This window comes from Halomonas sp. 3F2F (assembly GCF_014897805.1).
Taxonomy (GTDB): domain Bacteria; phylum Pseudomonadota; class Gammaproteobacteria; order Pseudomonadales; family Halomonadaceae; genus Vreelandella.
This window is the reverse complement of sequence record NZ_JABUZE010000033.1, coordinates 57,109-102,690: the sequence shown is the minus strand read 5'-3', so window position 1 is coordinate 102,690 and position 45,582 is coordinate 57,109. Positions and strand designations below refer to the sequence as shown.

38 protein-coding genes and 1 riboswitch (1 of these 39 only partly in view) are annotated in these 45,582 nt (G+C 53.5%); of the genes, 15 read left to right on the top strand and 23 right to left on the bottom strand.

The features are described 5' to 3' along the window. Window positions 1–26: 26 nt before the first annotated feature. The 4 genes from INT21_RS04450 to INT21_RS04435 form a co-directional block, all read right to left on the bottom strand. Window positions 27–527, bottom strand: a complete 501-nt coding sequence (locus INT21_RS04450) for a 6,7-dimethyl-8-ribityllumazine synthase (protein ID WP_193084877.1) — start codon at window positions 525–527, stop codon at window positions 27–29. A 105-nt stretch (window positions 528–632) separates the two neighbouring features. Then, window positions 633–800: riboswitch (FMN riboswitch) on the bottom strand. A gap of 32 nt (window positions 801–832) precedes the next feature. Continuing rightward, complete coding sequence (codA, locus tag INT21_RS04445) at window positions 833–2,089, bottom strand: cytosine deaminase (protein ID WP_089040639.1); 1,257 nt, start codon at window positions 2,087–2,089, stop codon at window positions 833–835. 16 nt (window positions 2,090–2,105) lie between these two features. Beyond that, complete coding sequence (gene codB / locus INT21_RS04440; RefSeq protein ID WP_193060048.1) at window positions 2,106–3,371, bottom strand: cytosine permease; 1,266 nt, start codon at window positions 3,369–3,371, stop codon at window positions 2,106–2,108. 218 nt (window positions 3,372–3,589) lie between these two features. After that, a complete protein-coding gene (locus INT21_RS04435; RefSeq protein WP_193060049.1) occupies window positions 3,590–4,210 on the bottom strand; it encodes a TetR family transcriptional regulator in 621 nt (206 codons plus the stop codon). 149 nt (window positions 4,211–4,359) lie between these two features. On the opposite strand from INT21_RS04435, the gene INT21_RS04430 reads away from it, so the two are divergent. Both INT21_RS04430 and INT21_RS04425 read left to right on the top strand, forming a co-directional pair. Next, the gene (locus INT21_RS04430) at window positions 4,360–5,457 is read left to right on the top strand and encodes an efflux RND transporter periplasmic adaptor subunit (protein ID WP_193067500.1); all 1,098 of its coding nucleotides are present in this window, start codon (window positions 4,360–4,362) and stop codon (window positions 5,455–5,457) included. A 1-nt stretch (window position 5,458) separates the two neighbouring features. Then, window positions 5,459–8,515 (top strand): efflux RND transporter permease subunit, encoded by a 3,057-nt coding sequence (locus INT21_RS04425; protein WP_193084876.1) that lies wholly within the window; start codon window positions 5,459–5,461, stop codon window positions 8,513–8,515. Here the strand turns inward: INT21_RS04425 and INT21_RS04420 are convergent. From INT21_RS04420 to INT21_RS04400, 5 genes are all read right to left on the bottom strand, one after another. Further along, complete coding sequence (locus tag INT21_RS04420; protein WP_193060052.1) at window positions 8,512–9,372, bottom strand: ABC transporter substrate-binding protein; 861 nt, start codon at window positions 9,370–9,372, stop codon at window positions 8,512–8,514. The two genes, INT21_RS04425 and INT21_RS04420, sit on opposite strands and share 4 nt — an antisense overlap. Window positions 9,373–9,549: 177 nt before the next feature. Further along, window positions 9,550–10,884, bottom strand: coding sequence for an NAD-dependent dihydropyrimidine dehydrogenase subunit PreA (preA, locus tag INT21_RS04415; RefSeq protein ID WP_226912308.1), 1,335 nt, complete (start codon window positions 10,882–10,884; stop codon window positions 9,550–9,552). After that, the gene (locus INT21_RS04410) at window positions 10,881–12,266 is read right to left on the bottom strand and encodes an NAD(P)-dependent oxidoreductase (protein WP_226916694.1); all 1,386 of its coding nucleotides are present in this window, start codon (window positions 12,264–12,266) and stop codon (window positions 10,881–10,883) included. Before INT21_RS04410 ends, preA begins: the two co-directional genes overlap by 4 nt. A gap of 37 nt (window positions 12,267–12,303) precedes the next feature. Then, window positions 12,304–13,743, bottom strand: a complete 1,440-nt coding sequence (gene hydA, locus INT21_RS04405; RefSeq protein ID WP_089041008.1) for a dihydropyrimidinase — start codon at window positions 13,741–13,743, stop codon at window positions 12,304–12,306. 31 nt (window positions 13,744–13,774) lie between these two features. Continuing rightward, on the bottom strand, window positions 13,775–14,641 hold the full coding sequence (locus INT21_RS04400) for a nitrilase-related carbon-nitrogen hydrolase (protein WP_089040646.1): 867 nt from the start codon (window positions 14,639–14,641) through the stop codon (window positions 13,775–13,777). A 658-nt stretch (window positions 14,642–15,299) separates the two neighbouring features. Here INT21_RS04400 and INT21_RS04395 point away from each other — a divergent pair. Continuing rightward, window positions 15,300–16,817, top strand: a complete 1,518-nt coding sequence (locus INT21_RS04395; protein WP_193060054.1) for an NCS1 family nucleobase:cation symporter-1 — start codon at window positions 15,300–15,302, stop codon at window positions 16,815–16,817. Window positions 16,818–16,903: 86 nt separating this feature from the next. Here the strand turns inward: INT21_RS04395 and INT21_RS04390 are convergent, their stop codons facing one another. Continuing rightward, entirely contained in the window at window positions 16,904–17,809 is a 906-nt protein-coding gene (locus INT21_RS04390) for a LysR family transcriptional regulator (protein ID WP_193060055.1), read from the bottom strand. Window positions 17,810–17,994: 185 nt separating this feature from the next. On the opposite strand from INT21_RS04390, the gene INT21_RS04385 reads away from it, so the two are divergent. Next, the gene (locus tag INT21_RS04385; RefSeq protein ID WP_193060056.1) at window positions 17,995–21,108 is read left to right on the top strand and encodes a bifunctional diguanylate cyclase/phosphodiesterase; all 3,114 of its coding nucleotides are present in this window, start codon (window positions 17,995–17,997) and stop codon (window positions 21,106–21,108) included. Here INT21_RS04385 and INT21_RS04380 read toward each other — a convergent pair. Genes INT21_RS04380 through INT21_RS04360 form a run of 5 tightly spaced genes read right to left on the bottom strand, consistent with a single transcriptional unit; the run spans window position 21,088 to window position 25,854 of the window. Beyond that, on the bottom strand, window positions 21,088–22,107 hold the full coding sequence (locus tag INT21_RS04380; protein WP_193060057.1) for a CobW family GTP-binding protein: 1,020 nt from the start codon (window positions 22,105–22,107) through the stop codon (window positions 21,088–21,090). The genes INT21_RS04385 and INT21_RS04380 overlap by 21 nt on opposite strands. A gap of 3 nt (window positions 22,108–22,110) precedes the next feature. After that, window positions 22,111–23,118: a GTP 3',8-cyclase MoaA gene (gene moaA / locus INT21_RS04375; RefSeq protein ID WP_226912309.1), complete on the bottom strand. Its 1,008-nt coding sequence runs from the start codon at window positions 23,116–23,118 to the stop codon at window positions 22,111–22,113. Then, window positions 23,115–24,368 carry a molybdopterin molybdotransferase MoeA gene (moeA, locus tag INT21_RS04370; protein WP_193060058.1) on the bottom strand — a complete coding sequence of 418 codons (1,254 nt, stop codon included), beginning with the start codon at window positions 24,366–24,368 and terminating at the stop codon, window positions 23,115–23,117. Before moeA ends, moaA begins: the two co-directional genes overlap by 4 nt. Further along, window positions 24,365–25,000: a molybdenum cofactor guanylyltransferase MobA gene (mobA, locus tag INT21_RS04365; RefSeq protein ID WP_193060059.1), complete on the bottom strand. Its 636-nt coding sequence runs from the start codon at window positions 24,998–25,000 to the stop codon at window positions 24,365–24,367. The genes moeA and mobA overlap by 4 nt, the downstream gene beginning before the upstream one ends. Further along, window positions 24,997–25,854, bottom strand: coding sequence for a formate dehydrogenase accessory sulfurtransferase FdhD (locus tag INT21_RS04360; protein WP_193060060.1), 858 nt, complete (start codon window positions 25,852–25,854; stop codon window positions 24,997–24,999). The genes mobA and INT21_RS04360 overlap by 4 nt, the downstream gene beginning before the upstream one ends. A 146-nt stretch (window positions 25,855–26,000) precedes the next feature. On the opposite strand from INT21_RS04360, the gene INT21_RS04355 reads away from it, so the two are divergent. The 11 genes from INT21_RS04355 (at window position 26,001) to INT21_RS04305 (ending at window position 36,740) form a co-directional block, all read left to right on the top strand. After that, window positions 26,001–26,441, top strand: coding sequence for a DUF3305 domain-containing protein (locus tag INT21_RS04355; RefSeq protein WP_095603694.1), 441 nt, complete (start codon window positions 26,001–26,003; stop codon window positions 26,439–26,441). Continuing rightward, window positions 26,438–27,061 (top strand): DUF3306 domain-containing protein, encoded by a 624-nt coding sequence (locus INT21_RS04350; protein WP_193060061.1) that lies wholly within the window; start codon window positions 26,438–26,440, stop codon window positions 27,059–27,061. Before INT21_RS04355 ends, INT21_RS04350 begins: the two co-directional genes overlap by 4 nt. Window positions 27,062–27,247: 186 nt before the next feature. Further along, window positions 27,248–28,966: a 4Fe-4S binding protein gene (locus INT21_RS04345; RefSeq protein WP_193060062.1), complete on the top strand. Its 1,719-nt coding sequence runs from the start codon at window positions 27,248–27,250 to the stop codon at window positions 28,964–28,966. A 4-nt stretch (window positions 28,967–28,970) separates the two neighbouring features. Next, entirely contained in the window at window positions 28,971–29,624 is a 654-nt protein-coding gene (locus INT21_RS04340) for a TorD/DmsD family molecular chaperone (protein ID WP_193060063.1), read from the top strand. A 79-nt stretch (window positions 29,625–29,703) separates the two neighbouring features. Further along, window positions 29,704–29,907: a twin-arginine translocation signal domain-containing protein gene (locus INT21_RS04335; RefSeq protein WP_089040658.1), complete on the top strand. Its 204-nt coding sequence runs from the start codon at window positions 29,704–29,706 to the stop codon at window positions 29,905–29,907. Between the two features lie 24 nt (window positions 29,908–29,931). Continuing rightward, the gene (locus INT21_RS04330) at window positions 29,932–32,784 is read left to right on the top strand and encodes a molybdopterin-dependent oxidoreductase (RefSeq protein WP_193067504.1); all 2,853 of its coding nucleotides are present in this window, start codon (window positions 29,932–29,934) and stop codon (window positions 32,782–32,784) included. A 72-nt stretch (window positions 32,785–32,856) separates the two neighbouring features. Then, window positions 32,857–33,471: a formate dehydrogenase FDH3 subunit beta gene (fdh3B, locus tag INT21_RS04325; protein ID WP_009722867.1), complete on the top strand. Its 615-nt coding sequence runs from the start codon at window positions 32,857–32,859 to the stop codon at window positions 33,469–33,471. Between the two features lie 11 nt (window positions 33,472–33,482). Beyond that, window positions 33,483–34,595 carry a formate dehydrogenase subunit gamma gene (locus INT21_RS04320; RefSeq protein WP_193067505.1) on the top strand — a complete coding sequence of 371 codons (1,113 nt, stop codon included), beginning with the start codon at window positions 33,483–33,485 and terminating at the stop codon, window positions 34,593–34,595. An 87-nt stretch (window positions 34,596–34,682) separates the two neighbouring features. After that, a complete protein-coding gene (locus INT21_RS04315; protein ID WP_193060065.1) occupies window positions 34,683–35,009 on the top strand; it encodes a DUF1244 domain-containing protein in 327 nt (108 codons plus the stop codon). 11 nt (window positions 35,010–35,020) lie between these two features. Beyond that, window positions 35,021–35,542 carry a molybdenum cofactor biosynthesis protein B gene (gene moaB / locus INT21_RS04310; protein ID WP_089040662.1) on the top strand — a complete coding sequence of 174 codons (522 nt, stop codon included), beginning with the start codon at window positions 35,021–35,023 and terminating at the stop codon, window positions 35,540–35,542. Further along, window positions 35,535–36,740, top strand: coding sequence for a molybdopterin molybdotransferase MoeA (locus INT21_RS04305; RefSeq protein ID WP_193060066.1), 1,206 nt, complete (start codon window positions 35,535–35,537; stop codon window positions 36,738–36,740). Before moaB ends, INT21_RS04305 begins: the two co-directional genes overlap by 8 nt. Here INT21_RS04305 and INT21_RS04300 read toward each other — a convergent pair. The 8 genes in view from INT21_RS04300 to INT21_RS04265 are tightly spaced (at most 54 nt apart) and all read right to left on the bottom strand, a layout consistent with a single transcriptional unit that may run on beyond the window. Further along, complete coding sequence (locus tag INT21_RS04300) at window positions 36,723–37,127, bottom strand: hypothetical protein (protein WP_193060067.1); 405 nt, start codon at window positions 37,125–37,127, stop codon at window positions 36,723–36,725. The two genes, INT21_RS04305 and INT21_RS04300, sit on opposite strands and share 18 nt — an antisense overlap. A 4-nt stretch (window positions 37,128–37,131) precedes the next feature. After that, window positions 37,132–37,719, bottom strand: coding sequence for a chemotaxis protein CheW (locus tag INT21_RS04295; protein ID WP_193060068.1), 588 nt, complete (start codon window positions 37,717–37,719; stop codon window positions 37,132–37,134). Then, a complete protein-coding gene (locus tag INT21_RS04290) occupies window positions 37,716–39,461 on the bottom strand; it encodes a diguanylate cyclase (RefSeq protein ID WP_193060069.1) in 1,746 nt (581 codons plus the stop codon). Before INT21_RS04290 ends, INT21_RS04295 begins: the two co-directional genes overlap by 4 nt. A gap of 54 nt (window positions 39,462–39,515) precedes the next feature. Next, on the bottom strand, window positions 39,516–39,872 hold the full coding sequence (locus tag INT21_RS04285; RefSeq protein WP_089040667.1) for a response regulator: 357 nt from the start codon (window positions 39,870–39,872) through the stop codon (window positions 39,516–39,518). Window positions 39,873–39,897: 25 nt separating this feature from the next. After that, on the bottom strand, window positions 39,898–42,033 hold the full coding sequence (locus tag INT21_RS04280; RefSeq protein ID WP_193060070.1) for a hybrid sensor histidine kinase/response regulator: 2,136 nt from the start codon (window positions 42,031–42,033) through the stop codon (window positions 39,898–39,900). After that, a complete protein-coding gene (locus tag INT21_RS04275) occupies window positions 42,033–43,412 on the bottom strand; it encodes a CheR family methyltransferase (RefSeq protein WP_193060071.1) in 1,380 nt (459 codons plus the stop codon). Before INT21_RS04275 ends, INT21_RS04280 begins: the two co-directional genes overlap by 1 nt. Beyond that, window positions 43,409–44,476, bottom strand: coding sequence for a chemotaxis-specific protein-glutamate methyltransferase CheB (gene cheB, locus INT21_RS04270; RefSeq protein WP_193060072.1), 1,068 nt, complete (start codon window positions 44,474–44,476; stop codon window positions 43,409–43,411). The genes INT21_RS04275 and cheB overlap by 4 nt, the downstream gene beginning before the upstream one ends. 10 nt (window positions 44,477–44,486) lie before the next feature. Beyond that, window positions 44,487–45,582, bottom strand: partial view of a methyl-accepting chemotaxis protein gene (locus INT21_RS04265; protein ID WP_193060073.1) — the 3' portion only. Its footprint extends 932 nt past the window's final position; the window shows 1,096 of its 2,028 coding nt (coding positions 933–2,028); the start codon falls outside the window, past its right edge; it ends in the stop codon at window positions 44,487–44,489.

The window sequence follows — 45,582 nt, the reverse complement described above, 5'->3', positions numbered from 1 at the left end:
ATAAGCCTCGCTTTATACACCATAACTTATGCGGATTCACTTAGCTTGCGCGCTCGATGCAGGTTTTCCATCGTATTCAGACACGCCTGGGCGGCTTCTTTCCCTTTAGTAACAAAGTGCTGGGTGTAGAAGTCGTGGTGCGTACTGTGCTCATGGAAGTGGTGTGGTGTTAAGACGACCGAGATAATCGGTACTTGCGTATCTAACTGCACGCGCATTAAGCCATCAATGACCGCATGGGCGACAAAGTCGTGGCGATAAATGCCGCCGTCTACCACAAAGCCGGCCCCGACAATGGCGCCGTAGCGGCCACTTTCGGCGAGTACCTTTGCCTGAAGGGGGATTTCGTAAGCACCTGATACGGTGAAGATGTCCACTTGTTCGGCGTTAAGACCGCAGCGTTCTACTTCAGTGATAAATGCTTCATAGGCCTTCTCGACAATGTCGTGATGCCAGTGGCCTTGAATAAACGCAATGCGCTGGGCCGTGGTGTGTGTTGAAAGCGTTAGCGGAAATGTCTGATTCATGGTCATTCTCTTGGATAAGTTGTACCAGAATCAGGGCACGCGGGACCGGTCGTCAGGCAACCGAAAAAGGTGGCTGAAGCCACTTTTAAAGTTGCGTGTCTAAGGTACCGTTCTCTTTCATCCGGACTATCACCGTCGGCTTCGGCTTTTCACCGAATCTGCTGACCTCAAGAAATAAAAAACCGCCTTGAGCGCTCGCGGGCTTAGATGACAAAAATTTATTCAGCCATCATCACCGCCGGTGGGGACTTTCACCCCGCCCTGAGAACTTTGCTGATTATCAGCCCGGCTATATTACGCTTTTTCTAAATACCAAGCCACGGGGGTGTCGTAATCTTTGCGGGGTCGCGCTGCATAATGATCTCACCGTGTCGAACGGAAAGTAGCACCTCGCCCTGAGTACGCAGCACGCTGTAGTCATCCTCACCCTCCAGCAGGTTGAAGCTGGCGGGTTTGCCGACCTCGATACCGTAACGCGCTTCAATATTGAGTGTGCGTGCGCTGTTGTCAGTGATCAGCGACAGCGCCTGGCTGAAATCCTGATAGCCCATCATTTGGCAGATATGCAAGCCAAAATCGAGCGTCCGCAACAGCTTACCGTTACCCAGCGAGTACCAGGGGTCGAAGATGGAATCCTCGGCAAAGCAGACATTAATGCCCGCGGCGTTTAGTTCTTTTACGCGGGTAACACCACGACGTTTTGGGTAACTATCAAAGCGTCCCTGCAGGTGAATGCTTTCGGTGGGGCAGGAGACAAAGTTGATGCCCGAACGTTTGAGCAGCAGAAACAGCTTAGAGCAGTAGGCGTTATCGTAGGAGTGCATCGCCGTCGTGTGGCTAGCGGTCACGCGGCTGCCTAAGTCGTTAAACAGCGCTTCGCAGGCCAGCACCTCAAGGAAACGCGAGTTAGGGTCGTCTATCTCATCGCAGTGCACATCCACCAAACGGTCATATTTGATCGCTAGCTCTATCACCCGCTTCATGGAAGCGACGCCTAGTTCTCGGGTGTACTCAAAGTGGGGAATGCCGCCGACAACGTCCGCGCCGATCTCCAGCGCCTCTTCCATCAGGCGGTCGCCGCCGGGGTAGGAAAGCAGGCCATCTTGCGGAAAAGCGACTACTTGGATATCGATTTTATCTTTCAATTCATCGCGCAAGGCGCATAGGGTTTTAATGCCGATTAGGCTGGGGTCGCTGGTGTCAGCGTGTGTACGCACAAACTGGACGCCGTTGCCTATCAACAGGTTCAGGGTGTTAAGCGCGCGTTCGCGAATATCCGCTTCGGTGAGCATGGGCTTACGCTCACCCCAACGTTCGATGCCTTCAAACAGCGTGCCGCTTTGATTCCAGCTTGGCTCGCCCGCCGTTAACGCGGCGTCCAAGTGAATATGCGGTTCAATGAACGGCGCGCAAAGCAGCTTGCCGCCCGCATCAATTTGCCCATCCCCCGCCGTTTGTGGCGCGTCTTGAGCGGTAATCGCTGTGAACGTACCGTTCTCAATCTCAAGCCGGTAAAGCTCGGGGCGCTGGCGTAGGCGGGCGTTAATGATCTGCATGCTCATATAATTAGTGACTCACTTATTGTTTGGCAGTCGAAGGGGAAGTATCACTTAGCGTAGCGTGGTTTAAACGAAGCAGTACAGCGTAGCTAACTGCCGCTACCACGACACCTACCAATGGGGGGAGCAACGGGGAGAGGTAAGCGGCTCCAGCGCCTAATGCATAGGCGGCTAACCCTCGGCGATTAAAATTGGGTAACTGAGTGGATTCCAGAGTAGGGTAGCGGCCTTTATGTTTGAGCCAGAAGTCCGCCATGATCACCCCGCCCATGGGAGGAATAAAGGTGCCTAGCAGTACTAGAAAGGGAATCAGTAGGTTATACATACCGCCTACTGCCAGTACGGTACCAATCGCTGCGCCACACACCGTGACTAAGCGGCGTTTCTCGGTACGCAGCAAATTGCAGCCCGCTACGGCAAAGTTGTAGATGGTGTTGTCCTGGGTGGTCCAGATATTTAGAAACAGCATCAGCACCGCGATGGTGACAAAGCCCTGCGCGATCAATACATCGACGATGTCCGCCTGCTGGTAAATCATGGTACCCAGTGCGCCGGTCAGCACCATTAAGCCGTTGCCCACAAAAAAAGCCGCCAGAGTCGCGATCACGGCAATTTTCGGCGTCTTGGCGAAGCGGCTCCAGTTAGTCGCTTGGGTGCCTCCGCTAATAAAGGTGCCAATGATGACGGTAATCGCTGCCGCCACGCTCATGCTTTCCGTGGGCGTTTGCTGGCTTAGTCCGGCAAATCCGCGTGCATCCACCAGCCCGGTGAACAGGCTAATCAAGATAAACAGCATCATGGCGGGCACGGCAAAGCGCGAAAGCCAGTCCATACCTTTATAGCCAATCATGGCCGTCACGCAGAAACCAAACCCAAATAGCACCATTAAGGGGATTTCCAGCCATTCAGGCATCCCTGTGGTGCGTACTAACACTAGGGCAATCGTCGCGGTGCCCCAGGCGTACCAACCAATCTGCGTAAAGCCGAGAATAAAATCGGAAAGTTTGCTGCCTTTTTCACCGAAGCAGAAGCGTCCCATCAGCACGGAGTTAAGGCCGCTTTTACAGGCAATGTAAGCAAGAGCTGCCGCGTATGCGCCCAGCAACAAGTTACCCACCAGTATGATCCAGAGCAGTTGGCCAATCGGGAACGATTGGCCAAGCGAACCACCGGCCCACATGGTGGCAGTGAAAAAGGTAAAGCCGAGTAGCACAACGGAAGTGGAGAGCAAGCCCTTACGGGCGCTAGTGGGGACTTCACTTAGCGGATAGTCAGAGTGGTGCATGGGGAGACTCCAGGTGAGTATTATTATCCTAGGAACCTCTGATTAACTATTGCGCTTGGCCATACTGCGTTAAAAATCGCCTCAAAATGCTCATTTACAACCCGTAAACTCCGCTTTTTCGTTGATTTTTTCCTTGTCTGGCCTGCGCTCATCACATTAATCAGAGGCTCCCTTGTTATATAAGCAACCTGCGTGCCAAGCTTAGCTCCCCAAGGCGTTTAAAGCGTACTCTCCAACAACCCCCGCATTAACGTTTCGATCATACTCTCGTACTCGTCTGCTAATGAGAATTGCTGCGGGTCTTGTAACCAATCAAAGCAAATGCCGATTAAAAAGCTATGGTACTGGCGCCGGGCGCTGGCGGGGGTGAGGTCAGCGCGTAGATGGCCGGTTTGCCGGGCTTTCTCAAACAGCTGCTCAACCTGCATTTCGGCATGCTCAGAAAGCCGAGTGATCATGCTGATACGTGGATGATCATCTTCCAGCTTTTCGCAGCGATGCAGCACGATGGTGGCGGCGCGCTGTAACGGAAGATTATGGCAGATAGCGCCAAGCGCACTCAGGGCAATCTCTTGCAGGCATTTGGTGGGGGTGTGGCCCAGTCGCAGAACAGCATCATCGACAATTTCATCGAGCGGCACGCGAACACGCTCTAGCAGGGCATCGAATACCGCCGCTTTATCCTCAAAATGCCAGTAAATCGCACCACGGGTAACGCCTGCTGCTGCGGCAATATGGGCCAATGTAGTACGCGAAACCCCTTGAGCGAGAAACTGAGCTTCTGCAGCATCAAGAATGGTCTCGCGGGTGCGTTCAGCCTCAGCTTTGCGGCGTGACATAGCGGCTCCTAACAAAAAAGTGCACTTATATTGGCATTACTGAATGGCAAAGTCGCCAGTAGGCGATTAGTATACACATTCACTGACATTCATGAATGTCAGTGAATTTTTTATGACTGCGTATTGATAACACCACCGAGGAGTCCGCTGTGCGTAACACTGTGATTCGATTGCTTCCAGCGCTGCTGGCCCTGCTGCTGGCAACAGGTGACGCTTATGCCGAGAGCCAGAATGAACCTCTTCCTCGGCCGGTGAAGCTGATGACATTAGAAGCGTCTGGTGCCGCGCTGCAGCGCCAGTTTCCTGCGCGCGTTGAAGCCACTACACGCAGCAATCTATCGTTTCGCATGGCGGGTGAGCTGTTAGAGATTAACGTGACTCCCGGTCAGCGGGTAACGGAAGGCACCCTGATCGCGCGTATTGATGATCGTAATATGCGCAGTGAATTAGATAGCGCTCGTTCGCGCTTAGAGCTAGCGCGGGCCACTCACGAACGCATGCGCTATACCCTAGAGCGTGGAGCGATTAGCCAAGCACGGTTTGATGAATCAGAGGCGGAGTTGCGTGCCGCTCGGGCGACCTTTGAACAGGCCGAAGAGCAACTGGAAAATACCCAACTGCGCGCACCTTATGATGGTGTGATTGCCCAGGTGCCGGTAGATAACCGGCAGATTGTCCAGGTGCAGGAAACCGTGGCGGTGATTCAGCAGCCAGGGCAGCTTGATGTGATCTTTCATTTACCGCAGCAAATCGTTCAGCAGATACCGCGCAACGACGAGGTGACCCCGTTTGAAATGGCGATGGCCTTTGAAGTGCGGTTTGGCAATAGCGAAAAACCTTACCTTGCGCAGCTGGCGTCTTATACCACCCAGGCCAGCGCCCAAAGTTTGGCCTATGAGGTAACGCTTCGGCTACCGCAGCCCGACGATATCACGCTGCTTGATGGCATGAGCGCCACCGTGCGGCTTGATTTAGGCCAACTATTACCCGCGTCTGAAAGTCTTGTTTGGCATTTGCCGCCTGACGCCATTAGCTATCCAGGTGAGAACTCGGAGCAGGCGGTGGTGTGGCGTTTTCAGGCGCCGGACCGTTTAGAGGCGGTGCCAGTCGAGGTGGGACGTTTAACTTCTAAGGGGTTAGAGGTGAGTGGCGAACTAGCCGCGAATGATCGTGTGGTGGCAGCGGGAGCCCATCGTGTCAGCGCTGATATGCGTGTAACACCATGGGAAAAGGAACAGGGGCTCTAAGATGGTTGATTACTTCTTACGCCACCGGGCCGCTAGTTATTTAATGACCGTGGTACTGCTCTTCGGCGGGGCGCTCGCTTTCACTGGCATGGGGCAGCTTGAGTTTCCTGAATTTACCATTCGCAATGCGCTAGTCACCACCCAGTATCCTGGTGCTACGCCAGAAGAGGTGGAGCAGGAAGTCACCTCGACACTGGAAGAAGCCATTCAGGAAATGCCCGCGATTAAACGTATCAGCTCGGTGAGTTCTAACGGGTTTTCTCAAATTACCATCGAGCTGCAAAGCACGGTGCAAAACGATGAACTTCAGCAGCTTTGGGATTCGTTGCGCCGTAAAGTTGGCGATGCGCAGGCCGCCTTGCCGCCAGGCGCCAGCCAGTCACGAGTTAACGATGACTTTGGCGATGTGTTCGGCTTGATGATTAACCTGACCGGTGATGGCTATGCCATGCCCGATTTGAAAAGCCAAGCCGAGTTCCTTAAGCGTGAACTCGCCTTGGTCGACGGCGTTGAAAAGGTGTCGCTGGCGGGGGTGAGAGAGGAGCGCATTTTCATTGAAGTCGACCGAGAGCGGCTACGTGCGCTGAACATTCCGCTAAGTTCACTCCAGCAATTGCTGAATACGCAAAATGCCGTAGTGGACTCGGGTCACTTGAAGCAGGGGGGGCAGCGTTTCCGAGTAACGCCTTCGGGTAGTTCCGCCGATATTGAGGATTTACGCGCGTTAATCGTTAGTGAAGGTAACGGCGAGCTGGTAAGGCTGAGCGATATCGCAGAGGTTTCCCGTGGCTTGACCGAGCAACCACAGCAGCTTTATCGCGATATGGGGCGACCGGCTATTTCCTTGGGCATCTCGTTTGAAAGCGGCGTCAACGTGGTCGAAGTAGGTGCCCGACTTGAACAGCGGCTTGACGAACTGGAGGCACGCACCCCGTTGGGTATGGAGCTCAATGTGGTCTATGACCAGCCGAGCGTGGTAGATGAGGCGGTATCCGGTTTCTTAGTCAGCCTGATCCAAGCGGTTGCCATCGTCATTGTGGTTCTCATGCTGTTTATGGGCTGGCGCAGCGGCCTACTAATGGGCTTTATTCTGCTGATTACCATTATTGGCACCTTTATGCTGATGCGCATTCACGGTTTGCAATTGGAAAAAATCTCGCTGGGGGCACTGATTATAGCGCTGGGGATGCTGGTTGATAACGCTATTGTGGTCACTGAAGGCATGCTGGTAGGCCTAAAGCGTGGCCAAAGTATTCGTGAGTCGGCGCATCAGGTGGTTCGACAAAACGCATGGCCTCTGCTGGCAGCTACGCTGATTGCAGTTGCCGCCTTTGCACCGATTGGGTTGTCGCCAGATACCACCGGTGAATTTATCGGCTCGCTGTTCTATGTGTTGCTCTATTCACTGCTGCTAAGTTGGCTGACAGCGCTGACGCTCACGCCTTTCTATTTCAAACTGTTGTTTCGCAATGTGGCGCCTAGCAGCACAGATGAAGATCCTTATAAAGGAGTGGTGTACCGCTTATTTAGCCGCGTGATTGTGGCAGGTATCCGGCTGCGTTGGCTAACACTTGGTCTGGTGATGGTCATACTGGCAGGCGCGGTTGTCGGTTTTGGTTCCGTCAAAAATGCCTTTTTCCCTGCCTCAAATACGCCCATCTTCTTTGTTGATTACCGCACGCCGGAAGGCACCGATATTCTGGAAACCCAACGGCGGGTTGCAGAGTTGGAAGAGGTGGTGATGGAGATGGAGGGTGTCCGCCATCTCACCACTGTGGTAGGCGGCGGTGCCCAGCGCTTTACCCTGACCTATGCGCCGGAAGACCGCTATGCCAGTTATTCACAGCTAATTGTTGAAACCGATAACAAAGCGATACAGCAAGCGCGCATGGCGGATATCGAAGCGGTACTTGAGCGCGATCACAGCGATATCGACTATAAAATTGCCCCGCTGGAAGTTGGCCCTGCCCCGAAAGCCAAGATCGAAGCTAGGCTTTACGGCAGCGACCCCGCCGTATTACGCCAGCTAGGTGATCAAGTCGCGGCACTGTTTAGTGATACGTCCAATATGGTCAGTGTCCGCACCAACTGGCGTAACCGTGTTCAGGCCGTGGTGCCAATTTTTGCCGAAGACACAGCGCGACGGCTGGGCGTTACGCGCGAGAATTTGGCGGCCACACTGGCGCTGAGTACGAGTGGTAGTCAGGTGGGCATCTACCGTGACGGCAGCGACTTGATTCCGATTGTCGCTAGAGCGATACCAGAGCAGCGCAACGATATCGATAACGTTGGGTCGCTTAACGTATGGAGCGCCGAACAGGGGCGTTACATCACGGCTGATCAAGTGATGCGTGATGTGACGACCCAGGTAGCAGATCCACTAATCATGCGCCGTGACCGAGAGCGTATGCTGGCGGTGTATGGCGAACCCGACCCACTCAGTGGTGTGACGGCGGCTAGCGTATTGGCTCAGGTCCGGCCTCAAGTAGAAGCGCTTGAATTGCCACCCGGTTATCGGCTTGAGTGGGGCGGTGAATTTGAGACCGCCGGTGAAGCCCAGAGCGGCCTGTTTGCATCGTTGCCACTTGGCTTGGTGATGATGTTTATTATCACGGTGGTGTTGTTTAACAATTTCCGTCAGCCGCTGGCGATCTGGTTTTTGGTGCCGTTGACCATTGTCGGCGTAGTGGCCGCGTTACTGCTAACCGGGCTGCCTTTCTCGTTTATGGCGCTGCTGGGCACGCTGAGTTTGATTGGGATGGTGATCAAGAATGCCATTGTTCTGGTAGAAGAGATCAATGTGCAACTGCCGTTGCACAAAGATCGCTATCACGCCGTGGTGCGCGCCGCCATTAGCCGCGTGCGACCCGTTTCAATGGCTGCGCTAACCACCATGCTGGGGCTGATACCGCTGATTAGTGATGCATTCTTCGCCAGCATGGCGGTCGCGCTGATTGGTGGGCTTGGTGTTGCCACGCTGCTCACCCTTATCGTGCTACCGGTGATCTATTGCGTGCTTTACCAGATCAAGATTCATGAGGATTCATCGAGCACTTAATTCAGCGCAGCAGCGACCTCTTCAACTTGTAGCGCTAAGCTTTGTAGGCCGCCACCGGAGAGGTACCACAGAGCCGGGGTTAGCATCACTAGCTGGGGGGTAGTACCTGCCTCGGCTAGTGTTTGGCGCAGTTGGTCGGCATCCGCAGGTTCATCGCCAATGGCGGCGCTGCGATCAATGACCAGCACAACGTCTGGTTTGATGTCGGCAATGGCATCAGCAGAAAGCGGTGTAAAGGTGCGTTCACCACGGGTTTCTGAGGTCACACTCTCCGGCATGTTGAGCGCTTCCACGCCTAGCACATCGTGAACGACGGGATGTTGGTTAAGCATCAGGTTGCCGCCGTTGTGAGTGACGACCAGTGTCCTGGGGGCATTGCTGAGTGCTTCGCGTAGCGCATCAATCTCTGTATGGAGCGTTGCAAGTGCCCCGTCAGCTTCACTTTCCGCCCCTAATTGGCTGGCTAGCTCACGCACGTTGTCGTCAAAAGCGGCGAGATAGTTATCGCCTTGCAAACTGGTGTTAAGTAGCGGTGCAATATCGCCAAGCTCTTCTTCCCAATCGCCCTGGCGGCCAGTGTAAAGAATCAGGCTAGGTTCGCTAGCGCTGATGGCCTTCATGTCCGGTGAGCGTAGGCCACCAATATCGCTATAACGGTCGCTAGCGTATTGCTCTAGGTAGGCGGGCAGGCTCTGCTTGGGGACGCCAACCACCTGCTCGCTTAAGCCCAGCGCATCTAACGTATCTAGACTGCCTAAGTCGAAGGTGGCGAGGCGCTGCTCGGCATGGGCGCTTGCGCTAACGGCTGAAAACAGCACGGCTGTGGCGAATGTAGTAGCGAACAAGGTAGGCTTCATCGTAGTTCCTTTTATGAGAAAATATTTTATATGCGATAGTTTCTCATAGTCTCAAGGGAAGAGACGCTATGTCGCCTTCTTATAGCGGAACAAGCTGTTGCGCAAAGCGTGACCGCCCTCACAGAGGAGGGCGGTGCTATGAAGACTAGGTTGTGATGAGGCGTTTATAGGACAAGTTTATGAAGCGACACGGAAGGGGTTGCGAGGGTCGTTGTCCCAGGCTAGGAATGGTTTGCCGGTTTCTTGAGGCACCATGGTGATGCAATTCTCCACTGGGCAGGTGATTTGGCATAAGTTACAGCCAACGCACTCGTCTTCGATTACCTCGTAACGGCGTGCGCCATCTTGCTCGGTGAGCTTGGCAATCGATTGGTGGGAGGTATCCTCGCAAGCGATATAGCAGCGACCGCACTCAATGCACAGGTCCTGATCAATCTTGGCAATGGTTTTAAAGTTGATGTCCAGATGTTTCCAGTCGGTGGTTTGTGGCACGGCTTTGCGCGAGAACGATTCAATAGAGTCGTAGCCTTTTTCTGCCATCCAGCGTGAAAGGCCATCCTTCATCTCTTCTACAATGCGAAAACCGTTGAGCATTGCAGCGGTACATACCTGCACGCTGCCTGCTCCCAGGGTGATAAATTCTGCCGCATCCCGCCAGGTGGAAATACCGCCGATACCGGAAATCGGCAGCGTTGGCGTTGCCGGGTCGCGGGCAATCTCTGCCACCATATTCATCGCGATAGGCTTCACGGCGCTGCCGCAGTAGCCACCGTGGGTACTCTGGTGGCCTACCGTGGGTTTGGCGACCATATTGTCCAGGTCGATACTGGTGATCGAGTTGATGGTGTTGATCAGCGATACCGCATCGGCGCCACCCCGTAGCGCGGCCTGGGCACCCACTCGAATATCGGTAATGTTGGGGGTGAGTTTTACAATCACCGGTTTGGAGTAGTGCTTCTTACACCAGTAGGCAACTTTTTCGATCAGATCGGGATTTTGGCCGACCGCCGCCCCCATACCGCGTTCCGGCATGCCATGAGGGCAGCCTAGGTTGAGCTCGATGCCATCTGCGCCCGTTGCTTCCACGAGTGGCAAAATATAGGCCCAGGCTTCTTCATTACAGGGCACCATGATAGAGACAATCAGCGCTCGGTCGGGCCAGTCTTTTTTCACCTGGGTAATTTCTTGAAGATTGATCTCCAACGAGCGATCGGTAATGAGCTCGATATTGTTGAAGCCGATCACCTCGCGGTTTTTGCCATAGTGAGCAGAGTAACGTGAAGAGACGTTCACCGCAGGTGGCTCTTCGCCAAGGGTTTTCCAGACGACGCCGCCCCAACCCGCGTCATAGGCGCGTACTACGTTATAGGCTTTATCGGTGGGGGGGGCAGAGGCTAGCCAGAACGGGTTCGGGGCTTTGATGCCCGCAAAGTTCACCGACAGGTCAATGCCGTTCACCACGCTATCGCCGCTGTTTTTGTTACCCGGTGGTGTGAAAGGAAGTGTGTTCATGCGGCCTCCTGCTTGGCGGCAAGCGCTTGGTGAATGGCATGGGCAGCCAGTTTGCCGTGTTGAACGGCTTGAACGGTGAGATCTTGGCCGGAGTTGACGCAGTCGCCACCCGCGTAAACATTGGGCATTGAGGTGCGGAAGAATGCATCAACTTGGATACGTTCGCCGTCGCGGGCAAGCTCTCTGGCGGCTTCATCCGTCAGGCTAGCGCTATCAAAGCCTTGGCCAATCGCCTTGAAGATGGCATCGGCGGCAAGGTCGAATGTTTCACCAGTGGGTGTTAACTGACCAGCCTGATCGTGGGTCTTGGCAAAACGCATACCCGCCACGCACCCTTGGTCATCCAATAAAATTTCGTCTGGCTGGGCCCACGTCACCATGCGTACGCCGTTAGCTTTGGCAATTTCTTGCTCATGATCGGTAGCAGACATCGCCTCTGTGCCGCGGCGGTAGACCAGTGTTACCTCTGTTGCGCCAAGCCGGGCCATTTGAGTCGCCATATCAATGGCGGTATTGCCTGCGCCGATCACAATGCAGCGCTTGGCGACAGGTAAGCTCTCTAGGTCTTTGGTTTGGCGCAGGGTTTTAATGTAGTCAACGGCGGGCATCAAGCCGGGAGCATCATCTCCAGTGAGCCCTAGGGCACGGCTGGCACCAAGACCTAAACCGAGGAAAACGCTATCAAACTGCTGGTGCAGCGCCGCAAGCGACAAATTATCACCGAGGCGCTGGCCGTACTGAAGCGCAATGCCGCCTATTTCTAGTAGAAACTCCACTTCTTTACGGGCGAAATCATCGGTCATCTTATAGCGGGCGATACCGTACTCATTCAGCCCGCCTGGTTTTTGTTCGGCCTCAAAAATGGTCACTTGATGGCCTAGCATCGCCAAGCGATGGGCACAGGAAAGGCCGGCGGGCCCCGCGCCTACCACGGCGATATGGCGGCCGCTGTTAGCCGCCCGCTTGAACGGGTGGCTTTCGAACTGCATATGGTCAGTGGCGTGGCGTTGCAGCAGGCCAATTAACACTGGCTGGCACTCTGCGTCATGGTTGCGCACACAGCTACGCTCGCAGAGGATTTCAGTGGGGCACACCCGGGCGCAACTGCCACCTAAAATGTTGGCTTCCAGAATGGTTTCTGCGGCGCCATTAATGTTGTTTTCGCTGATTTGGCGAATAAAGCTGGGGATATCAATATCCGATGGGCATGCCTCAACGCAGGGGGCGTCGAAACAGTACAAGCAGCGCTGGCTTTCGATCATTGCTTGGCGGTGGGTTAACGGCGGATGGAGGTCGCTAAAGTTGCTTGCCAGTGTCGGTGGGTCGTAGGTGCCGACCTCTTGTGCGCTAGGCAGGTGGTCAAGTGAGTGGTTCACGGTCATCTCTCCTGTTGGCTTTTTTCTTTTCTTGAGGAGCTGTTCAGCGCGTTACGGCTACCGGTGCATTTAATTCGGCACGTTTAGCCAGTAGCTCAAACACACCTGGGTAGGCGGGGCGTTTTAAGTAGCGCCCAGCACCACGCTCGGCGTGCAGTTCACCGTCTCGCCATACCCACTTTCCTTGGCTAATCGTGTGGCGAGCAATACCGCGCACCGTTTTGCCCTCGAAAATGTTGAAGTCGACATTTTGATGATGAGTTTTGGCGGAGATCGTACGTGTGCCATTAGGATCCCACACCACAATATCGGCATCGGCGCCCACTTGGATGGCCCCTTTACGAGGGTACAGGTTGAAAATTTTGGCGGTATTGGTAGACGTCACTGCGACAAACTCCTGGGGCGAGAGCTTGCCGCTGTTAACGCCTGCGTCCCATATCACTGCAAGGCGATCTTCTACCCCTGCTGTGCCGTTAGGGATCTTGGTAAAGTCATCTTTGCCTGCGGCTTTTTGCTCTTCGCAGAAGCAGCAGTGGTCAGTGGCAGTGGTTTGCAAATTGCCAGACTGCAGGCCATGCCAAAGCGCTTCCTGATGCCCTTTGGGGCGGAACGGTGGGCTCATTACGTGGGCCGCGGCGGTTGCCCAGTCGGGATGCTGGTAAACGCTGTCATCAATGAGTAAGTGTCCTGCCAGACACTCGCCGAATACTGGGTGGCCTTGCTGGCGGGCATAGGCAATTTCATCGACGGCGTCTTTGGTGGATACATGTACCAGATAAACCGGCGCGCCTAGCGTGCTGGCAATTCGAATCGCTCGGCTGGCGGCTTCACCTTCTACTTGTGGTGGGCGCGAAAGTGGGTGAGCTTCCGGCCCGGTAATGCCCTGGGCCAGTAGTTTCTGCTGCATGTGGTAAACCAGTTCGCCGTTTTCGGCGTGTACCGTAGGTACCGCGCCCAATTCCAGGCAGCGTGAAAAGCTTTCCACCAATATGTCATCAGTGGCCATAATCGCGCCCTTGTAGGCCATAAAGTGCTTGAAACTATTCACTCCATGTTCGCGCACCAGGGTACCCATTTCCTCTTTGACGCTCTCATCCCACCAGGTGATTGCCACGTGGAAAGCGAAATCGGTAGCCGCTTTTTCCGCCCACCCTTGCCACGTCTCAAAGGCTTCTAAGAGTGATTGGCCTGGGCTTGGAATGACAAAGTCGATAATCGTCGTGGTGCCACCCGCCATAGCAGCGGCGGTGCCGGTGTAGAAATCTTCGCTAGCCACTGCGCCCATAAATGGCATTTGCATATGGGTATGAGGGTCAATGCCACCGGGCATTACTAACTGATTGCTGGCATCAATGATGTCGCAGTTGTCGGGGAGGTCCAGGTCGGTGCCGATGGCGTGGATTTTTCCGTCGACGCACAGAACGTCGGCGCGGTAAGTATCGGCATGGGTGACGACGGTGCCGCCTTTGATCAATAAACTCATCATGCAGTCCTCGTATGATTCATCAACAGGGCTACTCACCATCAGTGAGGCGGGTGTATGCATCGGGGCGACGATCACGGAAGAACTGCCAGTTATTGCGCACCTCGCGCACCATGTCTAAATCAATTTCATGCACTAGTAGCTCGTCTTCCGTTTCGCTGGCCTGGGCTTCGATTTTGCCGCGGGGGTTGACGATGTAGCTGGAGCCGTAGAAGTTGCCAATATTCCAGGGTGCTTCTGTGCCCACGCGGTTGATAGCGGCAATGAAGCAACCGTTAGCCGCAGCGGAAGCCGGCTGCTCAAGCTCCCATAGGTACTGGGAAAGCCCTGCCACGGTAGCGGAGGGGTTGAAGATCACCTCAGCACCGTTGAGTGCCAACGCACGCCAGCCCTCGGGGAAATGGCGGTCATAGCAGATATAAACACCAATTTTGCCGTAGGCAGTGTCGAAGACCGGCCAGTTTGATTTGCCTGGCTTGAAGAAGAATTTCTCCCAAAAACCGGCCACTTGAGGAATATGAGTTTTATGATATTTGCCGAGGTAGCTGCCGTCGGCATCAAACACGGCGGCGGTGTTGTAGTAAACGCCGGTCTCTGTCTCTTCATACACGGGCACGATAATTACCATGCGGTGTTCGGCAGCCAGTTTTTGCATCATCTGACACGTGGGACCTTCTGGAACCCGCTCTGCGGCGGCATACCATTTGCCATCTTGGCTTGGGCAGAAGTACGGCTGGTTAAAGACTTCTTGAAAACACAGTACTTGCACACCCTGTTCGGCGGCCTGCTGAATCATCGGTAGGTGCGCTTCGTTCATCGCATCGCGGATCGCCGCAGGGTCTAAATCAGTGCTGGTTTTGAGACCCATTTGAATTAAGCCAATTTTCATTTTCTGCATAGAACAGCCCTCTCAAGTCATACGCGCCAACCGCATGCGTACGCATGTCGGTACGTTACTGGTCAAGTAACAAGTTTGTGGTTACGTGGCGTGCAGCGGCGTCTTACTGTGCCTTTTTCGCTTAGCCTTGCTTGTGAAACGTGCTTTGAAAATAGCGTAATACAAGCGAGGGTAAGCGAGCGTCTTATTGTTGTTTATAAAGTTGTCATGTTTGACAGCTTTTTGAACATAGTCCTTTATGAGGTGTTGTTTCAAGTGTTTTTTAATAATTTTACTTGATTGATTTAACTCTTTGATTTTTTAATGTTTTTATTATTTTTAGTGATGTTTTTGCTAAGTTTGTGAAGTGTTGTTCGATATTGGTGATGTTTTGTTTTTTATTTAAAAACATATGCTTGTGTTATTTTATTTTGGGTGTTGATGTTTTTTTCGCATCTTTTTGGTGCGGATTTTTTTTAAATAGCTACGCTTATTAATGGCTTTTAATAGCTGGAAGGCGAATAACAACAATCACGCTAAAGGTATGTGTATGCCTGCCTGATAAGTCAGCTTTTTGATCAATAGGTTAGTGTTTGTGCTTTTGTTTTAGGCACGCTTATTGCTCTTAAAAGACAGACACCGTGAATATAATGGGCAACAGCACTGCTGAGGAGACTATATGACTGGCTCAACATCCCGAATGGTGGACAGAGAGGGGTTAATTGAACTCGACGTAGGCAAAGACGTAGGTGATAGCCCTCGTTTCAATAAAGATATTGCACCCACTCAGGCGAGTGAGCGCACTTGGAGCAAATGGAACATTGCGGCACTTTGGGTGGGGATGTCGATTTGTGTGCCGACCTACACGTTGGGTGGTGTGTTAACCGCCTACTTTGGCCTGAGTGTGGGGGAGGCGCTTTTTGCCATTTTTCTAGCCAACGTGATTGTCCTGATTCCGCTCACTCTAAATGCCTTTCCTGGCACTAAATTTGGTATTCCCTTTCCAGTTGTGCTGCGATCATCGTTCGGTATTTTAGGTTCTAATGTGCCTTGTTTGGTGCGGGCTCTCGTAGGCTGCGGCTGGTTTGGCATTCAAACGATGTTTGGTGGTTTGGCTATTCACCTTCTGTTATCCGAACTGGTCCCCGCTTGGGCTGCGCTGGGTGGGGTAGGTGAAGTGATTGGCTTTTTTGTCTTCGGCGCAATGAATCTTCTTGTGGTCATTCGTGGGGCTGAGTCGATCAAGTGGCTGGAAACCCTAGCGGCGCCATTGCTGCTTGCTGTGGGGGTTGGATTAATGATGTGGGCATGGCCGCACATGTCGATGACTGAGTTATTAGCGCAACCGCCTTCGCGCCCAGAAGGAGCGTCGGTATATGGCTACTTCTTTGCAGGGTTAACCGCGATGGTGGGGTTTTGGGCGACGTTGTCGCTGAACATTCCTGATTTCAGCCGGTTTGCCAAAAGCCAAAAAGATCAAATTGTTGGCCAAGTGATTGGGCTACCGCTGACAATGTTCTTCTTTGCAGCGTTGGGCGTTGTATTAACGGCGGCGTCTGAGTCGCTAGTGGGCCAGACGGTTGCTGACCCAGTACGTTTGATTGGCTATATCGAAAGCCCTTTCTGGGTAGTGCTTGCCATGTTGCTAATCATTATTGCCACGATTTCCACCAATACCGCTTCGAATATTGTTTCTCCCACGAATGACTTCCAGAATATTGCCCCAAAACTGATTAACCAAACCCGCGGTGTGCTTATGACCGGAGCGGTGGGTGTTTTATTGATGGGCTACGATCTTTTGCAGAAAGCGGGTCTCATTGCTCAAGGGGTGTCTCTTGAACAGATGTATTCAAACTGGCTGCTGGGATACTCCAGCTTGCTTGGCCCCATCGCAGGCATCATGGCAGTGGACTATTTCCTAATTAAAAAGCAGCGTTTAGATGTGCCTAGCTTATATATGGATAACCGTGCTTATCCTGCGGTTAATGTGGCGGGTTTTATCGCGTTCGGCGTGCCGGTGGCTCTGACACTAATCTCGCTGTTAACCGGCACCATGAACTGGTTCTATGACTATGGCTGGTTTACCGGCTCTGCGCTTGGCGCGATTGTTTATTACGCCGCAAGCCACGTTTTAACATCATCTTCTCAGGTAGGGCCCGCACCACACATGGCCAGCGAGACGGCAAAGCTGCCATAAACTCGTTATAAGTAAACGTCGTTAATAATCAAAGCTCGGCTAAGTGCCGAGCTTTGATTATTTTGTGCTTGGCATAACCAGGTGAGCTATTTTGCGCCTTTCACAAATCCTAAAAATGCATCGACCACCCGGTTGGGTCGGCGATCATGGCGAGTGATTAGAACAAACGGAATCTGATAATGCTGAGTACCCGGCTGAAGGGCGCGCATCTTATTGGCATTAACCCATTGGGCGGCAACATGTTCTGGAAGAAAACCGATAAACCGTCCAGTGAGAATCAAAAACGCAGCGCCCTCCCGATCAGAGGCAGACGCTTGTAAATTTAACGCATCATGTGCTTTACGCGCATCGCTAGGGAGTGGGTAGCGAGGCGTTATCGCTGGATAAGCGGCAATTTGTTCAGCTGTGAATGCTTCATCAGTTTCATCAAACAAGGGGTGGCCAGCTGCGCAGTAAAGAAACGAAGGCTCTTCGTACAACAGTTGTGTTTCCAAGCTGGAGGGTAAGTTAACCGCAGGCACTACGCCGACATGCAAGTGGCCATCCATTACGCTTCGAATAACGGCATCTGAAGGCTCCATGTGGATATTAACCGTGACTTCATGGTTTGGCGCTGTCAGCTCGGCGAGCGCATGGGTAACATGCATGGCAGGCAAGGTGACCAAGTTGTCGGTGATACCGATATTCAGTTCGCCCTTGATGGTATGATGTAATGCGTTTACATCGCTTTTAAAGGCTTCGAGCGCGGTCAGTAGCGTCAAACCTGCTTGGTAAATTTCTGTGCCTTCTTCGGTTAAACTAAAGCCACCTCGGCCACGCTGGCATAGCGAAAAGCCTAGCCTGCCTTCTAAATCATTCATGTGCTGGCTAATGGCTGAGCGACTGATGCCTAAAGCGATTTCCGCAGCGGTGAAACCACCGCATTCCACGACCGTTTTAAAAATACGCACCAAGCGTACTTCGTAGTCACTCATTTGGCCTAACGATGCCATGGCAGCCTCTTATTAAGTAAAATAACGACTTTTATGAGCTTTTTTGCTGAAAATAGATATACATCAAAAACAAGCCGCGCCACTATTTAGAACCGCTTACGAGGAGCCGCTGTGGTCTATCTTTCACCGTTCTTTTTATACTGTATCAGGTGTGCTCTGGGATATTTGAATAAGGCCTACATATAATGCTGCTACCTCGCAGTGATCGGGTAACTAACAAAAGCCAGGTAATGCCTGGCTTTCGGCGCCAAAAGCAGCGCGTTATTACGCTCTATGTTCTGTCGTTATGTATGATGATTGCGCTGTTTGGCTGGTTGCTCAAAGGCCAATATCACCAAGAAGTCAATGCGGCTGAATCCCGTGTGATTGCCCGTGCGAATGTGGTGTCAGAATGGGTAACAGGCATGTTTGGGCAGAGCAGCCAAGGTTTGTTTAGTCTGGCCGAGCTGCTAAAAGTTCACCAAGAAAATTCTTTGGGGTTGGATGGTTTAGAGGCGGAAAGTGCAACTGCCGTCCAGCGAGCGCTAGACAATCTTACCGAGTACGTGCCACTGATCGATAGTGTTAGTGTCTTGGACCCTCAGGGGCGCCTACGTTTAAGCAGTAACGCTAATCGAGATGTTGGGGAGGGGATTGGCGACAGCGCCTTTTTCCGCACCTTTCAACAAGGTGGCCAAGACGAAATGATGACGCCGCTTATTTGGTCGACAAGCAAGCAGCGTTTCTTTCTCTATCATGGCAGGCGTCTAGTGAATGACCAGGGCGACTTCGCTGGTGTGATTATGTCTCGTATCATGCCGCATATCCTCAATAGTGCGCTGCAGCAAATGCGACTGTACGACGGTGAGAGTATGGCGCTGATAGATGAGAGTCTAAAAGTGGTTGCTCGGCACCCGGCTCCCCATAAAGGAATGCTCATTGGTAGCCAACTTGATGCACCTGAGACACAGCAGTGGTTAAACAGCGGTAGTGTTACTCGGACATTAGCCGCAATCTCGCCCCTTGACGGAAGTAAACGCTTATTTCACATGCAACGCATTAGGGGCTATCCGGTATTTGTTACAGTGGGCGTTGACCTTCATACGCTGATGTCAGGATGGCGCCAGCGTTTGCTGGTGTTATTGCTGGTCGTTGGTTTAATTACGCTGTTGGGGGCTTGGGGTGTTCGCCACTACTTAAACCGCCTTGCGTTAGCTTACCAACTACATGAACGAATAAAAGAGCGAGAGCTAGCAAGAGCCGAAGCGCAAGCGCGTGGCGCGCGTATGGATGCCTTAGTCCACTCGATTCAGGATTTGATTTTTGTATTTGATGTGGAAGGGCGCTTTAACTATATCCATGCGGCTTCCCCTGAGCAGTTGCTTGTTAAAAGCCAAGATGCGCTGGGAAAACACTTTTCACATGTCTTGCCTGTTTCCTTAGCTCGTGCATTTGCCGCCGTTTTTGAGCGAGTCCAGCAGTTGCATAAAGTAGAAAGATTTGAGTATCCGCTGACCATTGATGCACAGCCACACCATTTTCATGCCACCGTGAGCCCGCTAATCAGTAGTGCTGGACAGTTTGAGGGAGTGTTATCGGTGAACCGTGATATTACCGAAGCGAAGCGCGCAGAAGTTGAGCTGCAGATTGCAGCGGCTGCTTTTCAAGCACATCTGGGCATCATAGTGGCGGATGCACGGGGAGATATTTTAAAAGTTAATGAGACGTTTAAGCGTATAACCGGCTATAGCGATGCTGAGGTGATCGGTAAGAACCCGCGTATGTTTAGCTCTGGCCACCATAACGCAGCGTTTTATCGTCGTTTGTGGAAGCGGGTGATGACCACAGGAAGTTGGGAGGGAGAAATCTGGAATCAGCGCAAAAATGGTGAGCTATTCCCTGAGTGGCTGACGATCAGTGCTGTTTACGATTCAGACGGTGTACTGACTAACTACGTTGCCACCATGAGTGATATTAGTGAGCGCAAAGCCGCTGAGCAAGAGATCCACCAGCTTGCGTTTTATGATCCATTAACGGGCTTCGCAAATCGACGCTTGTTTATGGACAGAATGGAGACAGCTCTTAAAGAGCTAAACCGCCATCAGCGCTGTGGAGCGTTGTTGGTAATCGATATTGACCGTTTCAACCATATTAACGATACCCTGGGGCACCTCGCTGGCGATCAGTTGCTTCAGCGGGTTGCCCAGCGGTTTGGCCAAATGTTGCGCGATACCGATACGTTGGCTCGCCTGGGTAGTGATGAATTTGCGGTGCTTATTGAAGACATCGATGGAAGCCCACGCCAGACACGCCGTTTAGCAGAACATATTGCCCAGAAACTTCTGGTGGCGCTTGATGAGCCGATTAGCTTTTCTGAAGAACAAGTCATGGTCACCGCATGCGTTGGGATTACGGTTGTCTCCGATAGCCAGCGAAGTGCCGAAGACTATCTTCAGCAGGTCGATATGGCCTTGTTACAGGCGAAAGCGAGTGGGCGTCGTGCCATACGCTTTTTTGATCCTTCGATGCAGGCTACGCTACTGGCGCGGGTTAAGCTTGAAGCCGACTTGCGGCAGGCATTGGAGAGTCACCAATGGCGCCTCTATTACCAGCCTCAGGTTAATTGCTTTGGCCACTGTACGGGAGTTGAGGCACTGCTGCGCTGGCAGCATCCAGAGCGTGGCATGGTTCCACCTGGCGAGTTTATTCCACTCTTAGAGAGTACTGGGCTGATTAATGAGGTTGGTGAGTGGGTCATTGAAGATGCATGCCGTCAGCTAGCTTGCTGGGCAGCAACGCCACACCTGCGTGAACTGACGATTTCGGTGAATATCAGCCCACTGCAGTTTCGCGATAGTGAGTTCTTATCTCGCTTACAGCAGGTTTTTGTGCGTACAAAGGCACCGCTTGAGCGCCTCAAGCTTGAAGTTACCGAGTCGTTGTTTGTGGAAGCGCGCGACGATGCTCGTGACAAAATGCTGAGCCTGAAAGCTCAAGGTGTGCGTTTTTCTCTGGATGATTTTGGAACCGGTTATTCATCGCTGGCGTATCTTGCGCAGTTGCCACTTGATCAGCTTAAGATCGATCAGTCGTTTGTCCATCAAGTGTTAGAAAGCAGTGCTAATGCGGCCATTGTGGAGAGTACGATTGCCCTGGCAAAAAGCTTAAATCTTGATGTCATTGCCGAAGGCGTCGAATCAGAGAGCCAGAAAGCGTGGCTGCTGGCTCATGGCTGCCAAGCTTTTCAAGGTTATTTATTTGGACGCCCTATGCCGGTAGACGCTATTGAGAAAACGTTTTTAGCTCAACAGCGCTCCTGATGATTGCAGTGCTGTCAGTAAATTGGTGTGGGTATCAGCGTCATTGTCGGGGGTAATCACCTCAAGCCGCGAATCCTGCCGCCAGGCGCTATTGCCGAGACTAAGTGTTCCATCGGCTCGATTGAGCTGCTTCCAGCCCTGCTCGGTATGAAAGACGCCTTTTACTCGCGCAGATGAGGGGAACTCACCTAAGTGGGCGGCCAAACGATCAAGGTCAAAGCGTTCACTGGGGTGCCAACGAAGGCCTGTGCTGGTGTATCCAAGGGAGCTAGCCGTCTTGTGCTGAGGTTGGCCCAGCGGAGGAGCAGTATCAAAAAAAGCGCCTTCTAGCGTGGGGGTTGTTATCATTTGACGGTGCGTATCAGGGACAGCAGTATCTTGTTGGGCACGGGTCTGGGCGCTGTTCAACAGCAGCGATAGCGGCATCGTGCCATGCTCACTGCGATGAACCCACTTGCGTGGTGGCCAGAGTTCCGTCACAAACTGCTGCGCATGTTCGTGTTGTTCGGTACTGGCCTGCTCACCCATTGTGATAGCGATGGCATCGGCCATGGCCAACTGATCTTGAAAGGTCTCGTGTTCACGGACCCGGGATTCATCTAACCGGCGCGGATCGAGGGTGGCAATAATATCGTGAACGGCCACAACATCTTGAAAGGCTTCGCCGCGCAGCAGATCGAGTAAGCCGGCTGGATGGCCAAGCCCCGAAGGCTCAATTATGACGCGGTCTGGTTTGTTGCGGGCGAGCAAATTGACCAGTACAGCCTGCAGCACAAAAGCTAATTGGCAACACAGGCAGCCGCCGGGGAGCCCCTTGACGACGACATCGTCACGCTGCTCAAACATCGCTTGATCAATGCCAATCTGGCCAAACTCATTGACTAAAATGGCCCACTTCTCATCCACAGGCTTTTGCTCGATTAGGCTGTGGATAAGCGTGGTTTTGCCGCTGCCGAGAAAGCCTGTAATGATATGCACGGGCACGCGAGTGGCTGACAACGTTTAACCCCCTGTCATATTCATAAAGCGCACCACCTGGACATCGCCATCGGTAGTAAAGTGATGGCGCTCGGGCTTGAGCGGCAAGGCATTAATAATGGCGGTTTTCAACGCCTGCATATTGCCAGGATGTCGGCGCAGTACGGCACGCAAATCGACAGAGTGTTCATTGCCGAGGCAGAGCAGTAGACGGCCTTCAACGGTTACCCGAACGCGGTTGCAGCTATCGCAAAAGTTGTGACTATGGGGTGAAATAAAGCCAACCCTGCTGCTGCTATCGGCCATTTTAAAATAGCGCGAAGGCCCAGGTGTGGTTTCCGTTGACGGCATGAGTGGGTAGCGTGTCTCGATCAGCGCTTGAACGTCGTCACTAGAGTAAAAGGTCTCGGCCCGCGAGTGGTCAGACACATCGCCCAGCGGCATCTCTTCGATAAAGCTGATATCCAGCCCTTCTTGGCGAGCGAACGTGACGAGGTCCAGCACTTCATCATCATTGCGCCCCTTGAGAATCACAGCGTTAAGCTTGATGCGTGAAAAGCCTGCTTCTTTAGCGGCGTGAATGCCGTCAATCACTTTCGCTAACTCACCTGTACGGGTGAGCTGTTTGAAGCGCTCGGGGTCAAGAGAGTCGAGGCTGATATTGAGCCTGCGCAGCCCCCCTTGATAGAGCCGTTTGGCGTGTTTACGCAGACTGGCCCCGTTCGTGGTCATGGTAAAGTCGTTGAGCCCTGGCAGCGCGCCAATGTCGTCCACGAGCTGCTCAATGCCTTTACGCACTAGCGGTTCGCCTCCGGTTAGGCGGATTTTCTCAACGCCTAATTCGGTAAACGCCTGGGACACCATGGCAAGTTCTTCCAGCGTAAGCACCTGGGCTCTTGGCAGGAAGGTCATCTCTTCGCTCATGCAGTAAACGCAGCGAAAGTCGCAGCGATCCGTCACGGAAATGCGTACATAGCTAACACGGCGGCCGAAATCATCAATGAGTTTTTCGGCAATTGGTTGTTTGGTCATTGCCACCTCGTCAGTGGTTGGATGCAGACTGCATCGCCTGGCTGGGCGCCTGCTTGATCATCACCCAGTTCAATCAGGCAGTTAGCAGCTACCATCGAGGTTAAAATCCCAGACCCCTGCGCTCCGGTACTACGTACCTGCAGCACACCGTGAGCATCGCTTGAATAAATGCCACGTATAAAATCGGTGCGCTTTAGGCGACTTTTTAGCGGAGTTTGGGTAATGGCTGTTAAACGCCTCGGTGGAACGAAGGGTTGTTTTTGTAAACGTTCCAATAATGGCACCACGAATTGACTAAAGGTTACCATGACCGCAACGGGGTTGCCGGGTAAGCCGACAAATGGTTTGCGCGATTCACCCAGCCAGCCGCAGGCCATGGGGCGTCCGGGTCGCAGCGCCACGCGCCAAAAAGCTAATTGGCCTAATGTTTCCAACGCTTCCCTGGTGTAATCGGCGTGGCCGACAGAAACGCCCCCACTGGTAATGACTAAATCACACTGCTTGGCTGCGCTAGCCAGGGCGTTTTGAATGGTGGTGGGGTCATCAGGCAAAATGCCTAGATCCATCACTTCAGCACCCTGTTCGTTGAGCAAGCCCATCAATGTAAAACGATTGGTGTCGTAAACGCCTGCGCTGGGCAGCGCTTCGCCAGGGGGAGTGACCTCATTTCCAGTAGAGAAAATAGCCACCTTTGGGCGCCTGAAAATGCAAACCTCACCATAGCCCAGTGAGGCTATTAACCCCAAACAGGCGGCATCTAGCCGTGTGCCAGCTACCAGTGCTACCTCGCCTAGGGCAATATCTTCCCCCGCTTGACGCACATGCTGACCATGGCTAACCCGGTCGGGGGCATCGATGGTGACACTGCCATCATGCTCGCTAAGCTGCTCGCGCATGATAATGGTGTCGGTGCCTGACGGTAAGGGAGCGCCGGTGGTAATGCGTACGCACTGGCCGAGAGGTACGCTGCCTTCAAACGTCTGTCCGGCAAAGGCATCGCCTGCAATCGGCCATTGGGTTTGCTGAGGTTGCTCATCTGGCCACGCCAGGGCGATACCATCCATGGCTGCATTGGTATTCTGTGGCACGTTAATTGGCGCGGTGATGTCGGTGGCTAAGCGCCTGCCATAAGCTTGGCTAAGCGCTACCGACTCTACCGCAACGGGCTGTTCAGCCAAGGACAGCAGTGCCTCTCGCGCTGCGTCAACGCTGAGCATTTGCTCACCGAGTTCGAAGCACGACAGGCTCATGGTATTTCCTTCGAGGCCGGATCTTTAAAGACAGTGCTTAGTGTTAGCTCCAGCCGAGCTTTTTCTTCTTCAGTATTGAGGTTGGCAAACGTTTCCGGGCAATCCGACATATCGACCTTGCACCATGAGTGGCGAGCGTACCAGCGGTCGATTTTACGTTCGCCCTCAGCCAGCGCATTCGCTAAGTCATCGGCAAGCGAGGTGCGCAGCAGTGCGACGACTGGGTGCAGGCGCTCGCCGTCAAACGCAACGGCGATATCGTGTTCACCACTCGCTGAGGTGATGCCCGCCACCATACGCGCCACTAAGTCATTGGGTAGGGCAGGTGAGTCGCAAGGGGCAACCAGTAGCCAGGGTGTTTTAGCAGCGCGTAGGCCACTATAAATGCCCATCAAGGGGCCTTTAAAGCCGCCTTCCTCGTCCTCAATAACCCGGGTTGCAAACAGTGCATAGGCATCAGTGTTGCGATTGGCGTTGATCAATAGTTCAGAGACATGGCCATCAAAGCGTTGAGCCACATGGGCCACGAGCGGTAGCCCCGCGAAGGGTTCAAGGCCTTTGTCACGCCCACCCATACGGCGGCCTTCGCCGCCCGCGAGAATCATGCCAGTGAGGGTTTGTGGGGTGATCATATACCGGCCTCCTTAGAGGTGCGTGCGCTGGGTGGTTTGGCTGGAATGGCATCTAACGTTAGGCGGTTAGCGGTATTAATCGCCTGGAAGTGTTTGCCTTTAGCCCGAGCAATCAGCATCACGCCGAAGCGTTCCGCCAGCTCCACACCTTTTTGGGTCACCCCTGAACGTGAAACCAGCACGCTGATCCCCATTTGCGCCACTTTCAACACCATTTCGGAAGTTAAGCGGCCAGTGGTATAGAAAATATCAGCACTGCTGCTTTCGGCCTGGTTGAGCCACTGGTGGCCTGCCAGGGTATCCACCGCATTGTGACGTCCGACATCTTCAACGAAGTCGAGCACGCGGCTTTGCTGGCACAGCGCGCAACCGTGTACTGCTCCCGCGCTGCGATAAGTCTCGTTGTAGGTATTCAAATTGGTTAGCAACTGATAAAGCGTTGATTGCGCCAGCGTTGTCTCAGGTAACACAGAGAGCGATGTTTGTTCCAGTAATTTGCCGAACACGGTCCCCTGACCGCAACCCGTGGTGACGGTACGGGTACTCAGCCGGTTGTCTAAATCGTCAGGTAAATAATCGGTGACGACGGCGGCGGACTCTACCTCCCAATCCACCTGTACCGCCGATAAATCTTCCGCGCGGCGCAGTAATCCCTGGTTGCGTAGGTAGCCCACCACCAAGGCTTCTGGGTCATCGCCCAGCGTCATTAGCGTGACAATTTCACGCTTATTGAGATAAACCGTTAGCGCGCGCTCTGCGGCGATGGCTTGTTGGCGAGAGTCGCCGTAAGCATCTAGCACATCGATTGTCGTCGTGGCCGGTAAGCGGGCTCGGCTTAACTGAAGGGCGGGCATCCGCAATCCTCGTTGGAACCTAGTGAAGAATCATGTAACGCATACATGTAAATTATAATAGTTGAGTAAAACACTCTGAGTTGACGATGATGGCGCTCAAAAGGCTTACTTGTCTACCCATTCAAGGTCTAAGGTGGTCTATCCGTATGAGTGATAATCTGCGCTCTTTGAGCATTACCTTGGTGGCAGAGCCCAAGCAGGTGAGGGGCTTTACCTTAACGCAATGGCGTATCGCTGAGCTCACGCCAGGTGAGCAAGGTGACTATGTGCTTCGCCTTCAACTGTCGATGACCGAGCGTGCGGCCTACCGCTTTAACCTTACGTCAGCAACCCCGCGTCTTTTTGTTCGCGCTGGTTTTACCGGGCAAGCGCCCAAGCCTGATGCTATTACCGCAAGCCAAGATGTCGCGGCGGGCTGGCTTGATGGTGAACAACAGGTACTCGAAGCATCGATGCCGATGGCGATTCAGGTATGGCTGGAAAGCTATTTAGCGCGTCATGGTGAAGCACCACCAGAAAAGCGCAAAAAGAAGCATAAGGGAGCCGGTCGGGCTAAAGAAACCCCGACCAAGGAGCAGCCCCAGTGAGCAGACTTGAACGCTGGTCACGTAAAAAGCGTGGCGTTGAAAGCGGCGAAGCAGACGCAGCATTAGACAACCCTCCCAACGGCAGTGCAGAGCCGACGTCAGAGCTAGGGCTAGAGGCCGATACGCTAAGTGCTACTTCCAGCGATACTGAATCGTTGGGTGCAGAGGCTAGCGTCGATGACGCGCGCCCCCTTCCTGGTAGCTTGGATCACACCTTACCCGACCCTGATCACTTACCGGCAGGCAGTGATTTCAGCGCGTTCATGGCGCCGGGTGTTAGCGCTGCACTGCGCCGCCGTGCCCTAAAAAGGCTATGGGCCACCGGTAACTACAACGTGCGCGATGGTTTGGATGACTACGATGCTGATTATCGTCAGCAGCTTAAGCCTATGGCCACTGAACTGGCAGGCAAGCTTCGCCGCTGGGCAAACAAAGCGGAAGAGGCAGTCGATAGGCCCGCAGAAGCAGACGATGAGAACATCGCGGATGGCAGCATTCCTACCCCACTTGAAGACGTTAATGCCTGTACAAGTGATAGTGGTTTTGTACAAAAACAGCCGCTAGACGACCAGTCTGATTTGTCTGGTGATGAAGTAGACGAATGTATAAATAGGCAGTGATTGTTTTATAAACAATGGGTTGCTGTCGTTATGACGATGAAGCGTTGAGACGCCAATGCGCTTTAAAGTGGCAAAAAACGCCTAGGCACCTACGCTCAAGTTAGAGAAAGCATTAAGATATGCCATTAAAGTAAAAAAACATGACTTTTAATTATAAAAAAAATGACTTTCTGACCGTGAGAATGCATGAACCAACGAATCCAACTGGCATCGGTAGATGACCAGATTAACGTCACCGCCCGCGAAGCGGTACGCCAGCGTATCTCGTGGCCGGTTAACTTAACGCCTGCTAACGTGACTTATCACAGCCGTGGCCATGCGCTGTTGTTGGGTAATTCACACGAGGTTAGCCAAGCTGCCCGAGTGTTACAGGGTCGTGGCTTGGCATCGTTGACGCTGCTGACAACTGATGCTGCAGTTGATTTAGCGGCTGCCAGCGAGCCTCTCACCTGCCAAACGCTAACCGATACCCAGCAATCCCAACTGCGAATCACGGGGTATCTTGGTGCCTTTCGCGTTGAAATAGCGCCCGCGGATAGCGACACGCTCAATCTGGCTCAAGCGCTTATTGAGCGCGACGTGTTTGATGTGGTGCTCGACTTAACGGCAGCAGGCATGTCGAAGGCTACTCATGTATGGGAAATCCCACCACCGGGCTATGTGTGCCTGAATTGGTTAGCCCAAGAAGCTCAGCGCGGTGAGGTTCTGGAAAGCGTTATTGAACTCGTCGGTGAATTCGATAAACCGCGTTATTTCCAGGTTAATAGTGATCTCTGTGCACATTCCTCGAGTGGCAACGTTGGCTGTACGCGCTGTTTGGATGTTTGCCCCGCAGATGCTATTTCCAGCATTCAGGGACGCATTGAATCGCGTATTGAGATTGACCCGTTCCTGTGCCAAGGGGTGGGCAGTTGTACCAGCGCTTGCCCAACCGGTGCGATTGAATTTCGCCTGCCGGAAACCCGTCGTCAGCAAGACACCTTAGCGACGTGGCTGGCCGCCTACCGGGAGGCGGGTGGTCAAGCGCCTGTGATGCGCTTTGTCACCCATGACTTTCTGGATGCTGAACGCAAAGCAGGTGTTGTTACGCCAGGCCATCTGCTTGATGTCCCGCTTGAAGAGCTGGGTGCTGCTGGCCACGATCAGTGGCTTACCGCGTTGGCGAACGGCGCTGCTGAAGTGCGTATTCAGTTGCACGATGAGATGCCGCCTCGTTTAACCACGTTCATCATCCATCAAGTCGCCCAAGCCCACGGCCTGCTAGAAGCGCTGGGGCATGACACTACGCGGATTAAGCTGCTGCAGCCGGAACCGACTGATGAGCGCGATGCACTTCCCACGCTTACGCCCTTAACCGACGCTGCGCTGACCTTTACCGACCCCCATAAGCGCGCCCGCTTTAATCAAGTGCTAGCAACACTGGCGGCACTTGGAGCGCCTAGCAATGACCGGCATAGCATGCCTGAAGGGGCCGCTTATGGTGGCATTCAAGTAGATCGTGAAGCCTGCACGCTTTGTCATGCCTGCGTTAGTAATTGTCCGACGCCTGCATTGAAAGCAGGGGGCGATACACCCGCGCTAAGTTTCTTGGAGTCCGACTGTGTGCAGTGCGGGCTATGTGAACAGGCGTGCCCTGAAAGCGCGATTACGCTGCTGCCTGGTTTTTTGGCTGCACCGGAACGCGACACACGGCAAATTTGCCACGAAGAGGCGGCCTTTGAGTGCATTGGCTGCGGCAAGCCGTTTGCCACTGCCAGTACGGTAGCAACGATCAAAGCGAAGCTGGCTAACCACCCCTATTTCGCGGGCGATGCACTAGCGCGGCTAGAAATGTGCGAGGACTGCCGGGTCAAAGATGTGTGGAAAACTATGATCCGTGACCCTGATGCGCAACTAAAGGTGTAAAGCAATGAGTGATGCAATGCCCACACTTAGCGAGACCGACGCACTGCGGGCCGATATTTATCAGCTTTTAGCCAGCCTGCTACGGCAAGCACCTGACAGTGAGTTATTAACGTGGCTAGCCAGCCTAGACATTGAACAAGACGGCAGCCGACTGGCTGAGTGTTGGGCAGCGCTCTCAAGTGCTACTGGCCAAAGTAGTGTAGATAGCCTTCAGCGTGCCCACTTTCGCCTTCTTGTTGGCGTCATTCAGGGCGAGGTAGTGCCTTACGCGTCTTGGTACCGTAACGGGGAATTAATGGAGGCAGCATTAGTTGCATTACGCCAGGATCTTCGGGCGCTGGGGTTTGAGCGTAGCGAGCATACCCGCGAGCCAGAAGATCATTTGGCTGCTATATGTGAGGTGATGGCGATGCTAATTACGTCCCAAAGCAGCGAGCAGAGCTACTTTTTCCAGCAACACATTGCTCCCTGGTCAACGCACTGCTTTGACGACCTCACTAGAGTAGACACTGTTTTTTACGCATCGCTTGGCCAGTTAGGCGGCGCGTTCATGGAAAGCGAGCAGGCAACGTTGAGCGAAAGAGCGGCCTATCAAGCGGTGCGGATTGTGGAGCCAACGACAACCGCAACTGACGCGGCGCGCGACGTCACACCGTGAGTGGCAGTGCGCAGCGGTAAGCGAATAATAGGGCCAGCAGGCCATGCAGAAGAATAAGGGCATGATAGAGGAGAAACCCATGCACTCGTCACACAACCCTGAGCGCCGCCGGTTTATGAAAACCGTTGGGCTAGGTACCGCCGCTGCCGGTGCGGCCGCTGCTGTAGGTCACGTCACGCTAGCTCAAGCCGATAGCACCACGTCGATTGAGCCTAAAAAACAAACAACGAACTACCACGAAACTGACCATATTCGTGCGTACTATGCGTCGCTGCGTGATTGACGGCGAAATGCCAGGAGAACTGCCATGCGTCTAACTCGCAAAACTAATACTCCCAACGCTTCAGGGCTTGGAATCTCCCGTCGTCAATTTTTAAAGCGTAGTGGCGTCGCCACCGGTGGCGTCGCAGCTGCGGGCTTTATGGGCGCGCCGATGATGCAGCGCGCCGAGTCGGCGAATAAAACTCCCGTATTAGACTCACCCGTTGAGACCAAGCGCACCATTTGCTCCCACTGTTCGGTGGGCTGTGGTGTCTATGCAGAAGTTCAAGAAGGCATTTGGACAAAACAAGAGCCCGCTTTTGACCACCCGATTAACCGCGGTGCGCATTGTGCCAAAGGGGCTTCGCTACGCCAGCACGGTCACTCCACCCGTCGTCTAAAATACCCCATGAAGCTAGTGGCGGGTGAATGGCAGCGACTGAGTTGGGACGACGCGGTTAATGAAATTGGCGACAAGCTGCTTGAACTGCGTGATGCCCATGGCCCCGACAGTGTTTACTGGCTTGGCTCGGCCAAGTTTAATAACGAGCAGGCGTATTTGATGCGCAAGTTGGCCTCCATGTGGGGCACCAACAACACAGATCACCAAGCGCGAATTTGTCACTCCACTACCGTGGCAGGTGTTGCTAACACCTGGGGTTACGGGGCGATGACCAACTCGCTCAATGATATGCAGAACAGCAAGGCGATTCTGTTCATCGGCTCCAACCCGAGTGAAGCCCACCCGGTCGCGATGCAGCATATTCTCATTGCTAAAGAGCGTAATAACTGCGACATCATCGTCGCGGATCCGCGCTTTACGCGTACCGCAGCAAAAGCCAATAAATACGTACGCCTGCGCCCTGGCTCGGACGTTGCTTATATTTGGGGCTTGTTGTGGCACATTTTTGAGAATGGCTGGGAAGACAGCGAATATATCAGCCAGCGTGTTTACGGTATGGATGAGGTGCGCGCAGAGGTGGCTCAGTTCACCCCGAGTGTCGTGGAAGACATTACTGGCGTACCGGAAGCGGATATGTTCGATGTGGCTAAACGGCTTGCTGACAATCGTCCGGGCTGCGTGGTCTGGTGTATGGGCGGTACCCAACACACCACCGGTAACAACAATACTCGCGCGTACTGTATTCTAGAGCTGGCGCTGGGCAATATTGGTAAGTCCGGTGGTGGAGCCAACATTTTGCGGGGCCACGATAACGTACAGGGTGCTACCGATCTCGGCCTTGGCTGTGACTCGCTTCCCGGTTATTACGGGTTATCTGAAGGCGCATGGCAGCACTGGTCCCAGGTGTGGGATGTCGACTATGAGTGGCTAAAAGGCCGCTTTGACGATACCGAGTATGCTGATGGAAAACCGATGTACTCCAGCGGTATTACCGTATCTCGCTGGGTAGATGGTGTACTGGAAGAGGATGAAAATATCTCCCAGCGCACCGCGCTAAAAGCAATGTTCTACTGGGGACACGCGGTCAACTCGCAAACCCGCGGCGTGGAAATGCAAAAAGCCATGCAGAAGCTTGAGATGATGGTCATTGTTGACCCTTATCCCACGGTTGCCTCGGTGATGCATGACCGCTCTGATGGTGTTTATCTGCTGCCTGCAGCGACTCAGTTTGAAACCACCGGCAGCGTGACGGCAACCAACCGCTCTATTCAGTGGCGCGACAAAGTCATTGAGCCGCTATTTGAATCAAAGCCTGATCACGAAATTATGTACCTATTTGCCAACAAGCTTGGCTTTGGTAATGAGTTCGTGAAGAACTTTGAGATGAACGGCAACGAGCCGCTGATTGATGACGTGTTGCGTGAAATCAACCGTGGCATGTGGACTGTTGGCTACACCGGCCAAAGCCCCGAGCGCCTCAAAGAGCACCAGAAAAACTGGCATACCTTCAGCTTTCAGAACTTGCGTGCCCAAGGTGGCCCTGCCGACGGTGATTACTACGGGCTGCCGTGGCCGTGCTGGGGCACACCAGAGTTTAATCACCCTGGCTCACCCAACCTCTATGACACCAGCGTACCGGTAATGGAAGGCGGTATGGGTTTCCGTGCCCGTTTTGGTATTGAGCGCGACGGCGTTAATTTGCTGGCGGAGGGCTCTGCGCCAGTAGGTGGCGAGATTGATGATGGCTACCCCGAGTTTACCGACCAACTGCTTAAAGACCTCGGTTGGTGGGATGACCTGACTGACGTTGAGAAAACGGCCGCAGAAGGTAAAAACTGGAAAACCGACCTCTCAGGCGGTATCCAGCGGGTGGCGATTGATCGTGGTTGCGCGCCTTATGGCAACGCGAAAGCGCGCGCCGTGGTATGGACTTTCCCAGATGCAGTGCCGAAACACCGCGAGCCGCTATACACCACCCGCCGCGATCTGGTCGAACGCTATCCCACCTGGGACGACTTTGACTCAATTATGCGTCTGCCCACGATGTACAAAACCATCCAGGATCGCGATAACAGCGCTGATTATCCGATTATTCTCACGTCGGGTCGCTTGGTTGAATACGAGGGAGGCGGTGAAGAAACACGCTCTATGTCGTGGCTGGCCGAGCTACAGCAAGAGATGTTTGTCGAGATGAACCCCGCGGATGCTAATGACATTGGCGTACGTGATGGCGACGACGTATGGGTTGAGGGTGCAGAAGGCGGCAGAGTGAAGGTGAAAGCCTTGGTCACGCCTCGGGTTGATCGCAAGGTTGCCTTTATGCCGTTCCACTTTGGCGGCATGTTCCAAGGCGAGAGCTTGCGGGATCGTTATCCGGACGGGTCTGCCCCGTACGTCATTGGTGAAGCGGCTAACACCGCCACCACCTATGGCTATGATCCGGTGACACTGATGCAGGAAACCAAGTGCACCATCTGCCGAATTGAGCGGGCTTAAGCCAATAACGTCTCGACCGACCTGATAGAGCCCAGCGTGGGTCAATGCCCGCGCTGGTGAGAGGAGAACACCATGGCTCAAATGAAATTTATGTGTGACGCCGAGCGCTGCATCGAGTGCAACGGCTGTGTCACCGCCTGTAAAAATGCCAATGATGTGGAGTGGGGTATCCAGCGTCGCCGGGTGGTCACACTCAACGACGGCGAAGCGGATGAGATGTCGATTTCAGTGGCTTGTATGCACTGTGACGATGCGCCATGCATGGCGGTATGTCCGACGGACTGCTTCTATAAAACCGACGATGGCATCGTGCTGCACGATAAAGACCTGTGCATTGGTTGTGGCTACTGCCTGTATGCGTGCCCCTTTGGTGCACCACAGTTCCCACAACAAAATGCATTTGGCGAACGCGGAAAAATGGACAAGTGCACATTCTGTGCAGGCGGCCCAGCAGAGAGCAAAGAGGAGGAGTACGAGAAGTACGGCTCCAATCGCATCGCGGAAGGCAAGCTGCCGCTATGTGCGGAAATGTGCTCTACCAAAGCCCTCCTAGCGGGTGATGCGCAAGATGTTGCCGATATCTTCCGTCAGCGTGTCGTTCATCGTGGCCATAAAGATGGTGCTTGGTCGAATAACCCTCAGGCCAGTACTGACAACCTTGCCTACGATGCTGCCCGTAAAGGGTAAGGAGGCGTGTCATGACAACGATGACCACGACCACAATAACACCAGAGGCGCCTGCGCTAGCACTCTGGGGAAGGGCGTTTTTCCAGCGCTGTTGGCGTATCGGCATACTATTACTGCTGCTGGCTGCCAGCCTTGGCATGTCCCAACTAGCGGTTGCCCAGGCTGACACAGACCGCGAGATGGTGACCGCTGCTCCAGGTATCAGTGCAGATCAGTGGCGTCAGGTGCGCAGTGGCGAAACAGGGCCTAACTATCGCGATTCGCGCTTTGACAGTAACTACAGTCTGATCAATTCGAGTGGCGAAACCTGGCGGCAGATCCGTAACCGTTGGGTATCGCCGTTTGGTTTGATTGCGATTGGCGGGATGATCGTGGTGATTGCGCTGTTCTACTTTATGGTTGGGCGCAAACATCTTGATGAGCCGCGCACAGGGCGCAAGCTTTTGCGCTGGTCGTTGTTAATGCGTTCGCTACACTGGACCGTCGCCACCCTGTTTATCACCTTGGCGTTAACAGGGTTGAATCTGCTGTTTGGTAAGTTCGTGTTCCGCACGCTGTTTGGCGACGCCGTTTGGGCATGGATGATCTCAGCTTCCAAAGTGCTGCATAACTATCTTGGCCCGATGTTCGGTGTGCTACTCGTTGTACTGTTAATTAGCTTGCTGAAAGACAATATTCCTAAGAAGCATGACTGGGTATGGTTTAAAAAGGCAGGTGGATTAACAGGCAAGCACCATCCTGACGCGGGTTTTGCCAACGGTGGCGAAAAAGCGTGGTACTGGCTATTAGCCACTGCTGGCTTGGTGGTGATCGCGAGTGGTTTTGTGCTCGACTTCCCCAACTATGGTCAAGGCCGCGATACCATGCAGTGGGCCAACATCATCCATGCGGTGGGTGCGCTTGGGTTGACGGCTGTCGCGCTAGGCCATATCTATATTGGGACTGTCGGTACGGAAGGCTCGTTGGAAGGTATGACCACTGGCTATGTCGATGAAACCTGGGCCAAAGAGCACCACAACTTGTGGTACGAGGAGGTCAAAGATACAGCCATGAGCGAAGAGGAAATCGCGGCACAAAAAACGGACAGCAGTAGTGGCGATGTTTCCGCTACCAAACCTAGCTAGCCGGTTCGCTTAATTGCCACTCGACACCGCCTTCGGGCGGTGTCTTTTGTTATGCTGCTCCCAAGCCACTTGATAAGAGGATCGCCAATGTCAGCGTTTAATGAATTTGACCAAACGACGCGTACAGAGCTAGAAGCCGCCGCGTTTCGGCGTTTGTTACAGCATTTAGACGACAATAAGGATGTGCAGAACATCGATCTGATGATTCTGGCGGATTTTTGCCGCAACTGTTTATCGAAATGGTTGGTGTCTGCCGCTGAATCGCGCAATGAAACTCTCAGCTACGAAGAAGCCCGAGAGTATGTATACGGGATGCCCTATAGTGAATGGAAGGAGCTCTATCAGCCGCCTGCGACTGCCGAGCAGAAGGCTGCCTGGGAAGCGCACCATGCTAAAAAGAAAGCAGCCAAATAGGGATGACGTTGATGAGTGAGCCAATGGTACCTCTTAAAGTCGCCGTGCTTACGGTTTCTGATACACGCACGGATGAGACTGACCGCTCCGGCCAGGCGCTGGTGCAGCGTTTAACCGAAGCTGGGCACACCCTGGCAGAGAAACGCATCGTGCCGGATGACGTCTACCAAATTCGTGCGGTAGTCGCCCAGTGGATTGCCGACACAAATGTACAGGTGGTGATTACCACGGGCGGTACAGGTTTTACCGGGCGAGACTCGACACCTGAAGCTATTTCGGTGCTGCTGGATAAGCGTATCGAAGGCTTTGGCGAGCGCTTTCGCCAACTAAGCGGCGATGAGATCGGTAGCTCGACCATTCAGAGCCGTTGCCTCGGCGGCTTAGCCAACGCTACGGTTGTCTTCTGCCTGCCGGGTTCAACCGGCGCCTGCCGTACTGGCTGGGACGGCATTTTGGCCGAGCAGTTGGATAGCCGTCATAAGCCTTGTAATTTCGCCAACCTAGTTATCCCAGGCCGGGGGCAGCATGGCTGAGCTACAGCCGATAAGTGCCGCGCTTGAAGCGCTGTTGGCAGATGTCACGCCGCTCGGTGCAGAGTGTATACCGCTTGAGGCCGCTGCTGGGCGCGTGCTGGCCGAAGCCATTACCGCGCAGTTAGACGTACCGCCGTTTGATAATAGCTCAATGGATGGCTATGCACTGCGTGCCAGTGATGCGGGTAAGTGGTTGCCGATCAGCCAGCGTATTGCGGCAGGCAGCCCGGCAGTGCCGCTGGCGGAAGGCAGTTGCGCACGGATTTTTACCGGCGGTGAGATCCCCCCAGGGGCCGACTGTGTGGTGATGCAGGAGCGAGTGACTCAGGAGGGTGACCAGGCATTGATGCCGGATGCGCTGCCGGTAGGTGATAACGTGCGCCGCCAGGGTCGTGATGTGCGCCGCGGTGAGTTACTGCTGCCCGCTGGTGAATGCTTGGAGGCTGCCGCGTTAGGGCATTTGGCCGGTCAAGGGGTTACCCACGTTAGCGTGCGCCGTCGCCCTCGGATAGCGCTACTGTCGACTGGCGATGAGATCATTGATCCAGGCGCGCCGTTAAAACCAGGTCAACTGTATAACTCCAATCGGCCGATGCTGAAGAGACTGTTAGAGACGTTTGGCGCGGAGGTGGTCCAACTAGTGAGTGTGCCGGACGATTTCGACCAGACCGTTGCGCTGCTCACAAACGCAGCGGCGGACGCCGATGTGGTGGTAAGTACGGGTGGTGTCAGCGTGGGTGAGGAAGACCATGTCAAAGCCGCGCTGGAATCGCTAGGCCAATTAGATATGTGGAAGCTGGCGATTCGCCCAGGAAAGCCGCTGGCGCTGGGCCGTTTGCCACGCCAAGACGACAGTGAGGCGCGCTTTGTAGGACTGCCGGGTAACCCTGTTTCTGGGTTTGTGGGCGCGTGGTTATTTTTACGACCGTTGATGGGTGCGTTACTGGGGTGTTCGGCGTTGAACGCCTTACCTACGCTGACGGCCTCCGCTAACTTCGCTACTCAGACCGGCCCGCGCCAGCACTATATGCGTGTTGCGCTACGTTTTAGCGAAGCGGGCATCATTGCTGATGCGTTTGAAGACCAAAACTCTGGCGTGCTGTCATCCTGTATTAGTGTAGATGCGTTAGCGGTGATTGATCCGCACCAGCAGGTAGAAAAAGGCACGTTGGTGCGCTGTTTATGGTTGCAGCGTTAGCGCTGCGCCATCAAACAACAAACGTACCGTTTGGTTGGCCATCGTTAAGCCTCGTAGGGCGGGGCTGACGTGGCGTGCGGCAATTAAAGGAGGTAATGGAAACAGCTCCGTTATCGGTGTGTGCGCTAAGGCGACGTCGCCAGTCACGCCTAACTGCCAAGCGCCGTTGGTATCCTGAAGGGTCAGCCAGTGGGTGGGGGCTACGCTCAACAATGGCGCGTTAAGCAACAGGCACTCGGCATTCGCGCAACGCGGTAGGTGGGCCGATTTCGCTAACCCCGCGACGTGGCGTGCTTCGATGGCGGCGAGCGTATGGCCAGCACTAAACAGCACTAAAGCAACGTGGGACGCTGCGTCTAAGGAGTGATTCGGCGCGCCAATGGCCATGGGCTTACCCTAGGCCTTGTTGATAGGCGTTGAATAAAGCATCTGGATCCAGCAGGGCAATGGCCGCGCTGCCTTCGACAGAATCGCCGTTAGTCTCTTTTTCGCCGCCCTCTGCTGGCGTTACATCAGGTTGCCAGAGGGCGCTCACATAAGGCATTAGTTGGCTGGCGAGGGTGTCCGGTGCCGGTTTCAGTGCGCTGATCGGGATGTCGCAAACATCCTCTAAATAATCGATACGAACGGCGCTGCGAATGCCCGCGGCGGTCACGACTAACAGCATGCCCGTTTGTTCCGTAGGGGGGAGACCGAGAACTGCCTGTAGGGTTACCACCGATTCAATGTTGCCGCGCAAGTGAATCACACCTTCCGTAGAAGCAGGCAAGCCAGGCACGAAATAAACCGGTTGATCACCATTCAAAATTTCATTGACCGCACTGCCGGGCAAAGCGAACCGTTGCTCCGCTAGGCGAAATAACACCAACTGCTGGCAAGGTTCGTCCACGTCAATAATCGTGTCATCGTTACTCTGACGTGCTAGTGCCTCTTCGAGCGAAAGAGACGGGTTGTCATGCTGTTGATGGGTGTTGGTCATTGTTTTTTCACACCGGGTTGCTTCGGTTGCGCTTTTCCTTTTGCGTCGTTCTCGTTATTAATGACTACTTGATTACGCCCCTGCCGTTTTGCTAGGTAAAGTGCTTGGTCCGCGCTTAGGCGTAACGCTTCAGTGGAAGGCTGGCTGGGAAAACTGCTAATGCCTGCACTGAAGGTGCAGCGAAAGCGCTCTCCGCCAGCATGAAAATCTACCTGTTCGAAATCGTGGCGCAGTTCGTCAATAAGTTCGGCTGCGCGCTTTGCGGTGACCCCTTTTAGCAATACGACAAACTCTTCACCGCCATAACGCCCGATGATATCGGATATGCGCAAGCGGGTTTTTAGCAGCCGCGCCAGCGTGATGATGACCTGGTCACCCGCTAGGTGGCCGTAGGTATCATTGATCGTTTTAAAATGGTCAATGTCGAGCATGGCCATCGCATGTTGGCTACCTTCACGATATGCCTGAGCAAGTGTTTTACCGATAAGATCCGTCGTGGTGCTGTGGTTATAAAGCCCTGTCATGCTGTCCTGGGTCATCAGCGAACGCAGTAGATGCAGGCGTTCGGCACGAAGCCGTACCGCAGACACGAGCTCGTCAGGGGTAACCGGCTTGGTAATAAAGGCTTCTACGCCTGCCGTCATGGCCAGTAGCTGCTTTTGGCTGTCTGTTTCACTAGATAGGTAAATAATGGGCAGGCCAATATGCGCGGATTGCTGGCGGATAATTGTCGCTAGCTCTTCACCAGAACATACCGGCATATACATATCAATTAACAGTAAGTCAGGGCTAAAGCGGTCTAAAGCGCTTAGCGCGTCAGCAGGGTGATGCACCTGCTGAACAATCATGCCGGCTTCTTCAAGCATCAATGAGTGGTAGCTGGCAGCGTCGGGTTCATCATCGACGACCAACACGCGCAACGGTTCTTCATCCAAGGGGCTAGTGAGCTCGTCGATAGCTAACATTAAATCCAGTGGCTTAATGGGCTTGGTAAAGTACCCATTACAGCCAGCTCGAACAGCACTCAGTCGTGAATAAAAGTCACCATAGGACGACAGTACGATGGAGGGCAGCCGCTCTCCGATTAATTTATTCAGGCTGGTCAGCGTTTCAGTACCCGCGGTGTTACCTTGCGGAAACTGTACATCCATAATGACCGCGTCGGGGCGGCGGGTAATGACCGCATTAAAAAATGACTCTGTGTCTTCAAAATGGACCACTTCATGCCCAAAACAGCGAAGATGATGTAGCAACTGGTCGACTTGGTCGGGCTCATCGTCACATAGATAAATAAGCCGCTGACGCTTACTGCGTGTCTGTGGCGCTACTGATGAGAATTCGACGCTGTTGAGTGATGCCAGTACGGTTTGCTGGCCATGCAGTGACTGTAAGTACTCAATTTCTTCACTGAGCTGCTGGAAAAGCTCTGAAATCAGGCTGTTTATGTCATTAATAGCCTGGTCATCAAAAGCATGGCTGGCAGAAGCCGGCGTCGCCTTGAGTAGTTCTTCACCTTGATCTGCCAACATGGCAATTCGTTCAAAGCCCAATGAGCGGCCGGTACCTTTTAAGCTATGGAAAAAGCGGTGAAGCTCCGGGGCTAGGCGTGACTCTGCCTCCGTTGAAAGTCGGCTTTGTTGCCACTTTGTTACGGTTTTCTGTAAACGTGCTGGTAGCTGTTCAATAAAGCGTTGGCGCAGCTGGTTCAGCTTTTGTTGCAATGTCGGAGCAGATGGTGACATCAGACTACCTGTTCATGTGGGCGAACGGTGCGCTGTAATGCAAATGGCAAACGTTCAACCGTTGAGCGCTTGAGTCACGGCATTGCCTAACGTGGATTCTAGCTCCGCATCTTTTTGCAGGCAGGCGTTTAAACCAGGCGTCTGCATAAGGGTTGAACTAGGTGAGTCGCCTGTGAGCAAAATAAAAGGCAAGGTAACGTCTTGTTCACGCAGCATTTCCAAGAACTCTATCCCATTGATGAGCGGCATATGCATGTCGCTAACAATAAGCGCGATACTGTCCAAGCTATCCAACAGCTGTGTGGCCTCCATGGCATCATTGGCCATGACCGTTGTATAGCCCTGGAACTCTAGCAGCGTTGCTGTCATTTCACAGGCCAACGGGTCGTCATCTACGATCAATATTTGCATGATTAACCTCCGTCATGGCGTGTGCTTAGCCGAGTAGCGCTTTTAGCGTATCCACCAAATTGTTCTGATCAAAGCTGCCTTTGACAATATACGCGTCGGCGCCTACTTCAATGCCGCGCCGACGGTCTGCTTCTTTTTCTCGTGATGTGATAATGATAATCGGCTTATAACGATAAATCTCATTTTCTCGCAGACTCGCAGTGAGCGCAAAGCCATCCATGACAGGCATTTCAACGTCGGTGAGCACTGCATCAAACGAGTCAGCCAGGGCCTTGTTCAGACCATCACGGCCATTTTCTGCCAGGGTGACCTGATATCCCCAGGCTTCTAAGACATCTTTTTCAATTTCTCGGGTGTTCAGAGAGTCATCGACGACGAGTATACGATGTGTCTGGGGCGGTTGATCCGTTTTAGCTAGCGCTTTCGGGGCATAGCGGCGCGAGTGTTCCAGCAGCGTCGGCACGTGTAATAGGCTAACCAACGTATTGCGCCCTAGCGTGACCATGCCAGAAACCAGTGGTAAATGGCGCAAATGCGTGGGCAACGGCTTAATTACCATATCGCGTTCATCCACCAAGGCATCAATAATTAGCGCCAGTTTTTGATGACGTTGATGTACGACGAGTAACAGTAAGTTGTCAGCATCAGTGGGCGTATAGGGTAGGTCTAATAATTCCGCAAGTGAAACGACCGGCACGAACTCGTTGCGCAGGATCAGTGTTTTTTGCCCGGCAGCATCAATAAAGTCCGTTGATGCATGCTCTACAAGCTCTGACACATAAGGTGCTGTTACACCTAGCGTGACAGCGCCCACGTTGATCAGGAGAACGCGCATCATGGCTAGCGATAAAGGCAGGCGCAGGGTAAAACAGGTGCCTTTGCCCGGGTGGCTGGTTAGACGTAAATCACCGTTGAGCTCGTCAATGACCGTTCGCTTGACGACATCCATCCCCACGCCACGACCTGAAAAGTCGGTAATCAGGGGTTTGGTTGAGAAGCCGGGTAAGAAAATAAGCTCTAAGGTTTCCTGCTCGGTTAGGGTAAGCAGCAGCTCTTCACTGAGTAGTTGCTTGGAGAGTGCCTTTTGCCGTACCGCATCTAGGGAAATACCCGCGCCGTCATCACGCATTTCAATCACTACCCAGCTGCCGTCTTGCCAGGCCTCTAGCGATAACTGCCCCCGTGTAGGCTTGCCAGTTGCCTGCCGTTCAGCGGGTGTTTCCAGGCCATGGTCTAACGCATTCCGCAGTAGATGAATTAGCGGGTCCGAGAGGCGATCTATCATCTGCCGGTCCAGCTCAATCTCACTGCCGTGAACACGGCAATTGACTTGTTTGTCTAGCGAATGGGCAAGGTCTCTGGCCATTTGCGATAAGGGGTCAAACACCACGCTCAGCGGTAGCATGCGCATTTGCAGAGCTCGGTCATGGAGATCGCTCATTAGACCGTCGTGGGAAAGCACACTGTCCTTCAGCTCGCGGCTAAAAGCGTTAAAGGGGGCCTGCTGATCTTTGGGTAACGAGGCGCCAAGGCTGCGTGCCTGTTCTACGAGTGAGTGCAGATGGTGGTGCCCTGACAACACTTCCCCCATCAGGCGAATAACGTCATCTAGGCGGTCAAGACGCACGCGTACCGTGTCTGTTAAGCGTAGCTCTTGAGCCGGAAGAGCAGGGCTTTTCATTGCCGATGGTGCAGTGTTGAGGGCTGCGTTCTCGGCTTTATCGTCCTCGGATACGCTTGTTTTAGGAGAGGGTGCGGGGGACGACTTCCCCGCCGCGGCGTTTTCCAGGGCTTGGCAAAGCTGATTGTCGGCTTCCGCTAGCTCTGCTGGAGAAACACCTTGGGCAAGTTGGCTAACTAGATCAGACAGCGCGTCCGTGGCTTGATTAAGCAGGCACGTGACATCAGGTGAAGCGGTTTGTGTCCCATCGCGTAGTGCGCTTAGCAGCTCCTCTGTACTGTGAGCGATCGCCGTAATGGGCGTCAGCTTCAGCATACGCGAAGAGCCTTTCAGCGTATGGGCCGCACGAAACAGCTCATTGATACGTTCTTGATGGGTATCGCCTTGTTCTAGCGCTTCAATACCCTCCCTTAAACGAGGCAAGTGGTCTGACGCTTCTTCAATAAAGCGCTGAATAAAGCGTTTAATATCCAGTGCCATTAACCCACTCCCTGTGTCGTTGCTTGTGCACCAAGGTAGCGAGTTGCCAAAAAGTAGGCATCCCCCGGAGGAATAGGCGGCGCAATGACGCTCAATCCACCATCCGCCTGTTTTGACGCATCCAGTAGGCGAATAACCGCTGCATAGCCACGCTTTCGTTGTTCGGGAGCATCACTAAGCTCGCCTAGTCGGAAAAGCTCAGCTTGAAAAAAGTGAGCTGGCCAGCACTCAGGAGCAACGTAAATGGCTCGCTTAAAGTAGTCGTAAGCGTCAGCAAAATTCTGCTGCCAGCGAGCCACTAAACCTGCCAGCAGTAACGCATCGACACTCCAAGGCTGTTGCACGAGAAGGTCAGAAAGTAGCGCGGCTGCTTCTGAAAATGCGTTCTGGTTCAGTAAATGATGAGCTTGCTGCAAAGCCGCGTTAAACGATGCCATCGGCTGCTTGTGCTCAGGTTCTTTCTCGGGTTCTTTCTCAGGTTCTTTCTTAGGTGGTTGAGGAGGCATCTCTGACAACACCGGTGGGGCTGGCAACGGATCGTCGCGATAGGGTGGTTCATCATTGGCAGGTAAGGCACCGGGCAAGGTGCTCTCTTGGAAAAAGAACACTCCTTGAGCCTGATGCAGTTCCAAAATGCCCAGGTCGTTGCCTAATGTTTCCGTGACACCACACATCAAAACGCCATGAGGTTCCAGTAGCTGCTTCAGGTGGCGCTGTATATCGCGCCGGGTCGATTCATCAAAATAGATCGATACGTTGCGAAATAAAATGACGTCGAAGGGGCCTAGCTTGTCTGCGTTTGGCTGCAAGACATTAAATGAACAAAAGGTGACCCAGTGGCGAAGCGCATCATCTATTTTGAAGCGTCGGCCCGCTGGGTGAAAATAGCGATGTTTTAGCGCAGGGTTCAGTGCCCGAAACGACATGCCGCTGTAAATGCCTTTTTGGGCTTTACTAAGAACCTGCTGATCAACGTCTCCCCCTGTAATATGGAAGAGTTGCTTGGCGCGCTCTCCGTAGCGCTCAAATAGCGCAATAGCAGCACTGTAAGGCTCTTCACCTGAAGAACATCCGGCGCTGAAAATAGCCAATGGCTTACCTTTTTCAGCCAGCCGCCGCGGGAGGTAGGTGTCGGCTAACCAGTGCAGCGCTTCAGGCTCCCGGTAGAAGTAGGTTTCGTTCACCGTTAATTGACTAACGAAGCGATCAAACATCGCTTCGTTTTGCTCTAGTTGCACAATGAGCATCGAGGTGTCGTTAATGTCGGTGTCTGTTTGAAGTGCCTCCACTGCTTTAACGAGACGAGCTTCAGCGAGGCCCTCTAAGTGCAAACCGCAGCGACGATGCACCAGATCCTTGAACGGCGTCAGCGAACTCATAGCGATTTCGTCCAGGTAGACAACCGTTGCCCAATGGTCTCGCGAATGAGCCTGGCAGGGAGCTCATCAAGGGAAACAACATGCTGGATAACACCGGCACTAACCGCTTCTTGGTTCATGCCATAAATAACCGAGCTGGCTTCGTTTTGGGCAAAGGTACAGCCTCCCGATAAATGAATAGCGCGCATGCCGCTAACGCCATCACGCCCCATGCCCGTTAAAATCACTCCAATAGCCTCTGGGCCATAAACATTAGCGACGCTCGTTAACAGTGCATCGCAACTGGGGTGATAAAGCGAATTATCTGGGCTCTGCTGTAGTTGAAGGCGGTGGGATGGCGTGACACGCAAGTTGCGTTCCGATGGCGATAGATAAATAACGCCTGGCTTTAGCGATTCACCATGCTGAGCAACGCAAACGGGCATTGAACAGAGCGATGTCAGCCAGTGCGCCATGCCTTCAATAAAGCCATGGCTGATATGCTGGGCAATCACCACCGGTGCAGGAAAGTTGGTCGGCAGCTTGCTAAGTAAATGGGCGAGTGCCTGCGGCCCTCCGGTTGAGCAAGCAATGGCGATAATACGCTGGAAAGCTTTCGGCCTATTAGGGCGATCAACAGGCCGCGTGTTTACCGGTGCAACGGGCATGGCAGAGGTTGATCGGCGCCGTAGGCGAGTAATAACGGCCACTCCCGAAAGAAGCCGGACACGCGCGAGTAGCCGTTGTGCGTCTTCATCATCAAGAGTCGGCTTCTGCATCACTTCTAGCGCGCCAACATCGAGCGCTCGGTAGGCCGTTTCGGCATCAGAGCGGTCGCTTACCACCAGGATAGGAACCCCTTTGGTATGCATAATTTCTTCAATGGCGCTGAGACCGTCCATGACCGGCATATTCAGATCCATTGTGATCAACTGCGGCGATAAACGGTGGGCAAGTTCCACTGCTTCACGCCCGTTGCTGGCTTCACCAACCACCTCAATGTCGCCATCGCGGGTGAGGATGTCGCGCAGCACGTCACGTGCCAGTTGGCTATCGTCCGCCATCACTACCCGAATTGCACTCATCGCAGCGTCCTCACGAAGGGCGTTGGTGGTTTGCATCCTGTTGAGCCAAGGTAAATTCCTGCACCAGCGCATTTAACTCTGCCGACATGTTGATCATATCTTGGCTGATCTCGGTAATGCTGCGTACTGACTGTGCATTACGTGAGCTGGCTGTATCAATATCGCGCAAAGCAATAACCACCTGATTGCTAGCAGTTTTCTGCTGTTGGGTTGACAGTGATATTTGCTGCGCTGCGCTACTGGTTTGGCTCGCCGCTTTGAGTAGTGCATCCAGGTCTTGAGCGGTATGAATACTGACCTCAACGCCTTTCTCTATTGAAGACGCTCCCTTTTCAGAGGCGACAACTAAACGATTTATGGCATTTTGAATTTCTTCGGTGTGGCCTTCTATCTCTTGGGTTGAGTCAGTAACACTATCTGCCAAGCGACGTATTTCGTTTGCCACAACAGAGAAACGGCGACCTGACTCGCCCGCACTTGATGCCTCTAGGGCGGCATTAAAGGCAATCAGTTTAGTTTGCGCAGCAAGGGTGTTGATCAGCTCCATGACCTTGCTGATTTGTTTAGACTTAGCGCCCAGTGCCATGATTTCTGTCAAGCTCTGTTCGCTGTCGCTGCGAATATCCTGCATTTTTGACTGCAGCAGTTGCATCGCTGTGCTGCCCTTACGGCTGCGTTCAAGCGTTTGATTGGCTACTTCTACCACAGATTGCGAATGATCAGCGATTTGTGTAGATGAGGTTGAAAGCTCCTCCATGGTCGAGGTTATCTCAGCCACTGACGAGGCCATTTCTTCTACAGCGGCGGCCATCGTCTGGTTCGCTTCATGACTAATGTCCCCGCCTTGAATACCCGACAGTCCCGCCGTTTGCGCTAAGCGATCGGCCACTTGAGTGAGTGCCAGTGCGTTGTTGGAAACCGCCATAATGGTTCGAGATAAGCGTGCTAGCAGCTCGTTAGTCTGATTCGCTAAATCGCCAATTTCAGCCTGATCATCGGTGTCTACGCGGCGGGATAAATCGAGACTGTTGGTAATCTCTTTAAGCTGGCGTTGCAGGCGAGTTAAGGGGCGGATCAAGCTGCCGGTAAGTGGGTATAAAATAATC

Excerpts from the sequence above, each read along its gene's own strand:
- INT21_RS04450 (WP_193084877.1), bottom strand. The coding sequence starts at position 527 with ATGAATCAGACATTTCCGCTAACGCTTTCAACACACACCACGGCCCAG.
- codA (WP_089040639.1), bottom strand. The coding sequence starts at position 2,089 with ATGAGCATGCAGATCATTAACGCCCGCCTACGCCAGCGCCCCGAGCTT.
- codB (WP_193060048.1), bottom strand. The coding sequence starts at position 3,371 with ATGCACCACTCTGACTATCCGCTAAGTGAAGTCCCCACTAGCGCCCGT.
- INT21_RS04435 (WP_193060049.1), bottom strand. The coding sequence starts at position 4,210 with ATGTCACGCCGCAAAGCTGAGGCTGAACGCACCCGCGAGACCATTCTT.
- INT21_RS04425 (WP_193084876.1), top strand. The coding sequence starts at position 5,459 with ATGGTTGATTACTTCTTACGCCACCGGGCCGCTAGTTATTTAATGACC.
- INT21_RS04420 (WP_193060052.1), bottom strand. The coding sequence starts at position 9,372 with ATGAAGCCTACCTTGTTCGCTACTACATTCGCCACAGCCGTGCTGTTT.
- preA (WP_226912308.1), bottom strand. The coding sequence starts at position 10,884 with ATGAACACACTTCCTTTCACACCACCGGGTAACAAAAACAGCGGCGAT.
- INT21_RS04410 (WP_226916694.1), bottom strand. The coding sequence starts at position 12,266 with ATGACCGTGAACCACTCACTTGACCACCTGCCTAGCGCACAAGAGGTC.
- hydA (WP_089041008.1), bottom strand. The coding sequence starts at position 13,743 with ATGAGTTTATTGATCAAAGGCGGCACCGTCGTCACCCATGCCGATACT.
- INT21_RS04400 (WP_089040646.1), bottom strand. The coding sequence starts at position 14,641 with ATGCAGAAAATGAAAATTGGCTTAATTCAAATGGGTCTCAAAACCAGC.
- INT21_RS04395 (WP_193060054.1), top strand. The coding sequence starts at position 15,300 with ATGACTGGCTCAACATCCCGAATGGTGGACAGAGAGGGGTTAATTGAA.
- INT21_RS04390 (WP_193060055.1), bottom strand. The coding sequence starts at position 17,809 with ATGGCATCGTTAGGCCAAATGAGTGACTACGAAGTACGCTTGGTGCGT.
- INT21_RS04385 (WP_193060056.1), top strand. The coding sequence starts at position 17,995 with ATGCTGCTACCTCGCAGTGATCGGGTAACTAACAAAAGCCAGGTAATG.
- moaA (WP_226912309.1), bottom strand. The coding sequence starts at position 23,118 with ATGACCAAACAACCAATTGCCGAAAAACTCATTGATGATTTCGGCCGC.
- moeA (WP_193060058.1), bottom strand. The coding sequence starts at position 24,368 with ATGAGCCTGTCGTGCTTCGAACTCGGTGAGCAAATGCTCAGCGTTGAC.
- mobA (WP_193060059.1), bottom strand. The coding sequence starts at position 25,000 with ATGATCACCCCACAAACCCTCACTGGCATGATTCTCGCGGGCGGCGAA.
- INT21_RS04360 (WP_193060060.1), bottom strand. The coding sequence starts at position 25,854 with ATGCCCGCCCTTCAGTTAAGCCGAGCCCGCTTACCGGCCACGACGACA.
- INT21_RS04355 (WP_095603694.1), top strand. The coding sequence starts at position 26,001 with ATGAGTGATAATCTGCGCTCTTTGAGCATTACCTTGGTGGCAGAGCCC.
- INT21_RS04345 (WP_193060062.1), top strand. The coding sequence starts at position 27,248 with ATGAACCAACGAATCCAACTGGCATCGGTAGATGACCAGATTAACGTC.
- INT21_RS04340 (WP_193060063.1), top strand. The coding sequence starts at position 28,971 with ATGAGTGATGCAATGCCCACACTTAGCGAGACCGACGCACTGCGGGCC.
- INT21_RS04335 (WP_089040658.1), top strand. The coding sequence starts at position 29,704 with ATGCACTCGTCACACAACCCTGAGCGCCGCCGGTTTATGAAAACCGTT.
- INT21_RS04330 (WP_193067504.1), top strand. The coding sequence starts at position 29,932 with ATGCGTCTAACTCGCAAAACTAATACTCCCAACGCTTCAGGGCTTGGA.
- fdh3B (WP_009722867.1), top strand. The coding sequence starts at position 32,857 with ATGGCTCAAATGAAATTTATGTGTGACGCCGAGCGCTGCATCGAGTGC.
- INT21_RS04320 (WP_193067505.1), top strand. The coding sequence starts at position 33,483 with ATGACAACGATGACCACGACCACAATAACACCAGAGGCGCCTGCGCTA.
- INT21_RS04315 (WP_193060065.1), top strand. The coding sequence starts at position 34,683 with ATGTCAGCGTTTAATGAATTTGACCAAACGACGCGTACAGAGCTAGAA.
- moaB (WP_089040662.1), top strand. The coding sequence starts at position 35,021 with ATGAGTGAGCCAATGGTACCTCTTAAAGTCGCCGTGCTTACGGTTTCT.
- INT21_RS04305 (WP_193060066.1), top strand. The coding sequence starts at position 35,535 with ATGGCTGAGCTACAGCCGATAAGTGCCGCGCTTGAAGCGCTGTTGGCA.
- INT21_RS04300 (WP_193060067.1), bottom strand. The coding sequence starts at position 37,127 with ATGGCCATTGGCGCGCCGAATCACTCCTTAGACGCAGCGTCCCACGTT.
- INT21_RS04295 (WP_193060068.1), bottom strand. The coding sequence starts at position 37,719 with ATGACCAACACCCATCAACAGCATGACAACCCGTCTCTTTCGCTCGAA.
- INT21_RS04290 (WP_193060069.1), bottom strand. The coding sequence starts at position 39,461 with ATGTCACCATCTGCTCCGACATTGCAACAAAAGCTGAACCAGCTGCGC.
- INT21_RS04285 (WP_089040667.1), bottom strand. The coding sequence starts at position 39,872 with ATGCAAATATTGATCGTAGATGACGACCCGTTGGCCTGTGAAATGACA.
- INT21_RS04280 (WP_193060070.1), bottom strand. The coding sequence starts at position 42,033 with ATGGCACTGGATATTAAACGCTTTATTCAGCGCTTTATTGAAGAAGCG.
- INT21_RS04275 (WP_193060071.1), bottom strand. The coding sequence starts at position 43,412 with ATGAGTTCGCTGACGCCGTTCAAGGATCTGGTGCATCGTCGCTGCGGT.
- cheB (WP_193060072.1), bottom strand. The coding sequence starts at position 44,476 with ATGAGTGCAATTCGGGTAGTGATGGCGGACGATAGCCAACTGGCACGT.